Consider the following 54,774-nt stretch of genomic DNA (forward strand, 5'->3'; position numbering starts at 1 on the left):
AGATCAGCAGCTTGCCGCCGCGGACACCGCTGCCGATGACCAGTTCGGGTTCGTCCGCGACGCGCTGGTCGATCAGGATCGGCCAGCCCTCCGGCAGGCCGACCGGCGTGATGCCGCCGTACTCCATGCCGGTGAGCGAGACGGCCTCGTCCATCGAGGCGAAGGAAGCCTTGCGGACGTCGAGGCGGCGCTTGATGACGCCGTTCACGTCGGCGCGGGTGGTCGCGAGGATCATCGCGGCGGCGAACCGGACCTCGCCGGCGCGTTTGCCGGCGACGACGACACAGTTCGCGGACGCGGAGAGCGGTGAGCCGTACGCCTCGCAGAAGGCGGCGGTGTCGGCAAGGTCCGCGTCGATCTCGACGACGTCGACGGCGTCCGGATCGGGAAGGACGGCGAGTGCCTTGGCGACGGGCTCGGCGAGCAGGTCCGCGCGGGAGAGGGCGGGGACGACGGTGAGGGTTCCGGCGATGGTCCAGTCAGTCACACCGCCACCCTAATATCTGTCGGTGAACCCGCGTCCGCGATCGACGTCGGCAGAGCGCTGCTTGGTAAAACACGTGACGATGGGCGATCAGGGCGCCCTGCCACCGCGATAGCGGGGCCTTCGGCCGGGCGGGTTCACGCGTTCAGTGACTTTTCCGAGTACGTCTCAGCTCCGCCGACCGGCACTCGATCACCAGTTGCGGCCGCCGCGCTGGACCTCGATGAGCTTGGGGCGGACGTCCACGAGGTAGACCAGGACCGCGACCAGCGCGGGCAGCCACAGGATCATGCCGCCGCCGTAGAACTCGAAGAGGGTCAGCACCACGGTGGCCCCGCCGGTGATGAGCATCCAGATGGGCTTGGTCTTGCGATCGGCGGCGGAATACGCGTCCGCGCGCTGCAGCAGCGCATGCACGAAAGCGAACAGCCCCGTCAGTGCGCCGCCCCAATGAATGGCGATGAGGATCCAGGTGGCAACGAACACGAAGTCAGCTTACGTCAAACCGGGCGAATGCCCGGGCCCCTGGCACCGAAGGCGGTGTCAGGGGCCCGGGAGTCCACGCGGATCTTTACTTCTCGGTGGTCTTCGGCGCGGTGGCCGGCTTCTTGGCGACCGGGCTGCTGGTGGTGCGGCGCGCGGGGGCCGTGGTCTTCGGCGCGGTCTTGTTGGCGACCTTGCGCGAAGCCGAGCGGGTCTCGTGCGCGAGGTCGTCGCCGATCTCCTCGACCTCGTCGGCGATCTCGCCGGCGACCTCGGTCACCTTGCGGGCGGTCTTCTCGCCGGCCGAGCGGGTGCCCTTGGTGACCTTGCCGAGCACGGTGTCGATGCGCTCACGGGCATCGCTGGTGGCGTCCTCGACGCGGTCCTGCGCGGTGCTCAGTGCGTCCTCGAGCTGCTCGATGGCCTTCTTGACCTGCGGCTGCGCGGCGATCTTGTCCCACGCCTGCTCGCCGGACTCCGCCAGCTTGTTGTACAGCTTCAGCGCGGCCTCGGTGTACTCGTCGATGACCTTGCGCAGCTCGGCCGGGTCCAGCTTCTCGCGGAGGCCCTCGACGTCGTGCGGCAGCTCTTCGATGTTCTTGCGGGCGCTCTCGCTGCCCTCGACGACGCGCTCCTTGGCCTTCGACACGGCGTCGACGACGGCCTGGCCCGCCAGGTTGCCGGCACCGAGGGCGGCAAGCAGCGGGGTGCGGACCTGGTCGAGGGCGGTGTGCTTGCGGTCGGTCTTGTTCTTCGTGGCCGTGGTCATGCTGACTCCTTGGATTCGGTGGCTTGTTCTGGGGTTGTCGCCACCGGTTCTGGCTTCGCGGCGGCGTTCTCGCGGCGGAACGTTTCGTAGACGTCGAGCAGGACCTGCTTCTGCCGTTCGGTCAGCTCGAGGTCGGCGCGGATCGCGTCGCCGACCGGGCCGCCCGTGGGCAGATCGAGGATTCCCGCTTGCACGTAGAGCGCCTCGGCCGAGATTCGCAGGCCTTTGGCGATCTGCTGCAGGATCTCCGCGCTGGGTTTGCGGACCCCGCGCTCGATCTGGCTCAGGTACGGATTGGACACGCCGGCGAGTTTCGACAGCTGCCGCAAGGAGATCTTCGCGTTGCTGCGCTGCTGGCGGATGTACTCGCCGATGTCGGAAGCGATGTCCGCGACCTTCTCCATCGGCCCGCCCGATGCGGGCTGATCCCGGTTGGTGTCTGACATCGGTCACCTCCTCGCGACGTCTTCAACACTACGCCGGGGTGCTAGCTATTGCAAGCACTCTGCTTGCAACCATCGGGTGTGTTGGTGCTCACCCCGCTACCGTGGAGGGATGTCGAACGCGACGCGGCTGCGGCGGCGCCTCGTCGAGCGTCTGCTCGCCGAGGGCGTGCTGCACGACGCGCACTGGATGTCCGCGTTCCGCTCCGTGCCGAGACACGTCTTCCTGCCGCGGATCTTCGTCCCGGCGTCGAACGGCTGGGCCGCGATGGAGCACGGCGACGAGGGGTGGCTGCGCCGCGTCTACTCCCCCGACGTGCTGGTCGTCCAGCTCGACGACGACTCCGGGCTCTGGGAACGGGCGCGCTATCTCGGCGCGCAGCCGGGAACGCCGACCAGTTCGTCCAGCCAGCCGTCGATCATGGCGATCATGCTCGAAGAGCTCCGGGTCGCCGACGGGCACCGCGTCCTCGAAATCGGCACGGGCACCGGCTACAACGCCGCCCTGCTGTGCCATCGGCTCGGTTCCGGGCTCGTGTACACAGTGGACATCGACCCGGAGCTGGTCGACGCCGCGCGCAAGCGGCTCTCGGAGATCGGGTTCGCGCCCTCGTGCGCCGCGGCCGACGGTGCCGAGGGTTTCCCGGCGGGCGTGCTCTACGACCGGGTGCTCTGCACGTGCTCGGTGTCGTCGATCCCGCCCGCGTGGCTGGAGCAGACGGTGCCCGGTGGACTGATCGTCACCACGCTGAACCGGCCGATCGGCGGCGGGCTCGTCCGGATCGTCGCCGGTGAAGGCGCGACGGGACAAGGACGGGTGCTCGCCCGCGACGGTCGCTTCATGCCGCTGCGCGCGCACCGCTTCAAGCCGTCGAAGGCGCTCGAAGGCGACGTCGCTTGGCGGCCGACGCGGCTGCCGATGGGAGCGATCACCGAAGTCCGCAGCCGCTTCGAGTTCTTCGCCGGGCTCCAGCTTCCGGGCGTGACGGCCGCACGAGAAGGCCAGAGCATCACCCTGCTCCACCCGGACGGCTCATGGATGCGGCATCGGCAGAGGGGCAGCGAGTTCGAAGTGGCCGAAGGCGGCCCGCGACGGCTATGGGAGATCGTCGAGACCGCGTACGAGGAATGGCGTGAACTCGGCGAGCCGGGGCGGGACCGGTTCGGGCTCAGCCTCGACGGCGAAGACCAGGTGATCTGGCTGGATTCACCCGATGGCCGCAGTTGGCCGTTGCGCCCCTGAAAGCAGGCCACGCACCCACTTCTCGACGTGGTCGACGGCGTCGTCCACCGGAAGGCTGGTGGTGTCGAACAGCTCGACCGGCGGAGTCATCGAGGGCGCTTCCGCTTGCAGCCACTCGTTGAACTCCAGCATCTCCTCGACCCGCTCCTCGTCCCACTCGCGCCAGGCGGGCCGCGCTAGCAAACGCTTGCGCAGCGCGTCGGGCTCGCTGACGAGCGCCAAGTAGTGGATGTCGGAGAAGAAGACGCGCTCGGGCAGCCGCTCGAACTCGGGCGGCGCGACGGTGCCGCAGAGCACGACCGGCCTGCCGTTCTGGTGCAGCATCGCCGCCATCCGCAACCAGGTCGAGCGGAACGCGGGATGGCCGGGGACGTCGTCGCGCAGCGCCCCCGTCCACAGCACGTCCTGCTCGACCACGAGCGCGAGATCGCCGAGCCGTTCCGCCAGCCGCGGCCCGACCGTCGACTTGCCGGCGCCACTCGGCCCGGTCAGCGCGAAGAGCGGAAGCCGCCGGAACGGCCACCGGTGCGCGCACACCGCGCACACCAGCAGCCCGCTCTCGACTTGTGGCCGTTCGGCGCGATCACCGCAGGCCGGGCAGATCTTGAGATCGAGGACCACGGTCAGTCGAAGAGACCCTCGAGGAAGCCGCCCTTACGACGCTTGTGGCCGTACCCGTGCGGCGAATCCGCGTAACCCCCGCGGTGCCCCTTGGGCGAGTCCGCGTAGCCCCCGCGGTACCCCTTCGGCGAGTCGGCGTACCCGCCCCGGTGCGGGCGCGGGGAGTCCGGACGGCCGTAGTGCGGCGCGGGCGCGTGGCCACCTCCCTGATACGGCGGAGGGGGCTGGTGCCCGCCGTAGTACGAGTTCTCGGCACCGGCGATGGCCTCCAGCTCGCCCCTGTCCAGGAAGATGCCGCGGCATCCCTGGCACTGGTCGATGTGGACACCGTTCTTGTCGACGGTCTTCATGGCGTTCTGGCACTTCGGACAAATCACGTATCAGAGATTACGCATTTTTCGCGTCCGAGGTCAGCAGGCGCACAGACAAAACGGGTGTCCGGCCGGATCCGCGTACACCCGGAAGGTCTCCGGGGCGTCGTCGAGCAGCTTCGCGCCGATCTTCAGCGCGCGCTCGTGCCCGGCTTCCATGTCGGTGACGTCGAGGTCGAGGTGCGCCTGCTGCGGGTTCTCCGCGGACGGCCACTCCGGCGGCCGATAGTCCGGCACGCGCTGGAACGAGAGCCGCGCGCCGCCTTCCGGATTCCGCAGAGTCACCCAATGGCCGTCATCGGCGACTTCGGCGGGCTCCCAGTCGAGCAGCTCGCGGTAGAACTCCGCCAGCGCGACCGGATCAGGGCAGTCGAGGGCCACCGCGCCGAAGGTCGGTACCGCACCCATGGGTCAGCCTCCTGAATGATCGAGTAACCAGTGAACTGAGTATGCGGGTTATCGGAGCCGATGACAACAGGTGCCGCCCGTACACTGGGCGGGGTGAACACCGACGCGTCCCTGGTGGTCGAGTTTCTGAACACGGTGAACGTCGACCGCGGCACCGACCTCCTGGACGATCTGGAGTCCTGGCAACGCTGGGCCAGGGATCACCGGCTGCGCGCGGATACCCCCGCGGCCGCGCGTGAAACCCGGGACGCGCTGCGCGCCGCGATCGGCGACCCGAGACTCCCCCGGCTTGGCCTGCGCGCACCGGCGGAGATCATCCTCGGCCAGGAAGGCCCGCTCCTCGTCGCGGAAACGGTCACCGAGGCCGTGATGGCGGCGTCGACCCGGCTGACCGTGCTCGGCGAATGGATCCGGCTCAAGATCTGCCCGGCGGACGACTGCCTGTGGGCGTTCTACGACGAATCGCGCAACCGGTCCAGGACGTGGTGCTCGATGCGGGCCTGCGGGAACCGGGAGAAGGCGCGGGCCTGGCGAGCACGGACCGCGGACGTCTCGACCTGAGGCCCTTCCCACGCAATCAGTCACCTACTTGCGGGCGTGAGCACACGCGTAACTCGCGTGATCGAGGGCGACACTCGCGTGATCAGGGGCGTAACTCGCCCGAGGCCGGATTCCGCACTGTGTTCCGCCTTCGATCACGCGAGTTACGAGTCCCATCACGCGAGTTACGGGTTCCATCACGCGAGTTACGACTGGCACATGCGTCTTCCGGCCGCCGGCCGGAGCTCGCGCGTCGTCACGGCCCGCTGCTTCGCGCGTGCCCGGATCCCTCACGGATGTCATGAAAGGGTCGTTCAGGACATTTTTCGTCCTGAACGACTCTTTCATGACATCCGGGCCAGCGGGCCTCGCCGGCCACCGCCCCACCGCGACCACAACTTCTGGGGTCACCCACCCCCGAGTTACCCCCAGGGGTTGTGCACACCGTTAGGCCAAAAACGTGAAAAGCTGTGGATAACCCTGGGGATGACTCCACTTCCTGTGGACAACTCGCGGTAAGGCTTCCGGAGTGTGGTATATGCGCCCCCGCTCAGAAGAGCAGCTGCGCGACCGCGTAGATGACGAGTCCGGCGAGCGCGCCGACCACCGTGCCGTTGATCCGGATGAACTGCAGATCCCGGCCGACCTGGAGCTCGATCTTGCGCGAGGTCTCCTCGGCGTCCCAGCGCTCCACGGTGTCGGTGATGATCGTGGTGATCTCCTGGGAGTAGTGGGTGACCAGGTAGGCAGCCGCACCCTCCACCCAGGTGTCCACTTTGGACCGGATGTGGTCGTCGGAGACCAGCCGCCCGCCGAGGGCCTCGAGACCGGTGCGCACCCGGCGCCGCAGCTCGCTCGACGGATCCTCGGCCGCGTTGAGCAGCATTTCCTTCGCCGTCGCCCACGCCGAGCCGATCAGCTTCTGCACCTCGTCATGCCCCAGCATCTGGGATTTGACCTGTTCGGCGCGCGCCATCACCTCGGGATTGGTCTGCAGGTCGAGGGCGAATTCGCCGAGGAACTTGTCCAGCGCCAGCCGCATGGGGTGGTTGACGTCGGTCTTCACGGCCCAGACGAAGGACAGCACCTCGCCGTAGACCTTGTCCGCGAGCATCTCGTCGACGAACTTCGGCGACCAGCTCGGCGCCCGGTCCGAGACCACGCGCAGCATCGTCGAGTGGTTGTCCCGCACCCACTCGTAGCCGCGGTCGCACATCAGGTCCACCAGCTTGTGGTGCGCCCCGTCGGCGAACACGCCTGCCAGGATCTTGCCGAGCGGCGGGCCCCACGGCTTGTCCACGATCCGCTTGACGACGGCCTGTTCCATGATCGCCTGGACGTCTTCGTCGCGGAGCACCTTGACCGCGGCCCGCACGACGGTGGCCAGTTCGGACGTCACCCGCTCCGCGTTGGCGGGCTGCGAAAGCCAGCCGCCGAGCCGCTTCGAGACCTCGATCCGGCTCAGCTTCTCGCGGATCACGGACTCGGACAGGAAGTTCGAGCCGACGAAGTCACCGAGGCTGCTGCCCAGCGCGTCCTTCTTGCTCGGGATGATCGCGGTGTGCGGGATCTTGATCCCCAGCGGATGCCGGAACAGCGCCGTCACCGCGAACCAGTCGGCGAGCGCGCCGACCATCCCGGCTTCGGCGGCCGCGCGGACGTAGCCGACCCAGCCCGGCCAGCCCGCGGCCTCGGCCCAGCTGGTCAACAGGAAGATCACCGTCGCGCCGAGCAGGAACGACAGCGCGACCATCTTCATCTTGCGCAGGCCACGCGCCTTTTCCTCCTCAGCGGCGGTTCCACCGGGCGGATCGGCTGGGGTCACCTTGGCGGGCGTCAGTTGCTCCACACCGCCATTGTCCGTGAGGATGGCTGATCGTGCGCGAACCTGTCCTCGTACCCCGCCTCCAGCCCTTCACCTCGACCATCTTCGCGGAGATGACGGCACTGGCCGTCCGCCACGAAGCCGTCAACCTCGGCCAGGGTTTTCCCGACACCGACGGGCCCGCCGGAATGCTCGAAGCCGCCAAGAACGCGCTGTTCGGCGGCGCGAACCAGTATCCGCCGGGTCCAGGCCGCCCCGAGCTCCGCGCGGCGATCGCGCGGCACCGGCTGCGGTACGGCACCGCGTACGACCCCGACACGGAGATCCTGGTCACCGCCGGCGCCACCGAGGCCATCGCGGCGTCGTTGATCGCGCTGACCCAGGCGGGTGACGAGGTCATCGTCATCGAGCCGTACTACGACTCGTACGCGGCCGCGGTCGCCATGGCGGGCGCGGAGCGGCGTGTCGTCGGCCTGGTGGAACGCGACGGCCGGTTCGCGCTGGACGTCGAGAGCCTGCGCGCCGCGGTGACCGATCGGACCAGGGCGATCCTGATCAACTCACCGCACAACCCGACCGGCACGGTGTTCACGCGTGCCGAACTGGAAGCCGTCGCCGCGCTCTGCGTGACACACGACCTGATCGCGATCACCGACGAGGTGTACGAGCACCTGGTCTTCGACGACGCCGAGCACCTGCCGCTGGCGACCCTGCCCGGCATGCGCGAACGGACCGTCTCGATCTCCAGCGCGGGCAAGACCTTCAACTGCACCGGCTGGAAGATCGGCTGGGTCTGCGCGAGCCCCGAACTGGTGGCGGCGGTGAAAGCGGCTAAGCAGTTCATCACCTTCGTCTCGGGCGGGCCGCTCCAGCCGGCCGTGGCCCACGCGCTGGACCACGAACTGCCGTGGGCCGAAGACCTGCGCACGAGCCTCCAGGACAAACGAGACCGGCTCGCGGCGGGTCTCGCGGACGCCGGGTTCGCGGTCCGGCCGACCGCCGGGACGTATTTCGTCTGCGTCGACGTCCGCCCGCTCGGCTTCGAAGACGCCGCCGAACTGGCCTGGGAGCTCCCCGAACGGGTGGGCGTGGCGGCCGTGCCCGTAAAGGTGTTCACCGATCACCCGGAAGAGTGGAAACACCTGCTGCGTTTCGCGTTCTGCAAACGCAACGAGGTCATCGACGAAGCGGTCACCCGTTTGCGCAAACTCCGGTGACTCGTCCGATGTTCACGCCCAGCCGCCTTTTTCGAGTATCCGTCTGAGCCGGTCGAGACACCGTCTTCGCAGCCTGCCCACACTGGCCGGACTGATGCCCAGTTCTCCGGCGATCTGGGCGTAGGACAGCTCCGGCCGGTGTGCGAGCAGGCGGATCAGCCGCCGATGCGAGTCCGGCAGACGATCGACCGCCGTCCAGAGCACGCGGTCGCGTTCGGCCCGGATGACCTCGGTCTCCGGGGTCGTCTCCGCGTCGGGGAGCGGACGCGGTGTTTCGCGCCTGTTCCTGGTGATCATCCGGAGCGCACGGCGTCGCGCGGTGGTCGTCAGCCACGCTCCGAGCTTCGCTTCGTCCCGTAGCGCGCCAGGTGCGCGAAGCAGTTCCAGCCAGGCGTCCTGACAGACGTCCCTGGCATCGGCTTCGCTCAAGCGATAGGTCTTCAGCGCCTTGAACATCGCCGCCGACACCGCGTTCACGTCCCACATCCCGGACTCTCCCCTCCCGGCGGCTTGCGTTCGCCGCGCCGATCACCGAACGCGACTTCGACGGCACGCACCGCAGCAGGGATCCAGAAAAGGTCAGGTCACCGAGGATTTGAGTAGTTCCACCCGTCCCCGGATGGCCGCCCGGCACATACCGAGAGTGATCAACTTCGGTACTCCGGGCACCGGAGCCGGTTGCGTCGTTCCGCCTAACGGGCTGGATCGGCGGCGGCTGAGGTGAAACACTCCCCTCCGGTGCTAAAACTGGTGCAGCCCCGGGGGAACTGCGACCTGACCGGAAGAGACCCCAAGCAAGATCGAACTCACGCGGACAACGTGGGTTTCAGGCGCGGACGGTGGTGATTGCTGTGAATGGTCCGGCAGTCGTGCACCGTCGCGGCCTCAGGCCACCGAAAACCGGCGCGCGAATCCTTTTCGCGGGTGGGCTCGCGCTCTCCGGCTGGATCCTCGGCGCCGTCCTGAGCGCCCCGGCTTCGGCCGACGAGCAGACTCCCGTGACGCCGGAGACCTCCGTGGTCCAGCCTTCGGACGAAACCGAATCCGGGAAAACGACTACTCCCAAGGAGTCCACTTCGGACTCCGCCGAGAGCGAGACTCCGAAACCCGCTGAGACCACCGAAACCCCGAAGGATGAGCCCGCTCCTGTTGTGAACGAGGAGCCTGAGGCCGCTGTCGAGGAAGAGGCCGTTTCGAGCGCGAGTTCCGTCGAGAAGACTTCTTCTCCGGAGCCTGTGGCGAAGACCGCCAAGTCCTCCAACGGTTTGCTGGGCGGCCTCATCGGCGGCGTGCTGAACGTCGTCACGACCACGGTCGGCGGCGTCGTCGAAACCGTCGGCGGGGTCGTCGGCGGAATCGGCGACCAGGTCGTCGCGCCGATCCTCACGCCGAATCCGTGTTGTGGCGGGGGCAGCCCGGTGATCCTGCCGGGCGCCGGCGACATGCTCGACCCCGGTTTCGGCGGGGGCTCCGATGAGTCGGCGAGTGGCTCGGTCAGCATCGCCGTCCCGGCCAAGACCGCCACGGCGAACACACCCGCGCCGCACACCCCGGCGCCGAGTCCGTCCGCTCCCGCCGAGGCACCCGTTCCGGCGACGGCGGCCCAGAACCACCGCGTCACCCTGCCGGTCCGGGTCGAGTCCGACGCCCAGCCCGCTCCCGGCGCGCCCGCCGAATCCGACACGCACGCGTCCCCCAACGGCGGCGGCTCCGGCGGCGGCGGTGGCCTGCCGAACACCCCGGTGACCCCGATCGCGCCCACGACGACCGCTCAGCCCGGCCACGACAACACCGCCGGCGGCCGCGGGCCGCTCGCCGTGCTCGACGCCGGAATCCCCGCCACGCAGCTGAAACTCCTCGGAGCGGGCTGCGACCACGAAGGCGAGCGCACCGGCAGGGAAGCCGCGCTTCCCGCCACCTCCCCCGACTGACCTGACCGGGTCGCCGGGGAGAAGTACGTCCAAACCAAGATCAACTTCGGTTTCGACGTTCGTTGATTCCTCTGGCACAAGCCGCTTTCGCCTGCCCCTTTTTCAGGCAACCCCTTTGTCTTTCCGAACGGCCGACCGCGCCCGGCCGGTTCGGATCCCGGCCCCGGCGCCGCGCTGCCCCTGCGGCGCCGGGACCAGCACCGGGTGGACTTCGGGGGCTTCTGCTCACCGCGCCGAGCAGGAGCCGGCCAAGCTCGAAGTCCGCCTGAACCGCGGGCGGTTCCCGGCACGTCGAGGGGCTGTGCCGGGTAACCGCCGCGGTGCCCGTCCCGGGGTTTCGACCTCGGGGCGGGCCGGATAGCCGGTGCGCTGGTCGTGCGGCGCCGATGCCCTCCCTGGAGCATCGGCCGCCCCGCCGGCGCACCGGCTATTTCCGTTTCCGCCCCTCGCGTTTCGTCCTCTGAATGCGGTCCTTGCGCGTGCAAGGACCGCATTCAGAGGACGAAACGCGAGAGGTCAGGTGACCTGGACGGCCACCGGGGCGACGGTCGTGGGTGTCGCGGCCACCGAAGCGGCGGCCGCGCCCAGCCGCCGGACGGCCTCGAAAAGCCTCTCGGCCGGAAGCGCGTACGGCAGCCGCAGCCAGCGCTCCAGTCCACCGTGGACACCGAACCGCGAGCCCGGCGCCACCTGCACCCCGTGCCCCGCCGCCGCGACGGCCAGCCGCGTGCTCATCGGCTCCGGCAGACGGCACCACAGCGAAAGCCCGCCGGGCGGCACGGTGAACGTCCAGTCCGGGCAGTACCAGTTCAGCGCGCCGGTCAGCGCGTCGCGCAGGGCCAGCGTCTCCTGGCGGCGGTGCGCCAGCGCGGACCCGCCGTCGTCGAGCAGTTCGGCGAGGACGAGCTGCTCGAAGACCGGCGACCCCAGGTCGACGGCGAACCGCGCCGCGATCAGCCTGCCGATGACGTCCTCGGAAGCGCGGATCCAGCCGAGCCGCAGCCCCGCCCAATGCGACTTGGACGCGGAGCCGATCGTGATGCCGAGATCGCCGGCGAACGCGCCCAGCGGCGGCGGCCCGTCGACCGGATCGCCTTCGAGGTCCAGCTCGACCAGCGTCTCGTCGATGATCGCCGGGGTCCGCGCGCGGCTCAGCGCGGCCGCGAGCCGCTCCCGGCCGACGGCGTCCAGGCGCAGGCCGGTCGGGTTCTGGAAGTCCGCGACGAAGTACGCGAGCCTCGGCGCGGATTGCCGCAGCGCGGCCTCGATCCCGACGATGTCCCAGCCGGTGACCGGGTCCAGCGGCACCGGGACCGGGATGGCGTGCGCGGCACCGATGGCTTCGAGCGAGTTCGGGTACGTCGGCTGCTCGACCAGCACCCGGTCGCCGGGACCGGCCAGCATGCGCAGGACCTGCACGAACGCGTGATGCGCGCCGTTGGTGACCATCACCTGATCGGCGTTCGTCGGCAGCCCGCGTTCGGTGTAACGCCGGGCGATCCGCTCACGCAGGATCCGCAGGCCGCGAACGTGATAGCCGCTCTCGCCGAGGTGGTCCACGAGCGCCTTCCGCGCGGCGTCCACCGCGGGCACCAGGCCGGGGATGGCAGGCGGACAGGCTTGCGCGAGGTCGATCAGGTCCTCGCCGGTCGGCAGGATCGGGTCCCGGCCGCGGCCGCCGGGCGACGCGATCCAGGAACCGGCGCCCCGACGGCTGGCGACCAGGCCGTCGGCCCGCAGTTTGTCCAGCGCGGCACCGATGAGCGTGCGGCTGACCTCCAGCGCGTCGGCGAGCTCGCGTTCGGCCGGGAGTCTGGTGCCGAGCGGGAGCCTGCCGTCGAGGACCAGCAGCTCGACAGCGGCCGCGAGATCCGCCGCACCGTGTCGAGAACCACTCTGCCGCCAGTTCCCCAGCAAAACGGCCAATTTCGCACCCGAAACGCGTCCAGTCAGCGGGATCAGCGGTTCCATAAGGCCAATTGTTCCAGATTGGCCATGGTCAAGGTAGCCACTTACCCCCGATGGTGCACTCGTGGCACTGAAACTCGATCTCCGACCCGTCGGCATCTCCCAAGACACCACCCGCCGTTCGATCCAGCTCGTCGCCGGGCTCGTCCTCTACGGCGGCAGCATGGCCATGCTGACCAGGTCAGGACTCGGCCTCGACCCGTGGGACGTGCTCCACGAAGGCCTGATGAAGATCACCGGCCTGTCGTTCGGCACGGTCACCGCGATCGCGTCGGTGCTGGTGCTCCTGCTGTGGATCCCGCTCCGGCAGCGGCCCGGCATCGGCACCGTCGCCAACATCGTGGTCATCTCGCTCACCGTCGACTTCGTGCGGCTCTTCCTGCCCGACCAGGACGTGCTCGGCTGGCAGCTCCTCAACCTGGTCGCCGGTGTCGTGCTCAACGGTCTCGGCGCCGCGGTCTACGTCGGCGCGCGGCTCGGCCCCGGGCCCCGTGACGGTCTGATGACCGGGCTGTCGGCCCGGACGGGCAAGTCGATCCGCCTCGTCCGGACCCTCATCGAGATCACCGTTCTCGCGGCGGGCTGGCTGCTCGGCGGCACCGTCGGCGTCGGCACCGTTCTCTACGCGCTCGCCATCGGACCGCTGACGCAAGCGTTCCTGCCGTACGTCATCTGGCGGGAGCGCACCGCAGTCTAGTCCCTGAGGGACCGCCACGCTCGCTTAGGTACGTTCCGCCAGCGGTTTCGCGTGATCCGGCGGACGACACGCGTGACTGAATGGACGACACGCGTGATTGGGCGGACGGCTCGTGGCGGGACCCCGGCCGCGGTCGTGTCGTCCGTCCAAGTCACGTGTGTCGTCCGCCGGATCACGTGTGTCGTCCGTCCGGTCACGCCGCCTCCCGCCCGGCTACTTGCAGAGGCGTCCTGAAGGGGCCCTTTGAGACGTTGAACGTCTCAAAGGTGACCTTCAGGACACCGGGCGACCCCGGTGACCCAGGGCGGATCGCTCAGCTGGCCTCACGCTGCTCAAGCAGGCGCCGGACGGCGAGGTAGTCGATACCCCGCTGCGAGAGGACGTCGGCGGCCGGACCCGGGACAGCGGTCATCGCGAGCAGGAGATGCTCGCCTTCGATGCGCTTGCTGCCGACGTCGATGGCTTCGCGAAGGCTCTTCTCCAGCACCTTCTTCGCCTCGGGCGTGAACGGCCGATGGCCGCGCCCGGTACGGCGGCCGCCGGTCAGCGCGCCGGGGCCGTGGGTCTGCTCGACCCGCTCGACGATGTGCTCGACGTCGATGCCGAAGCCGCTCAGTGCTTCGACGTCGGCGTCGCTCATCCCGCCCCGGCGGCGTACTCGCCGGAGGTCGTCGGCGAGTTCGTCCGCCGGACAGCCGAGTGCGGTGAGCACGCCGGTGTGCCGGGCGAGGGACGTCAGCAGGTGCAGCGGGTCGACGTTCCCGGACACCTCGTCCGACGCGACGCGCTGGGCTCCGACGACGACGTCGCGGGCTTCGGTGGTGAAGCGTTCGAACATCAGTGCCTCCCGTACTTCTTGTGCACCGCTTGCCTGCTGACCCCCAGCTCGGCCGCGATCTCCTGCCAGGACCAGCCGTGCACCCGCGCGCTGCGGACCTGCACGGCCTCGAGTTGTTCCAACAGCCGGCGCAAGGCGGCGACGGCGCGCAATCCCACGCGGGGATCGCGGTCACCGGCTCGCGCGGCCAGATCTGTCGCTTCGGTCATGACGTCAACCTACGTTGACATCGCCCCCCATGTCAACTTCGGTTGACAGTTAGGGTCGGGGACATGCCCCAGATCTCAGTGGCGGAAAGGGACGGGATAGGCGCGGACGGAGCGACGCGCCCGACCGAAGACCATGTCGCCGTACTCGGTAACGCCGTGGTGGTGCTCGACGGGGCGACCGCGCCGCGGCCGGACGTGCCGTCCGGCGGCTGGTACGCGAGCCTGCTCGTGAACAGCCTGTCGCGGGCTTTGAGCGCGGAACCCCAGGCGGATCTCGCGGTGCTCCTTGCCGAGTCGATAGCCGACGTCGCACGTCGTGAAGGCCTCGCACCGGGGCGGTCGCCGTCGAGCACGGTCGCGATCGCACGCTGGACGGACGACACCGTCGACGGACTGGTGCTCGCCGACAGCCCGATCGTCGCCTTCGGTCCTTCGGGCCCCGATCCGCTCACTGACGACAGGCTGGTCTCGCTGCGCGGAGCCGGCCAGCTCCGCACAGGCGCCGACGTCCGCGCGAAACGCAACGCGCCGGACGGCTTCTGGGTCGCCGAAGCGGAACCGAAGGCGGCCGCCGAAGCCGTACGCCGCAGCTGGCCGCGATCGGAGGTCGACGCCCTGCTCCTGGCGACGGACGGCGTCGCGATCGGTGTCGACGAGTACGAGCTGTTCGACTGGCCGGAAGTGCTCGACATCAGCAGGCAGCGTGGTCCGGACGCCGTGCTCGACGCGGTGCGCACGGCGGAGAAACAGGACCCGGACGGCGAGCGCTGGCCCCGCGCGAAAAGGCACGATGACCAGCTACTGGTAGTGGTCGACTTCGGGGTAGCCCCAGGGTAAAACCGGGGGCTTCCCGGATCGGAAAACCGCGCCGTCGCGAGCACGCTGAACGCATGACGTTCCCTGGGGAGAGATCGAGGACCAAGCCCTGGCTGATCGCGTCGGGCGTGGCCATCGGCTGGGCACTGTTCACCATGGTCGTGCTCCATCTGATCAGCTCACGCGATCCGGTGTTCGACACGTTGTCCAGTTACGCCTACGTCGACCGCGGCACCGGCATGCTCGGCGCCAGCGTGCTCTCCCTGTCGATCGGCTCGCTCACCGCGCTCGGCGCGCTGGCCGCGGCCGGGATCACGCTCAGCCGCACCACGAAACTGCTGTTCGTGCTGTGGTCGCTCGGGCTGGCGGCGGCCGCGATCTTCCCGGCGAGCTACCCCGAATTCCCGGATCCGGTCAGCGGCGAGATCCACCTGTACGCGTGCCTCATCGCGTTCCTCAGCCTGCCCGCCGCCGGATTCACCCTGCGCGACAACCTGCGCGGAACCCCTGCGGCCAAGCTGGTCGGCCGCCTGGCGTGGGGCAGCGCGGCGGGACTGATCGTCTTCGGGCTCAGCTTCATCTTCGTGCGCCTGTCCGACATCCCGTTCTTCAAGACGCTGACCGACATCGCGCCGGTCGGTGTCATGCAGCGGGTTTCACTGGTGGCGCACGTGGTCCTGATCGCCGGGATGCTGAAGGTCGCGTCAGCGGCGCACCGCGTCGGCGAATTCGGGGGCGTAACCGTAGAGGCCGGGCAGACCGCCCGTGTGCAGGAAGACCACGTGCTCGTCGGACGCGAAATGGCCTTCGGCGGCCCAGTCGATCAGCGCGGCGCCCACTTTGCCGGTGTACACGGGATCGAGCGCGATCCCTTCCGTGCGACCGAAAAGCCGCACCGCGTCCCAGGTGCCGCCGGTCGGGATGCCGTAGCCGGGGCCGATCGTGCGGTCGTCGATATGCAGGCCGTCGAGTGACGGCGGCTCGGTCCCCAGCAGTACCGACGCCGAGATGGTGAGATCCGCCAGGTTGTCGAGGGCCTCGTCGACCGGATGGCTGACGCAGGCGATGTCCAGCGTCAGCCAGTCGAGGTCCGCCGTTCCGACGATGAGCCCGGCGGCGGTCCCGCCGCTGGCGTGCGGAGCGACCAGACGCGCCTTGGTGATGTCCAGTTCGGCGAGCTGCCCGGCGATCTCCCGCGCGGCCGCCACGTAGCCGAGCGCGCCGACGCCGTCGGAACCGCCGACCGGGAACGTGGCCACCTCGCGGCCCTCGGCCGCGGCCTCGGTGATCAGCCGCTCGTAGGTCCTTCCCGTCTCCTCGCCGTCGCGGCAGATGTGCACGTTCGCGCCGAAGAGGTGGTCGAGGGACACGTTGCCGGACCGTTCGTACGCGTCGCCGTCGCGAGGGACCTTCGCGGTGAGCACGAGCTCGCACCGCAATCCCAGCTTCGCGCAGGCCGCGGCGGTCTGGCGGCCGTGGTTGGTCTGAAGCGCGCCGAAGGTGATCACCGTGTCGACGCCGTTCTCGATCGCCGCGCCGAGCAGGAACTCGAGTTTGCGCAGTTTGTTGCCGCCCACGCCGAGTGGATGCACGTCGTCCCGTTTGAGCAGCAGGTTCGGCAGGCCGAGGGCCTCGCCCAGCCGGGGTGCCGGATGCAGCGGCGTCGGGTAGCCGCCGAGGTCGACGCGGGGGAAGCGATCGAGGTTCATGAAAGTCACGTAACCACATCGACCTTACCCGGTGGTATCGTTCGTTTGAACGAACGAGACGTGCAGGGGGAGCCATGACCACCTCGAAACCGAGCCTCGCGTTCACCGGCCTGGCCGAACAGGCCTCGATGCTCGCCGCCGGAGTCACGACATCAGTCGAGCTCACGCGCCTGGCGCTCGAAAAGGCCGAAGCCAGTCAGCCGGTTCTCAACGCCTTCAAATGCCTTCGCCCCGAAGAAGCCCTTCGCGAGGCCGAGGAGGCCGACCGGAGGCTGGCCGCCGGCGAAACCGCTCCCCTGCTCGGCGTCCCCACCGCGATCAAGGACGACCTCGACGTCACCGGGCTACCCACGGCGTTCGGCTGCGAAGGCGACTTCTCCGTCGCGTCGGCGGACTCCCCTCCCGTCGCCGCGCTTCGCCGGGCGGGCGCGGTGCTGATCGGGAAGACCAACACCCCGGAACTCGGCCAGTGGCCGTTCACCGAAGGCCCGGCGTTCGGCGCGACCCGCAATCCGTGGGACACCGAACGCACCCCGGGCGGTTCCTCCGGCGGCGCGGCGGCGGCCATCGCGTCGGGGGTGATCGCCGCCGCGCTGGGTTCCGACGGGGCCGGTTCGATCCGGATCCCGGCCGCGTGGACCGATCTGGTCGGGATCAAACCGCAGCGCGGCCGCGTCCCGACCGAACGCGAACTCTTCCACGGCCTGACCGTGGTCGGCGCGCTCGCGCGCACCGTCGCCGACGCGGCCCTGCTGCTCGACGTCGCCGCCGGCACCGGCACCGCGTTCCAGTCGGCCGCCCGCCGCGAACCGGGCCGGATGCGGATCGGGCTGTCCACGCGGATCCCTTTCACCGCGACGAAAACCCGGCTCGGACCGCAGGCGCACGCGGCCGTCGTCCGGCTCGCGGAGCGGTTCGCCGAACTCGGCCACGAGATCGTCGAGATCGAACCCGACTACCGGCTGATCGGCCTCACCTTCCTGCCGCGTTCGCTCGTCGGCGTGCGTGACTGGGCCCGTCGCGTCCCGGATCAGGCGCGGCTCGACCCGCGCACCCGCGCCAACTCCCGGCAGGGCTCGGCGCTGGCCGGGCCGGCGCTGAGCCTCGCCCGCGCCGCGGAACCGTTGCTGCAACGGCAGATCGGCTCGGTGTTCGGCCGGGTGGACGTCGTCCTCACGCCGACCACCGCGACGCCGCCGCCGCGGATCGGCGCCTTCGACAAGCTCAGCGGCTGGCAGACCGACCAGGCCATGATCGCCGCGTGCCCCTACGCTTGGCCGTGGAACGTGCTGGGCTGGCCGGGCGTCAACGTCCCCGCCGGGCTGAGCCCCGAAGGCCTGCCGCTCGGCGGGCAGCTGCTCGGCCCCTCGCACGCCGAGGAACGGCTGATTTCGCTGGCCGCGCAACTGGAAGAGGTCGAACGGTGGCAGGACCGCAAACCCGAGACCGCTTGGTGAACACCCGCGAGACCATTCTCCACGCCGCGCTCAAGGTGGTCGGGGAACAGGGCGTCGGCGGGCTGACCAACCGCCGGATCGCGACCGCGGCCGGTGTCTCGCTCGGCACGCTGACCTACCACTTCCCCAGCCAGACCGCGTTGCTGCGCGAGGCGATGCTGCTGTTCGCCGAAGAAGAGACCACGAAGCTGACCGGCTTCGTCGACGCCTACCGCGAACAGGGGCTGAGTGTCGAGCAGGCCGCGTCGGTGGTCGAGCAGGTCATCGCGCAGCTTCCGTTCGGCACCGACGAACTCGGCGCGCACGAGCTGTATCTCCAGGCCGCGCGCGACCCTGGGCTCCAGGACGCGGCCGCGCGGTGCTTCGCCGCCTACGACGAGCTGGCGCTGGCGATCCTGCGGACGCTCGGCGTGCCGTCCCCGGAGCGGCTGACCGGTCCCGTCGTCGCGCTGATCGCCGGACTCCAGTTGCGCAGACTGGCCACGGGTGATGACGGGGTCGCGGTGGCGCAGTCGTTGATGATGCTCATCCGCGGCGCGTCATGACCGGGCCGCCGATCGTCAAGGGGACGGCGGCGTGGAAGTACTTCGGCGACTTCCGGGCCGGGTTGCTGGCGGGCCAGGTGCTGGTGCTGCAGGTCGCGCATCCGGTCGTCGCGGCCGGAGTGCGCGATCATTCCGACTACGTCGAGGATCCGTGGACACGGCTGATGCGCACGGCCGCTTCACTGTCCATCTACATCTACGGCGGCCCGGAGGGCGCGCAGTACGAGGCGGACAGGCTGCGGGCACTGCACCGGTCGTTCACCGGTGTCGACGCCGACGGCCGCCGATACAGCGCGCTGAACCCGCGCGCGTACGCCTGGGTGCACGCCACGCTCGTGATGGTTCCCGTTGACACACAACGGTTCTACGGCACCCCGATGACACCGTCCGAAGTGGACGAATACTACGCGCAGATGTGCGACGTCGGACGGCTCCTCGGCCTGCGCGAACAGGATCTGCCGCCGACATGGCCGGAATTCGAGCGGTATTACGCGGACATGATCGACGGCTTCGGCCCGAACGAGACGATTTCGACGCTGTTCGAAACGATCCGGACGGTGAAGAAACCATGGCGATGGCTGCCCGACAAACGCTGGGTGCGGCTGCAACGGTGGCAGTATCGAGGACAGATGTTCGTCATCCGCGGCACGCTGCCACCCGCGCTGCGAGATCGTCTCGGTCTACAGTGGACAGCACGGGACCAGCGCCGATTCGACCGGTTCCGCGCCGCAGTACGGACCGTGGGCGCGCTGGTGCCGGTGACGTTGCGGTCCTCGCTCGTCCGCCGGATCGGCAGGCTCAACGTGTGGTTCCGGGCGCATCCGCGCGCGTATCGTTTCCTGGGTGGCTGACCCCACCGGGGTAAGGGTCATCATCCCCTTTACGGGGGACCCCGGTTCACCCCGCGCCGTGACGCTTTCCCCCGCCGCCGTCGCTAACTTCAGCCGGGATGGGGAATTCACCGAGGGGGCGGCGCACGGCGCCGTTGGTCATCGCCCGCGTACTCGTACTCTGCGCGCTGGCGTCCTTGCTGCTGGGCGGCACCGCGCGGGCGGACGGCGTGTCGAGCGGCGCGGACGTCCAGGTCGCGCAGACGCTCGGCACCCGCGATCTCACGATCATCCTGCGGCGGATGGACATCGCGCCCGGGCCGCTGCACGTCGACGTCGTCACGCACACCGGAAGCGCGCCGGGAACGCTGAAACTGCGCGCGTCCACCGCGGGGACGACGTTCTCCGAAACCACCGTGCGACTGGACGGCCTGCCCGGCGCGCATTCCGCGCGGCTGCAGGTGGACCAGCCGGGGCCGTGGGAGCTCGGCCTCGACGACGGGACGGACACCGCGTCGATCCCGTTCATCGTCCCGGCCAGGGTCATCCCGCCGTGGGAGAAGGCCACTTTCGGCGGATTCGTCGCCGCGGGCGTGTTCCTGGTACTCGGTCTCGTCGTCGCGATGCGCGTGCGCCGGCCGCAGCTCGCGCTGATCCCCGCCGGCGGGATGGTCGCCGCGCTCGCGGTCGCGATCACCGGCGCGATGCTCTCCGCGTCGACTCCGCCGCCGCCCGCGCCGGGCGCCGCGCTGGATCCGACGATCGACAACATCCAAGACCCGTACGCGAACGCGCAGATGTCCACTGTGGACTTCTCGCGACCACCGGTCAATCTGGCCGTGCGTTCCGCGAACGCGCGGTCGGGTGCCCTCGCCGAGCTCCGGCTCGCCATCGCCGACGGCGCGACCGGCCGCCCCGTCGACGATCTTTTGGTGCACGACAACGCCTTGGTCCATCTCGTCGTCATCTCGCCGACGGGCAGGCTCTGGCATCTGCATCCGGTGCGCGTCGGCCCCGGTGACTACCGGGTGAAGTTCACCCCGCCCGAGGCCGGAACCTACGCCGTCGCCGCGGAACTCGCCCGCCGAGGCGGTGGCGTGCAACTGGTCCGCTCGACACTGGCTGTCGCGACCGGAACGGACTCCCCCGCCGAACCCGTCCCCGCCGGCGCCGGGAAGCGGGTCGTGAACGGGAACCCGGTCGACATCGACGTCAGACCGGGTACGCCGACCACGATCACCGCGCGGTTCACCCGTGCGGATCTCCAGCCGTGGCTGGGCATGCTCGGCCATCTGATCGTCGTCGGCCCGATCACCGACGACAGCCGGGTCGGCGCGGCTGCCGCTGCCGCGCCGACCTGGGCCCACGTGCATTCGATGATCCCGCAGTCGCCAGGGATGCCGGGAAAGCCGGACGAGACCGTCGCCGCGTACGGCCCCGACGTCCCGTTCACCTACACCTTCGCCGCACCCGGCAAGTACCGGATCTGGTTGCAGGCCGAGCGCGAGTACACGGTCTTGACCGTGCCCATGCAGATCGAGGTCCCGGCGGAAGGGGCACCGCAGTGATTTCCACAGTGGACAGACGCAAGCCCGTCCTGCTGATCTCCGTGGTCGCGGTGCTCGTGGTGGCGATCGTGGCCTGGCTGGTCTGGCCGAGCAGCGGCGGCGCGCAGGTCCAGCGCTCGACACAGGGCCCGTACACCGTGCAGCTTTCGGTCGAAGATCCGCACCAGGGCGGGAATGTCTTCGCGCTGACCGTCACCGGTGCCACACCGGACGTCGTCACCCTCGAACCGGTGATGCCGCAGATGGGTCACGCGCTCGCCCCGTCGCCCGCCATCGCGGAGGCACCGGGGAGGTTCCGCACCGGCGACGTCCTGCTGCCGATGTCGGGGCAATGGGAGATCACCGTTTCACTGCGCGGGCCGTCCGGTGCCACGCAGCACGTTTTTCCTTTGCTGGTCAAGTAAGAGAGGGAGGTCGGGGGGTTATGGATCTCACCGCGGGAGGAGCGAGGGTCGCCTCGGTGGCACGAAGTGAACGCACCGGTCTCGTACCGGCGGGCACGGTGCTGGCCGGATCGGTGATCTCGCTGGTCGGGCTGACCTGGGACATCCAGTGGCACGGCGACGTCGGCCCGGACACGTTCTTCACGATGCCGCATCTGTTCCTGTATTCGGGCAGCGCGATCTCCGGGCTCGCGAGCCTCGTGGTCGTGCTGATGACCACGGCCGCGCGCCGGGCGGGCCGTCCGATCGACGCCCGTGCCGGCGGCCGGGCGATCAACGTCTTCGGCAAGGTCTTCGCCGCACCGGCGGGCTATCTGGTGACCGGGACCGGCGCGGCGATGTTCCTGCTGTACGGCCTGTGGGACCAGTGGTGGCACGGCCTGTACGGCTTCGACGCGGTGATCGACTCACCGCCGCATATCGGGCTGCTGCTGTCGATCACGCTCAGCATCATCGGCACGGTCATGGTGTTCGCGGCCGCGCGGGAGCACCGCTGGGGCACCGTCGGCGTGGTCGGCAGCCTCGGCGTGCTGATCGCGTTCAGCACGGTGACTGTGCTGGGGCTGGAGCAGATCGACGTCGACGGGCTCGACGTCGTCTCCGTGGGCATCGCCCTGCTTTCGGTGCTGCTGGTCTCGGCGGCCGCCGGGTTCTGGGCGCGGCCCGGCGGCGCGATCCGGGTCGCCGCGGCGCTGGCGGTCATCCAGGCGATCACCTGGTGGTTCTCGCCGTGGGCCGCCGAGGCGTACGCGAGCGCCGTCGGCCTGCCGATGCGGGACTACATCGACGGTGTGCCCGCGATGCCTTCGATGATGCCGATGGCGTTGCTGCCGATCGCGGCCGTACTCGAAGCGGTATACCTGCTTTCGCGGCGCGGCTGGCCCGCTGGCCGCGTTTCCGTGCTGGCAGGCGCGATCGGCGGTTTCCTGGTCGGCGCGAGCATGCCGATCCAGAACGCGATCGTTTACGGGGCCGACTCGGTCGGGTGGCCGATCGTGTTCGCGACGGCCGCCGCCGCGACGGTGTTCGGGCTGCTCGGCGGGTTCGCCGGGTGGCGGTTCGGCGGGATGCTGAGGCTGCTGGCCCCGGCGAAGGGGGACAACGCGCATGCGTAAGACACTGCTGGCCTTGGCGGCGGCGATCGGGTTGCTGTTCGCGACCACGCCCGCGGCGAACGCCTACGAACCGGTGAACATCGTCCACACCGAACGGGTGCAGGTCGGTCCGTACGGGATGACGGTCGGCTTCAGCACGTGGCCGTTGCGCGCCATGCAGTCGCTGGACTTCACGTTCATTCCGGACGACGGGATCGCCGGGAAGTCGGGGACACTCGCGTTCGTCAATCCGGAGACCGGGCGGCTCAGCCGTCCGCAACCGCTGGCGAAGCATCCGCGGAAACTGGAGGTGTGGGGACTGGACATCCGGGCCCTGCAGACGGAGGGCTCGTGGACGTTCCGGTTCGAGATCGACGGGCCCGCCGGCAAGGGCTCGGGGGAACTCCGTGATCTCGCGGTGCTCGAACAGCCGGGGCCGCCGATGGCGGTGAGCTGGTCGATCAGCCTGATCCCGCTGATCGTGCTCGCCGTCCTGATCGCCATCGCCTGGAGGCGCACCAAGTCCAGGCTGCGCGGGAACGGGCTCCCCGCGACGGTGTGACTCGAAGTGACCGAAGATCGGATGGCTCGCGTGTCGAGGTGGGCACGCGAGCCATCCGTCAAGGGCTCAAATCGAACTGTCCGGCCTTGACCGCCTTCAGGAAGGCGTTCCACTCACCGGAATCGAAGACGAAGACAGGACTGTTGGCCAGTTTGGTGTCACGTACCCCCACCAGGCCTTCGCGGGCGAGGTTGACCTCGACACAGTTCCCCCCGTTGGGCTCGCTCGCGAAGGATTTCTCCCACGTGGCGTCGTCGAACAGCGACACGGCCGTGGTCGGATCGTAATCCGCCGCCGATGGATAATCGGCCATTGGTCGTACCTCCGAACGTCGGTCGGGGCTGCGGGTCGCGACCTGCGCGAACCGTCACGGCCCCAGCTTCTCCCTGCCTCAACGGGACTATCCCGCACGGCCAAGTGGGTGATCAACTCCGCCCACCCTCGACATGAAGATTATTCCAGGAGTAGGATTAATCGCAGCGGCCGGGGCTCGGTTGTTGGTGAATCGCTCGCAGCACGTACGGCTTTCGGCGGCAGACGCCACCGGGCGGCGTTCGACGGGAGTTCCACCGTTCCAGCAGGCCACCGACGGCAGGTGACCGGCAGGGGCACCACCCCGCGGCGCATGACCACCCACCGCCGACCTCGTGGGGGAGGATCAGCGTGATCATTCAGGACACCATGCCGGCGACGGTACTCGCCGTCGGCAGGCTCATGGCCGGAACAGCGGGCGAAAGCCGCCGCTCCGCGCACCTTTTCGACTTGCACTCCAGGGGTTCGCACCCCGAGTTCCTGCACGCCCGTTGTGGCGCGGCGATGCCTTACGACCACTTGGAATGGCTCCCCGTCGGTTCGGGGATGCCCTGTGAGCGTTGTCTCGGCCTGGCCGGTTCGGCCGACCAGGCGCGGTTGCCGCGGCCGAGCCGGGGGGTGTGACCGCCATGGCCGTCCGCCTCACCACGCTCTTGTTCCGCCGTGAGGACGAACGTATGGCTTCGGTGAAGCACCACCACCGCACCATCGGGCTCGAACTGCGTCAGCGGTTCGGGTTCAGCCTCATCCAGGCCCCGTTGCGCAAGCAGCCGCCATGGAACTCCGAGATCGATTCGCCCGGCGCGCACCGGGACCTGATCAGGACCGGCCGGCCACTCGAAAGCCATTTCGAGCTGACACCCCTGATCGGGCATCTGACCGGCCGGGCCTGATCCGCCTCAGGGCTTGCGGCCCAAACCGCCGAGCCCGCCGGTGAACGTCGGGTCGTCCGCGAACCGGTCGCTCGCCCGGGAAGCCGCTTCGTCGAGATGCCAGGCGGCCATCCAGTCGATACCCGGCTCCACCATCTCCAGTCCGTCGAAGAAGGCGGCGAACTCCGCGCGGGACCGCAGATGGAACGGCGCGCTCGTCTTCTTGTACAGCTCCTGGACGTTCTCCCGGTTGTCGCCTTCCTTGCGCGTGACGCCGTCCTCGGTCAGATGCGAGGACAGGAAGTACGAACCCGACGGCAGGAAGTCGAGGTAGCGCTTGACCATCTCGTGGACGGGTTCGTCCGGGCCGAGGAAGTACAGCAGGCCGACCATGACCAGCCCGATCGGCTGACGCGGATCGATCACGCCGGTTTCGAGGGCGCGCTTCCAGATGTCGGCGGGATCCCGTACGTCACCCTGCAGGACCGCGTGCCGTCCGAGCAGCCCCTCGCGTTCCAGCAGCAGCTGGGAATGCGCGACCGCGACCGGCTCGATGTCGACGTACACGACCCGCGAGTCGGCGTTGATCGCGCTCGCGATCTGGTGGACGTTGCCGACGGTGGGCACGCCGGAACCGATGTCGAGGAACTGCGTGATCCCCTGGCGCGCCAGGTATCCCACGCCGCGGCCGAGGAAGTCGCGGCCGACCCTGGCGAAGGTCTTGACCTCCGGGAACTGCTTGAGCACCTGAGTGCCGAACTCGCGGTCGATGGCCCAGTTGGCCGAACCGCCGAGGAACCAGTCGTACACCCTGGCCACGTTGGGCCGTTCGAGATCGACACCGTCGGGAGCTTCGGGGTCGTGTTGCGTCGTCATACCGTCACACCTCGTCAGAAACCGGGTTTGCGGGCGACCCCGCCGATGGCGCAGTCAACCGCAGGTGAGCGTGGGTCGTCCAGCCGCCATGCGCCGACCGGGACCAGACCCGGCGCGACGAGCTCGAAATCCCCGAAGAAACCGCGGATCTCTTCCTTGTCTCGGAAGGTCGCGGGAGTGCTCGACTGCTCGTACTGCTTCACGACGCGCTGGATCTGTTCCAGCTCGGCTCCCTCCACGCCGGACATCGTGACATGGGAAAGAACGTAGAAGGAGCCGGCGGGCAGCAGCCTCCGGTACCGCGCGATGACGGCGGCCAGTTCGGGCTCCGGCACGAAATGCAGGACCGCGACGGTGAGCAGGGCCACCGGTTTCGCCGGATCGAGCACGCCGGTGTCGAAGGCGCTTTCCCAGATGTCGTCCGCGTCGCGCAGGTCGCCGGCGAGCACCGCGTGCCTGGCGGGATCGCCGCCTTTCTCCAGCAGGATCCTGGCGTGCGCCACGGCGACCGGTTCGTTGTCGACGTACACGCACCGGCTGTCGCCGTCGACCTCGCCGGCGATCTCGTGGACGTTGCCGACCGTCGGCACGCCGGAACCGAGGTCGAGGAACTGGGTCACGCCGTTCTCGACACAATGCCGCACCGCGCGGCCGAGGAAGGCCCTGTTCGCTCTGGCCGCGGTCCGCACGAGCGGGAAGGTCTTGACCAGCTGTTCGCCGAATTCCCTGTCCACCGCCCAGTTCGCGGTCCCGCCGAGCGCCCAGTCGTAGATCCGGGCGGCGTTGGGCCGCTCCAGATCCACGCCTTCGGGGACGAACCGCGGGTCCATCTCAGGCTTGCATCTGTGTCCGGTACAACTCGGCGAGTTCCTTGAGGAACTGCCGGGTCTCCTGGCGTTCCAGCGCGGCTCCGCGCAACCGGTCCCAGGAATCGACGAAGATGTTGAAGTCCTTGACGTCGTCGAGGTACAACCCGCCCGCCGAATGCTCGATGTAGACGAAATCCCTGGTGCGATCAGGGAACCGCATGATGGTGAAGTCGTTGGGCACGGCGGCGAGCCGCGCGCCGAACGGCAGGACGTGCACGTACACGCGCGGATGCTTGTCCAACGCCAGCAGATGCTCGACCTGGTCCAGCATCACCGCCGGGGCGGAGCCGCCGGGAGCGCGGCGCAGGGCGCCTTCGCTGATGATGAACCGGTAGTACGGCGGCTGCTGTTGTTCGAAGACGGCCTTGCGGTCCAGCCGGTTGCGGACCAGCGAAGTGACGTCGGTGGCGCCCGCTTCGGTGAACTGCTTGAGCATGTAGTGCTCGGACTGCAACGGGCCGGGGATGCGCTCGCCGTGCCAGGTGAGGATCTCCGCGGCCGCGGGTTCGAGGTCGGTGAACGTGCGGAACCAGTGCGGCACCACGGATCGGTACCCGGACCAGTGGCCGCGCTGCCCGGCCGCGGCGCGGGCCAGGTTCATCAACGTGTCGGCCTCGTCGCCGTTGATCCCGAACGCGTTCAGCATGGATCGCACATCCCCGAGCTTGACCCCGACGGCACCGGACTCGATCTTGTTGACCTTGCCCTGGGTGCAGCCGAGAACCTCGGCGACCTGCTGCTGTGTCATCCGCGCGGCGTTGCGGGCATGCCGGAGCTCGTTCCCGAGCTGCTTCCGGCGCGAGGTGACGGTGCTGGCCATCAGCCTTGCTCTCCCGGACCACATAGCCAGGACCACGGCTGCCCGCCGTCCTGCGCGCGAATACTCGAACCCACCCAGGGTACTTCACCTTGCGGGGTTCGATGATGACATTGCGCAGCGTTCCAGGAAACGCCCGAAAACACCAGTCACCTGGTACGTCACCCTGGTGGCGGAGCGATCTCGTCACATTCCGGGCACCTTCGTCGGGCATAGTGACCGAGTGGACCAATCCCCCTTCGCCAGGCAGGTCACCGACGGTGTCTTCGGGTACGTCCAACCTGACGGGTCGTGGTGGATCAACAACTGCGGGTTCGTCGCCGCGGGCGGGCACACCGTGCTGATCGACACTTGTTCGACCGAACGGCGTACCCGGGCACTGCTGGCGACGGCGGAGTCGGCGGGCGGGGCGCCGGTGACCACCGTGATCAACACGCATCACCACGGCGACCACACGAACGGCAACTACCTGGCGACCGGCGCGACGATCGTCGGGCACCGGAAGACACGCGAAGTGATGGTCGCGACCGGGATCAACACCTACGAGAACTCGTTCACCGGGAACGACTGGGGCCATCTGGAACTGCGGCCGCCCGAGGTGGTGTTCGACGACCGGTTGACCGTGCACGCCGGCGACGTCCGGCTGGACCTGATCCACCCCGGACACGCCGCGCACACCACCAACGACGTCCTGGTCTGGCTGCCGGAGCGGCGAGTGCTGTTCGTCGGCGACCTGATCTTCAACGGCGGCAGCCCCTTCGCGCTGATGGGCTCGCCCGCCGGCTGGCGGAAGGCGCTGGACCTGGTCCGGGAACTGGAACCGGAGACGATCGTGCCGGGCCACGGCCCGCTGTGCGGACCGGAGGCGATCGACGTCGTCGACGGGTACCTGGGTTTCCTGCAGAAACTCGCTTCGTACGGGAAGGCTGCGGGGCTGACGCCGCTTCAGGCCGCTCGCGAAGCGGATCTCGGGCCCTACGCGGAACTGTCCGAACAGGAGCGGCTGCCCGCGAACCTGCACCGGGCCTACGCCGAAGTGGACGGTCTCGAGTGGGGTGCGCCGATCGATCTGGGGGCCGCGCTGGCGGACATGGTCACCTTCAACGGCTCCCGTATCCGGTGCTTCTCTTGACGCGGATCTCTCGAAAGAGCGAGGTGCTCCCAATGTGGCATTGGGGACGGTGAGCGTCTCCAATGCCACATTGGGAGCACCGCCACTACGCCCTTCCCTCACGACCATCCCGACCCAGGTGGCCTCGAGCCGAGTTGTCCACAGGCAGGCCAGGTTGTGGACAACTCCCGGTTGATCCCTTCTCGCCCCGGCGCCGTATCCCTCAACGGGGATAGGCTCGGCACGGGAATCGAAGCGGAAGGGTGCGGATGAGCAAGAAGGCGAGCATCGGGGTCACCGGTCTGGCGGTCATGGGCCGCAACCTGGCCAGGAACCTGGCGAGGCACGGGCATACGGTGGCCCTGCACAACCGCTCCGAGCAGCGGACGAAGGAACTGGTCGAGCAGTTCGGCGACGAAGGCGACTTCATCCCGGCGTATTCGGCGCAGGAGTTCGTCGACGCGCTGGAGCGGCCGCGCCAGGTCGTGATCATGGTCAAGGCCGGTGCGCCCACGGACGCCGTGATCGACGAGTTCGTCCCGCTCCTCGAGAAGGGCGACGTGATCGTCGACGCGGGCAACGCGCACTTCGCGGACACCCGGCGCCGCGAGGCCGCGCTGCGAGAGAAGGGCATCCACTTCGTCGGCACCGGTGTGTCCGGCGGCGAGGAGGGCGCGCTGCACGGGCCGAGCATCATGCCGGGCGGTTCCCAGGAGTCGTACCAGTCGCTCGGGCCGTTGTTCGAGGACATCTCGGCGAAGGTCGACGGCGAACCGTGCTGCACGCACGTTGGCGCGGACGGCGCCGGGCATTTCGTGAAGATGGTGCACAACGGCATCGAGTACGCCGACATGCAGTTGATCGCCGAGTCGTTCGATCTGCTGCGCGGCGCGGGCGGTTACTCCCCCGCGGAGATCGCCGACGTGTTCCGCACCTGGAACTCGGGAAGGCTGGACTCGTACCTGATCGAGATCACCTCGCAGGTGCTGGCCCACACCGACGCCGCTTCCGGCAAGCCGTTCGTCGACATCGTGGCGGATCAGGCCGAGCAGAAGGGCACCGGACGCTGGACCGTCCAAATCGGACTGGACCTGGGCGTGCCGATCAGCGGCATCGCCGAAGCCGTCTTCGCGCGTTCGCTGTCCGGCTCGTCGAACCTGCGTGAGGCCTCACGCGGTCTCGGCGGTCCCTCGCGCGCTCCGCTGACAGGGTCCGCTTTGGACACCTTCGCGGACGACGTCGAGCAGGCGCTGTACGCGTCGAAGGTGGTCGCGTACGCCCAGGGCTTCAACCAGATCCAGGCGGGCGGTGCCGAATACGGCTGGGACATCGACCTCGGCAAGGTCGCTTCCATCTGGCGCGGCGGCTGCATCATCCGCGCGAAGTTCCTGAACGACATCACCGCCGCGTACGCCGAAGAGCCCGGGCTGCCGACGCTCCTGACCTCCGGCGGCTTCCGCAAGGCCGTTGAGGACGCCCAGGACTCCTGGCGTTCGGTGATCTCCACGGCGGTGCGGCTCGGCATCCCGACCCCGGGCTTCTCGACCGCGCTGGCCTACTACGACGGTCTGCGCGCGGAGCGGCTCCCCGCCGCGCTGGTGCAGGGGCAGCGGGACTACTTCGGTGCCCACACGTACCGCCGCGTCGACCGCGAGGGTTCGTTCCACACTGCGTGGGCGGCCGACGGCCGTCCCGAGTCCTCCGCCTGACGGGTCCCGTGATGGCCCCCGACCGCGAGGAAAGGGGCCATCACGCGGCCAACAGGACAAGGGCGACGAACACCAGGACGGTGAGCGCGGCTCGCGTCATACCCCGCGCGCCGCGACGATCTCCGCCAGTGCCTGCACGATCAGCGCCTCGGTCTTCTCCTTCGTGAGCCCGAGCCCGGTCAGCAGGTCGTCGCCGAGTTCGAACAGGGCCAGCAGGATGTGCTCGGTGCCGATGTAGTTGTGCCCGAGCCGCAGCGACTCCCGCATGGTCAGTTCCAGCGCCTTCTTGGCCTGCGCGCCGAACGCCATCTTCGCCGCCTCCGCCGGTTCGTCGGCGGGTTCCGGCAGCCTCGCCACCGCGGCCTCGCGGACGGCTTCGAGCGTCACCTTCTGCGCCACGATCGCCCCGGCGGCGAGCGCGGCGGGTTCGGCGAGCAGGCCGAGGATCAGGTCCACGGGCTCGATCTGCGGGCTCTTCGCCGCGACGGCCTCGTCCCGCGAGGCGACGACGACGTGCCGTGCGCGGTCGGTGTAGCGGCTGAACACCTTCACCAGGTCTTCGAGCGAAGAGCCGCTGGAGTCGACAAAGCGCTTCTGCGCGGCCTGCTTGGACACCCCCATGTTCTTGCCGATTTCGGTCCAGGACGCGCCGGAGCGCCGCGCCTGGTCGACGAAGTGGCCGATCAGGTGGTCGGCCACTTCGCCGAGGTGCTCGCCGAGGAAGACCGCGTCGGAAAGCTGGCCGAGCACGTCGCCGTCGGGATGCTGCTGCTTGATGTGGGAAATGAGGTCGTCGAGCCGGACTGGATTCGTCATGTCGTCAACTCTAGGTTGACGCCAGACTAATCGTCAACCACGGGTTGACGCGAACGTCGCCTTGAGGTCGAAGCCGTGCGCCTCCAACGTCTCGAACCGCGGTTCCGGATCCACGGCGAACAGGCGACGCGCGGCGATGTGGTCCGGCGGCCGGTTCACCGACTCCACCCCGACGAGCACGCCGTCCCGGAACGACAGCACCGAGAACTTCCCGCCATCCCGATCCCCGGTGACGACGGTCTTGTCCGCCCCGGTCAGCAGCCCGGCGATCTGCAGTTTCGCGCCGAGCTGGTCGGTCCAGAACCACGGCAGGCTGTCGTAGGGCGCGGATTCGCCGGCGATGTCCGAGGCCGCCGCCCGCGCCTGGTCGACGGCGTTCTGCACCGACTCGAGCCGGGTCGCCGTGCCTGCCTGGACACATGGGAAGTTCGCGCAGTCCCCCACCGCCGAGATCTTCGGGTCGCTCGTGCGCAGGTGTTCGTCGACGACGACGCCGTTCGCCACGGCGAGCCCCGCCTCCTCGGCGAGCCTTGTCCGCGGCTCCACGCCGACCCCGACCAGCACCAGGTCGGCGAGCAGCCTGCTGCCGTCGCTCAATTCCACCTCGGCCACCCGGCCGTCGCCGTGCAGCGCGGCGACACCCGTGCCGAGCAGGACCGTATGTCCGGCTCCCTCGTGCAGAGCGGCGAAATACGCCGAAACCTCGGGAGTCGCCACGCGGGCCATCAGCCTGTCCTGCGCCTCCACGATCGTCACGGGCCGCCCCGCGTGCGCGGCGAATTCGAGCCCGATGAACCCGCCCCCGACCACGACCACGTTCGCCGCGCTTTCCAGCGCGGCACGCAAAACGTCGGCGTCATCCTTGGTACGCAGTGTGAACACACCGTCCAAAGTGGACCCGGGAACCGGGAGAACGCGGTTGTCCGCTCCCGTCGCGAGGACGAGATGGTCGTACTCGTGGGCGCTTCCGTCCTCGAGCACCACCTTCGCGCCGTCGCGATCCACCGACGCGACACGGCCGGGGATCAGCTCGATGTCCTTCTCCGCGAAGAAGTCCTCGGGCCGCAAGCGCAACTGGGCGTCACCCGCCGTCCCGGCGAGATAGCCCTTCGACAGCGGAGGTCGTTGGTACGGCAGGCCGGGTTCGTCGCCGATCAGTACGACCCGCCCGCCGAATCCTTTGTCCCGCAGCGAGGTCGCCACTCCGAACCCGCTCTGTCCGGCCCCTATGACGAGGACGGTCTCCATCGGCGCTCCTTCCGTTGTACCCAGTGTCCATTCAACACAGGCTCCGGCCCTTTCGACCGCCCTTTCGCAACGTGATCCTCACGCGGCGGACGCGCTACGGTCATGCGCGACGAGTCCACTGGTGTTCCCGCACGTCAGAAGGGGGTTACATGAGCCGGTCCGAGGTCCACCCGGTCGACGCCCGCCCGCCACTGCCGAAGCTGACCCTGCTCGGCCTGCAGCACATGACGATCATGTACGCGGGCTCGGTGGCCGTCCCGCTCGTCGTGGGCAGCGCGCTGAAACTGGACGCGGCGACGATCGCGTTGCTGGTCAACGCGGATCTGCTGGTCGCGGGCATCGCGACGCTGATCCAGGCGATCGGGATCGGGAAGATCTTCGGTATCCGGCTGCCGGTGGTGGCCGGCGCGACGTTCACCGTGGTCAACCCGATGATCATGATCGCGTCCCAGTACGGCATGCAGGCCGTCTACGGCGCGATGCTCGCGTCGGGCGTGTTCGGCCTGCTCATCGCGAAGCCGTTCGCGAAGATGATCCGCTTCTTCCCACCGCTGGTTTCGGGCACGCTGCTCATGGTCATCGGCATCTCGCTCATCGGCCCCGGCGTCGGCCTGATCGCCGGCCACGACACCGGATCGCCGGACTACGCGAAGCCCGCCAACATCGCGCTCGCGTTCGGCGTGATCGCGGTGATCGTGCTGTTCACGCGGGTCCTACGCGGGTTCGCGAGCCAGATCGGCCCGCTGCTGGCACTGCTGATCGGCCTGGCCGCGGCCATCCCGATGGGGCTGGTGAGCTTCAAGGGCATCGCCGAAGCCGACTGGTTCGGTCTCGCGTCGCCGTTCCACTTCGGCCCGCCGACCTTCCCGATCGCGGCCGTGCTTTCGATGTGCGTCGTGATGCTGGTGACCTACACCGAATCCACCGCGGACCTGGTCGCGGTCGGCGAGATCACCGGACGCCCGGCGACCGGCTCCGACCTCGCGCGCGGTCTCGCCACCGACGGCCTCTCGGCCATCCTCGGCGGCGCGATGAACTCGTTCCCGGACACGGCTTTCGCGCAGAACGTCGGCCTCGTGCAGATGACCGGCGTGCGCAGCCGGTGGGTGGTCGCGATGGCGGGCGGCCTGCTCGTGCTGATGGGGCTGGTGCCGAAGGTCGGCGCCTCCGTCGCGGCCGTACCGGAGCCGGTGATCGGCGCCGTCGCGGTGGTCATGTTCGCGATGGTCGCCGCGGTCGGGGTGCAGAACCTGAAGAAGGTGGAGTTCTCCGGCAACCACAACACCTTCATCGTGGCGGTGTCGGTCGGCGTCGGGCTGCTGCCGGCGTTCTCCACTAACCAGTTCGGGAACTCGATCTTCTTCCAGCACTTCCCGGCGTGGCTTCAGACCATCTGTGGCAGCCCGATCACGGTCGCCGCGATCGTCGCCTTCACCCTCAACCTGCTGTTCAACCACCTCGGCAAACGCCGAGAGCCGGATCTACTGCAAGCGCCCTAACAGAAAAGCCACTTCGGCCACAGATTGCACTCTTCGGTGGGTGTCGTGGATGGCGGCGGCGGGTTCGGGTTGGGCGGCTGCGGAACGACCGTGGAACCGGTCGTCCGCGGCGGATCGGCGGGCTCGTTCGACGAAGTGGGCGTGGTGGGGTCCGGGGAATCGGACGTCGACGCGGCCGAACTCGACGTGCGACGGCTGGACGTCGACCTGCTGGGCTGGGATGAAGAAGTCCCACCCTCACCGGTTTCGACCGTCTCGGTGCTCGGGGCCGCCGACGTCGCGCCGGCTCCCCCATTGTCCGAAGGCCGCTTCGGCATCTCGATCACGCCGACCTGGTTGGGCTGCGCGGTCGGCTCGGGATCCGCGTCGAACCCGACGAGAACCGCGGCGGCGCCACAGGCGACGACCACGGCGATCACCACCGCGATAACTCTCCAGCGTGACTTTGCCCGTGACTCCTCGTGGTCATCCCAGCCCTCGCGAATGAGCAGGTCGGCGACCGAAACGTCGTCGTCATCCACCAGCCGAAACCTTTCACCGGGAACGAGCGAAGGGTAGTTTTACCGCAACTCACCGCCGAACGGGTGAAGTTAACCAAAAATTATTCACCCGATGGAACAGCCCAGCGTATGCCAGTCACAGAGCGTGTATTCATACGCTTTCGCGCATATCGGCGTCGGCCTACGTTCGGCTCGCGTATACAGCGCCCTCCTCGGGTGGTGTAATCGACGGTGCCAGCACCGGAAGAGGGGGTTCGGACGGATCATGGAGGCTGATGCCCTCGCCGTGCCCGGAGCCGGGAATTCCGGCCGTCCGGCGGGCGCGCCGCTCGGAAACGAGCCGGTCGGCGACCTCGGCCTCGCGGGCGACCACGCCGCCATCTGGTCGTACGACTTCGAGCGCGAGAAGCTGTCCTGGCTGCCAGGACTGGAGAACCTGCTGGGTGGAGCCGCCCTCACCGAAGCCGAGATCGAGTCAAGGCTCGCCGATCTGGTGGCCCCGCTGACCTCCGGCACCCGTACTTCCCCGGCTTGGCGCGAGTTGGAACTCGAGCAGTCGTTCCGGAACCCGGCGGGCGAGGTCCGCTGGGTTCGCCTGCGCGCCCGCACCATCGGTGACGACACCGGCTCGACGGGGCTGCTCGGCATCGCCACCGACGTGACCGACATCCGCGAGAACCGGCAGGCCCTCGAAGATCTCACTGACCGTTACCGGCTTCTGGTGGAACTCAGTCCCGACGCGGTCTGCGTCCACGAAGCCGGCGTTGTCACGTACGTCAACCGGGCCGCCGTCACCGCGCTCGGAGCGTCGTCGACCGCCGAACTGATCGGGCGGCCGATCATGGATTTCGTCGCCGACGAGTCGCTGCCCGCCCTCCTGGACAGGATCGCGTCGCTTCACCGCCAGGGCGCGTCGACCTCTCCCGCGGACACCGTCATGCTTCGCCTCGACGGCACGAAATACCTGGTCCAGAGCATTTCGGTGCGCACGACCTGGGAAGGCAGGCCAGCGTTCCAGGTCATCATGCGCGACATCAGCGCGCAGAAGGCCGCCGAAGCGACGCTTCGCTATCAGGCCGCGCTGATCAGCCACGTCAGTGACGCGATCATCGCGACCAGCGGCACCGGCGTGGTGACCAGCTGGAACCCGGCCGCGGAGAACGTCTACGGCTGGACGGCGGGCGAGGCGATCGGCGGCACGGTGAGCGAACTCGTCGGCGCCGTGCTCGATCCGGAAACGGTGCTGCGCAGGGGCGGTGTCATGCAGATGACCCACCGCCACCGCAACGGCTCGACACTGGCCATCCGCATCTCGGCCGCGGAGATGAACGACGGTTTCGTCCTGGTCTGCGCCGACGAAACGGCCCGGCGGCGCGCCGAGCAGCACTACAGCACGGTGGTCGCGTCACTCGACGAAGGCGTGGTCGTGATCGGCCCCGGCGGCCTCATCGAATCGGCCAACCCCGCGGCGTGCCGGATCATCGGCGTCGACCACGACGACCTCATCGGCGTGCCGTGCGTGACGCTGGAGCTGTACGACGAACAAGGCCGCCTTCCGCCCGCCAGGATGCCGTCGGTGGTGACCCGGCGCACCGGGGCCACGCTGACCGGTCTCGTGCTGCGGCTGCGGCGGCCCGACGGCGAAGACGTCTGGATCTCGCTGACCTCGCGGCTGTTGACCCCGGAGGACCCGTCGGCCTTGGCGGTGGTCGCCTCGTTCACCGACATCACCGAACGCCGCGCCATCGGCAAGCGGCTCGCCCACGAGGCGACGCACGATCCGCTCACCGAACTCGCGAACCGGACGCTGGTGCTGGACAGTCTCGCCGAGGCGCTCTCCGGCGCGGGCCGCGCCGAGCTGACCACGGTGCTGTTCATCGACCTCGACAAGTTCAAGGTGATCAACGATTCCCTCGGCCATTCCGTCGGCGACAAGGTGCTCCGCATCGCGGGCGAACGGCTGCGCCGGGGAATCGGCGAAACCGATCTCGTCGGCAGGCTCGGCGGCGACGAATTCGTCGTCGTCACCGCGGAGATCACCGAACCGCACGAGATCAAGGCACTGGCCGAACATCTGCGCGAGGCGCTGACCGAACCGATCACCGTCAACGGCAGGCAGCTGCACATCGACGCCAGCATCGGCATCGTCACCGCCGCCAACGACGACACCCGGACCGCCGAAGACCTGCTGCGGGACGCGGATGTCGCGATGTACCAAGCGAAAACGCTCGGCCGGGCGCGCTACGAGTTCTTCGACGTCGAGCTGCGCGAGCGGATGCAGCGACGGCTGCGCATGGAGCAGGACCTGCGCGACGCCCTGCAGAACGAGGAACTCTGGACGGCGTACCAGCCGGTCGTGGACATCGAATCCGGTGCGATGGTCGCCGTGGAAGCCTTGCTGCGCTGGAAACATCCGGCGCACGGCACGATCTCGCCAGCCGAGTTCATTCCGCTTGCCGAGGAAAGCGACCTGATCAACCTGATCGGCAAACACGTCCTGCGCACGACCACCCGCGAGATCGCCCGGCGGCGTGAACAGCTCGGCATCGACCTGAACCTCAAGGTCAACCTGTCGGCCCGGCAGCTGGACGACCCGCATCTGGTGGCGGGCGTGCAGGACGCGCTGAAGACCACCGGGCTGCCGCCGCACGCGCTGACCCTGGAGGTCACCGAGAGCGCGCTGATGCGTGACCAGGCCGCGGCCGCCGAAGTACTGACGTCGTTGCGTGATCTCGGTGTCTCCCTGGCGATCGACGATTTCGGCACCGGTTATTCGTCGCTCGCGCAGCTGCAACGGCTCCCGCTGGACACGCTCAAGATCGACCGCACCTTCGTCACCGGCATCGCGGAATCACGCGACGCGGCCGCGATCGTCAAGAGCATCATCGCGATGGCGCACGCCGTCGACCTGATCGTCGTCGCCGAAGGCGTCGAAGACGAAGAGCAGCTCGCGGTCCTGCGTGAGCTGCGCTGTGACCAGGCGCAGGGCTTCCACTTGGGTCGCCCCGCGCCGCCGGACGAACTTTTCGGAGCCTGGGAATGAGTGTCGAGATCAAAGCCGGAGAAGACCGCTACGACATCGTCGTGGACGGGAAACCCGCCGGGTTCCTGAAAACCCGCACCCGCCCGGACGCGATCCTGTTCCTGCACACCGAGATCTCGGACGACTTCGCGGGCAAGGGCCTGGCGGGCAAGCTCGTGACCGCGGCGCTCGACGACGTCCGGTCGCAGGGCAGGTCCGTCCTGCCCTACTGCCCGTACGTGCGCTCGTTCATCGCGAAGCACCGCGAGTACGAGGATCTCGTCCCCGAGGACAAGCGCGCGGAATTCGAACTCTGAGCCTCAACCCGGGTAGATCGTCAGCAGTTTCGCGAGTTCGTCCTCGGTGAGGACGACGTCCAGCTCGCGCAGTGTCGCGTCGAGCCGCTCGGGCGGGATCTTCGTGGTCTCCTTGGTCCCGTCCGGGCGTTCGACGATGAACTCGTCGCCGACCAGCTTGCGGCTGAGCCCTTCCTCCAGGCGCATGACCACCAGCTGCCCGGTGAACGGCGACCGTGGGTGCGTCGACGTGTAGTGGTGGTAGACCTCGTAGTCGATCCGGTGCATCGGCGTGAGCGTGAAAGCGTGCAGGTCGGTCCAGTCGCCGCCCTCCAGTTTCTGCAGGCGCCACCAGTCCCCGTAGGCGACGAGCCGGTGCGGCCAGCCCGCCTGATCCACCACGGCGCCGTCGACCAGCGGCATCGGCACCAGCATCCCGGCGCCGAACCCGACGTCGACCAGATGCCCGACGCCGTCCGCTTCGACCACGAGCGTCATATGCGTGTACGGCCCGTTCTTCTGCGGCTGCACCCGCGCGACCAGGCGGTGCACGGGGTAGCCGAGCTGCTCGGCGGCCGCGGCGAACAGGCTGCCGTGCTCGTAGCAGTAGCCGCCGCGCTGACGGCGGACGAGTTTGCCGATCACGTCTTCGAGCGCGATTCCCTTGTGCTGCTCCAAAACGACGTCGACGTTCTCGAACGGGATGGCCAAGATGTGTGCCTTCGCCAGCTCACGCAACGCGGTGGCGGAGGGCTTCGCGCGGTCCTGGCCGATCCGGCCGAGGTAGGTGTCGAGGTCGAGGGTGTCGACGGTCCATTCGTCGACCTGCTCAGGTGCGAGTGTCATGCCGCGAGCTTGACACCTCGACCTTACTAGAGGTCAAGGTCCGGTGGCGGACGCGGAAAACCGTTACCCCAACTGGTAACTGGCAACGGCCACCGACTTTCGTCAGTTCCACGAACGAGTGCCGATTGGCCACCCTTCCCGAGTAGCCGGTGACCGACGCCGGTGTGGAAGGAGAAAACAGATGAGGACTCGTTCCCTGGTCGCCGGTCTGCTGGCCGGAGCCGCCGCCGTACTCGGTGCGGCGATGCCGGCTTCCGCCGCCGAACCGCCCTCGGGCGTGCAGCCGTTGATCGTGGGCGGTGTGGACGCGACCGAGACCTACAGCTTCATGGCGTCCATGCAGACCAAGAGCGGCGACCACAACTGCGGTGCGTCCCTGATCTCACCGGAGTGGCTGGTGACCGCCGCGCACTGCGTCGAGGGTGAGCAGCCCGCCAACTGGCAGTACCGCCTCAACACCACCGACCACACCAAGGGTGGCGAGGTCGCCGAGGTGGACAAGTTCGTGGTCCACGAGAAGTACGACGGCTCGGGCCCGTACGACATCGCCCTGGTGCACTTGACCAAGCCGGCGGAGGCGGCGCCGATCGAGATCGGCCAGTCGCCGGCGGCGGGTACCGACGTGCGGGAGATCGGCTGGGGCCTGACCTGTCCGACTCGCGGCTGCGGTTCCGCCCCCGTGGTGCTCCAGCAGCTCGACACCAAGATCGCGGAAGACTCCGGATGCTCCGGCTCCGGCGCCTACGACGCGCAGACCGAGCTGTGCATGGACAACCAGGGCGGCAAGGCGAGCGCCTGCTACGGCGACTCGGGCGGCCCCGCCGTGGTCAAGGCTGGCGACAAGTGGACGCTGGTCGGCGCCACCAGCCGCGGTCAGACCGCGAGCTGCCCGGAGATGCCGGGCATCTACACCGACGTGACCGCGTTCTCCGACTGGGTCAAGCAGCAGACCGGTAAGTAGAACACCAGCCCCGCACCGCGCGGTGGCGCCCGATGCTCCTGCGACATCGGACGCCACCGCGCGTTGCTGCGTGCGGGATCTTCCGGCCTCGGACATGAAAAAACCGCCCTGACCTGAGTCGGGGCGGTTCTGCGAGCGGTGGCCAGGGCCGGGGTCGAACCGGCGACCTTCCGCTTTTCAGGCACAGACGTTTCCGCTGGTCAGGAGGGCTGCGGGTCGGCTGTGTGCGTCACACGTGCAACATCTTGCTTGTCTGGCCCTTCGACAACCGGCCGTGCCTTGGATTCGTTCTCAAGCTCCGTCTTGAACCCTCCCCACCGGGCCTCTACCCGAAGCTTCAACCTGCGAGCCGACAATCTGGGATGCCTGACCCACCCGCACAGCGGATACACCCACCCCCGATGCTCACCGTCCAAGTCGGTCTTCATCCGGTTCAAAACAACAGCGGCCATCTCGGTCAGGTCATCCTCTAGTGCCTTTATCTCGGCATCAGAGTGGGCCTGATCAGGCGTTAGCGACCCTGCCTTGACAGCAAGGGCCGCAGCGACCGAGTCGACAGACCGTGAGGCAGCGACACTGAGAGGGAAGTACTTGCGTAGGACGGCCTGCCCAGATGCAGCGAGCTTGTCGTGGCGCGCGTGTTCGACGTTATCGACCAGTTTGACCACGGACTGATAGAACTCGGTGTAGACCTCGGTCCTGGCTAGCTTCCGCTGCTCTCGACGCCCAAGGGCATCCCGGCGGGACGTCAACCACTGACCCGCCAGGATGCCCAGGAAGCCGACAGCAGGAACCAGCAGAGCTACCCACAACGGCACGTCCGTCTTCATGCCTTCCAAGTCGCCCTGAAGGTCGAGCCTGTTTGCCGAGTCGCCAAAACGACACCAGGAATTGATCTTCAAGAGACTGTTGCCCTCAGTGCTTCACGATGATGGTCTTGGGCAGCTTGGCAGCGTTCCCGTGGGCGGCGAGCTTGCTCAATTGGTCGGCTACCTCCTTGTCCCGCCCTTCAACCGCGTGGAGATACCGGAGCGACGCAGCCGCCGAAGCGTGCCCGAGCCGCTTCTTGAGGTCAGCCAGCGTCGCGCCCGCACTCGCCGCGAGCGTCTGGCCCGTGTGCCGCAGGTCGTGATAGCTCACGTCGACCCCGACCTTCACCCGCGCCCGGACGAACGCCTGATAGACCGCGTTCCCCCTCATCGGCTGCCCGTCCTTGCCGACGAAGAACCGATCACGCCCCGCCCACTCCTTCATGTGGTCCCGCAAGTACGGCATGACATGCGGAGGGACCGACACCGGCCGACGCCCCGCGTCCGTCTTGGGGTCCTTGTCGTACTTCTTCGGACTCTCCAGAAGCTCAACCCGGTTCTTCCGGACCCACACGACGCCGTCCACCAGGTCGACGTCAGCCGTCCGCAAGCCGCAGACCTCACCGCGACGAAGGCCGCACCAGGCCGCCAGCAGCACGGCCGCCCGGTAGCGAGGAGTGATCGACTCGACAAGGTCAACGATCTGCCCAGGGGTGGCGATGCCCCGTTCCTTCGCCTTGTCGGTGCCCGCGCCGGGGATCTGGCACGGGTTGATCATGATCGCCCCGTCCCTCTTGGCCGAGTTCATCACGGCACGGAGGAAGCGGTACGACTGCCCGATCGACGTCTTCCCGCCCTCTCCGAGCAGGGCCTTCGCGTACCAGCTCCGCACTACCGGCGGGGTGATCGCGATCAGCGGGAGGTCCAGCAGTTCAGTCATGTGAAGGCGCATGTTCCGCCGACACGTCTCCTCCCACCTGTCCCCGATGTTCGGACTGTCGCGCAGGTAGGCACCCGCGTAGTTGCCGAACGTTTCTCGTCCTAGCTTGTCGTCCAGCCAGGCACCCTTATTGATATCCGCCTCTACGCCGACCAGCCATCGATCAGCGTCGGTCCTGGTCCGGAACGTGTCCGGCGCGTACTGACGCACTCCGTTCGGCCCGAGGAACGACGCCTGAAACCGGCCGGAAGGCAGCTTCCGAACCGACCCGAACCGCCTCCGCTTCTTCGCCATCAGGCCACCGCCCGGCCAGCGGACCAGTTCACCTGGACCGGCTCGACGCGTCCTGCCATCACAAACGCGTCCAGATCCGCAACCGCCAGCCGAACGTGCGTACCGACCTTGTGGAAGGCGATGCGTCGTTCCGCGATCAGCCGCCGCACAAACCGGACACCCGTATTCAGGTACTCGGCCGCTTCGTCCACCGTCAGATAGTTCTTCTCCACGTCTCCCCCTCCTAGGCCGCTTGCCGAGTTGCCGAAGTTTCTGGACCGTCACCGGGCGGCCCCTGTGCAGCCAGTAGCGCCCGGTCGTACTCGGCCCGCCAGGTGATCCGTTCGGAGATGGCGCGCATCACCAGGTGGTCACGTGGCGGACAGTGGGTGTCTCCAGGTTCGACCTTGCGCCACACGAACCGATCTGCCGCCGGTTGTTCCTTGGTGATCCCGACAGCGGCCAGTGCGTCCAGGACGAAGCCCTTCCGGTCTGCCTTGTGATCGGCGACGGTCTTGCCGGACCACTTGCGGGACACCAGCACCCGCCGCCCTGGAAGCCCGAGTGTCGTTCGACGGTGGGCACGTCCCTTGCAGTGGCCTGGGACGGTCTTTCCGTTGGCTCCCTTGGGGTTGATGCCGTACAGCAGCCACACCGCGCACCGAGGCGAGCACGGAGTCACCGACAGTTCCGCGTGAAGACGGTCGTGGTGATCACGCTGCGCGGCAGTGTCCGCGTCGACCACCTCGCCGGTGGACTTGGTCAGGTACTTGGTCAGGTAGCCGATGTGACGCCCCGATTCCTCCGTGCCGCCCAAGATCCCCTTGGAGTGCACCTGACGGCCGAACGTGACCACATGCGCCGGTTCCTCCACCGCCTCTTTTGCCTCATCGAAGCCCGGCAGCGGCGCGCGGGTGTCCGGGTCCACGAACGTCCGGGAATGCATGTCCCACAACGGTTCCCGGTCCGCGTAGACGATCTCGTCATGGTTGGGCCACCACACCTGGTGATAGGTAGCCTCTGTGACCATCCGGATGACCTCATGAGAGATGGAGCCCCGTAGGGCGGTGTGCAGGTGCGGAGCCGCCCGCCGTTGGGGTTCCACGGTGGCGAAGTACTGCACATCCCAGCCGACCACGCGCCGCAGGTTCTGCCACCACCTGTCCACCAGCGCCGAGAAGTGCACCGCATCCCGAGCAGCCCGCCGGTAGTCGTACGTCGACGGGTTCACCGGCGAACCGTCCGACCGGACCGGGCCGTAGGTGTCGCAGGTGAGCGTGACGAACATCGACGGCCGGAACTTCCCCGCGAACTCACGGCCCACGGTGGTCTTGCTGACCTTGCGGCGTGGCAAGTTCGGCGCGTCCTGTCGCCGCTTGGTCGACCGCTTCACCGGACGCTTCTCCGGGACGTCGAGGCCGGGCAGGCGACCTGTCATCCCGGACGCCCGCAGCTCCTCGTCCACCGAGGCGACCTCTGCCCGCAGCTCCTCCATCTCGACCTCATCACCGATCGCCAGTGCGTCCCGGTAGTGCGCCGCCAAGTCAGCCCGGAACGTCAGCAGCTCCGTTTGTGTCTCCGAAGGCTTCTCACGGGCGATGACTGGCTCCTCGGTCATGTGCCAGCCCTCGCGGCACTGCGCCTGACGAAGCGCCTTTGCCTTGCGAGCACAAGGAAGGCACACCGATTCGACCGTCGACCCGCACGGCACGGGCACGTAGCGGATCTCTCCGGTTTCGGTGTCTCCGACCTCCATCGTGAACGGCCGGACACACACGCCGTGCTTTTCCGCGGTGGCCTTCACGACCTCCGCAGAGAGCGCCCCGCGGATTCGTCCATTCGTGGCCGGCGGGGAGGCCGGGCCTGCTCCGACCTGCGAATCTGTCGTGGTCATGCCGTCCCCCTCTCGCCGCGCCGGTCTGACAGGTGGATGACCGAGGCACCGCCGTTGGTGACGTAGTGCTCCAGGTGCTTGATCGTCTGGTCGGGGACCCAACCGGCCCGGACGCGCAGGGGTTCGCGGATGCCTTCGCCCCAGACGTAGCCGACACCGGCCGCCGACTCCGGGATCCGGTTCGCCCAGGCCCCACGCTCGTAGGCACCGTCCCCGAGGACCATCGGAACCTGACTCTTCGCGGTCACCCGCAGGCAGATACGGCGGGTGAACAGCTCCCGTACCGGGACGGTTTCCTTGGTCGGCTCCTGGACATAGCCCCGGACCGCGAACCCGAGCGCCCGCCCCTGGGTGGTCAGGATCGCGACCCGTTCCACGATCGCGTCACGGGTCTTGCGGTCGGTGTAGCGCGTCAGAGCGCCGATCTCGTCGAACTCCAGCAGCTCCACCGGATACTCGGCCGAGACCGGGACCTGACGGGTGTGTCCGGCGAAGACGCGCTTACGGTTCTCCAACTCCTCGATCAGCGCGTCGAGGACTTCCAGGGCTTCCTTGCCGGACACGCCGTAGCGGGCGAAGATCCCGCGACCGTAAGCGAGTTCGACCGCCTTCGGGTCGATCCCGGACACACGGACGAGACCGGCGCGAATCGGTGCCGCAGCCGACACCAGCGGAGCCCACAGGACCGAGCCCTTCCCCGACCCCGACGCACCAGCTACGAGCGTGTGCGCGCCACCACCGACCAGAGGCAGTGTCCACGGCGTGCCGTACTCCGTCGACCCCGCATAGACGGCTCGCAGATCCACCCCCGAGCCGTCCACGGACACCATCTCCGGAACCGGCAGGCACGTCACCGCCGCGTCGAGCAGATCCCGCCGCATGAAGTCGATGGACACCACATCCGGCTCAAGCTCCCGCACCTGACACCGCGCTACCTTGCGCGCCACCGCCAGCTCCCGCGCGACCTCATCGAAGTCTTCCGGCTTCTGCCCAGGAACCAGCCGGACCCGGACCTCATCCCACGACGGGCCGGAGCGGACCGACAGCAGTTTCGGCACCGCCACACCGGGCGCCTGACGCGCCTTCGCGACCGCCTCACGCCGACGACGCCGAGAAACCAGATTCACTGTCACATCAACGGGAATCACGTCATCCCGGACAGTCAGCCCGCAGGCGTGCAGCCAACCGGCCAGCTTCCGCCCGTAGAGCGCCCAGCGCAGCCACCACGCCCGCAGCCACCGCCCGCACCACAGGTCATAGCCGACAGCGTCCCAGCGCCACCACACCAGCAGCACCGCCGCCAGCACGCCGACCGTGACAACAAGGGACACCCAGCCCAACACCGTGCACCAGGCCCACAACGCCAGCAGCGCCAGGCAGGTACGCCAGTGCCCGACGAGTTGCCGAACAACCCAGCCGACCGCCCGCAGCAGGCCCCACAGCGCCACACCGAGCACCGCCAACGCGGCCAACGCCTCGAACACACTGGCCAGCACACGGCCGACCTTCGCCAGCACCCACAACACCACCGCCAGGCCGCCACCGACCGCAAGGGTGGCCATGATCTCCTGCGTGTTCATCGCAGACCACCCCGCAGACCAGCAGCGGAAACCACGATCGGCAGCGGCAACATCCCCAGACACGGGGAGCACTTCTCCTCACCCGGCAGCAGCCGAGCAAACCGCTTGCATTCCGGACAGCGCGTTCGGGTGACCCCCGTTGACTCGCACTGTGTGCCGTCATTTATCTTCGTCATTGTTCACTGCTCCAGTGGACAGGCGCAGAACCGGAACAGGTTGGTAGCCAAGGGCCGGTTCTGCGTTTTAAGGGACACTTTTAGCCACGTGGAGACGTGTTTGTATGCCACACGTCCCCACGTGCGAAATTTCGATATTCAGTTCTTGCCTATCGGGTCAGTCCTGTGACCGCGCACGCTCCTTACGTTCGAACTCGCGAAGCGCGACCAACCACACGTGCTCCCGTGTGATCTCCAGGCCATCCGCCAGGCGGACCGCTGTAGTCACCGTGGTCAACGACCGTTCGCCCCGCTCCAGTTGGCCGAGGTGCCGAGGGCTGATGCCGGATCGCGCGGCCAGTTGAGCTTGGGTCAGCCGCCGAAACCGACGTGCCCGCCGCAACCATTGCGCCGCCGTCTTGCCGTCCAGCATCGAGCCATCGCCGTTGCCTCCCCATTCCTGCGTGCTTCTACTTGGCATCCGATTTCTCCGCCTGAATCCTCGCGGCCAGTTCTTCCGCCTTGCCGTCCTCGTGCGCGACCCAGTACCGGATCTCGTGGTGATGAAAGCGGTCCACATCGGACACCGCGCGATACATTTTGGCGTTGGCCTGCCGCCATTTCAGCCACGTCGACAGGCTTGCCCCTGGCAGCGGACGAGTCGATGCCGCGACGTCGTGCGCATCCTTGAGTGTTTGCGGCTCATTCCTGCCCGGAGTCGTCATCACAAGCCCCGGTCCGTGCGCGGCTTTCGAGCAGTGCCGCCAGTTCGTCCGCGCAATCGCGGAGTCGGCGAAGGAAGACGGCCCGGCTCAGCCAGTCGCCCCGATGTTCGGGAGGACGGATCGTCAGCGATCCCGCTGTGCCCGACAGCACCAGCGCCGGGGGCGACCCCGGACCCGAACCAGTTTCCTCCACCGTCACCTCGTCCCACGGGCTGATCACCCACGTTGGGGCGAACCCCTCCCGCATACTCGTCACCTCCTGCCTTGCGTTCCCACTGCCGTGCCTGGTCCTCGAAGGCTTGCGCGGCGGACCCCACGGCGGCGACCACCCACCACGGCAGGTCGGGATCACTGCCCAGCGCTCGCCATGCTTGAGCAACCAACCGCGACGCCGCCGCCATCTCTCGCGCAACATCCGGATTCGCGCCCCGCGACCGTGCATCCACGTCCGCCGCGTCCCGATAAACGCGATACGCCGACTCCCACGCGGACACCTGCTTTTTCGACGTCACGACACCACTTCCCTCTAGAAGTCAGTGCCGTCACGCGGCCTTGGCCGAGGACTCACCCGCCGTCGACCGGGAAGCCTTTCCGCCCGCGCCACTTCCCGCCGCCTTGAATCCGGTAGCGCGGAACACGTAGGACAAGTACTTGTACTCACCTTGCCCGGCCACCTTGGGCTCTGCGGTCAGCCCGTCCAGCTCCACCGGGCGCATTCCCGGCATCACCTCAGCCGTCGTCGGCACCGGCTGAACATCGGCCAGCAGCGTGATCTCGAACGAAGCCCGCTTTGCCTTCGTCTCACCAGGGTCGGTCGCCATGAACTTCCACTGCCGCTTCCCGGTCACCTCGTCCACCCGCTGCCTCGTCGGCCGCCCCTGTGCCCTCTCCTCACGCGACTGGTATTCGTTGTCCGGCGACACTTCGCCCACCATCACAAGACCCTGCGGAAATGCGTCATCGTGGTCAACGCTGAATCGGATGCCCTTTTCGATCGCCATGTCGTGGTGAACCTTCCCGCTTGTCGGATACGCCTTTACCGGCGTACCTACAACAATCGGCCAAATGAGTGTCCCGTCACGACACCGTCTCGGTCTCGCCTCACAGCGTCTCGTACTCACCTTGTCTCGTCTTGTCTCGTCTCTCGTGCTAGCTTGGTCTCATGAGCCCCTACACCGCAGCTCAGGAAGCCCGGCCGATCGTCCTCAAAGTCCTACTCAGAGGACGACATTTGCAGAGCTACCGGGCGTTCTGCCGCGAGTACGACAAGGTGGCCGAGAAGGTCGACAAGAGCCTGAGGGGCAGCTTTCCCAGCAAAGCCCAGTTCTACCGATGGCTATCCGGCGAACTCGTCGGCCTGCCCTACGCCGACCACTGCCGAATCCTTGAAGCAATGCTGCCCGGCTGGCAAGCCGAACAACTCTTCGAGTTTCACGACGGTGGAATCGAGTTCGTCCCCGAACCAACTGCGTCGCCGACGAGCCAAGCCGTTAATCCGCCAAGCTCCGCGATGGAACCGCGCAGCAACCCGGAAGTCGTTGAAGTCTTCTCGCACCGGAGCGCGATCCCTGCCGACCTGTGGACTCGGCTGATGGACGACAGCGAGGAACGCATCGATATTCTTTGCCTGGCCGCGCTGTTCCTCGTTGAACGACCTACGTTTGCAAAGCAGATCAAGCAGAAAGCCAGTGATGGGGCCAAAATTCGGCTTCTCTTCGGCGATCCCGACGCGGACGAGGCCACCAAGCGCAGCGAAGAAGAACGGCTCGACGCACGCACTGTTTCCGCTCGCATCCGCAACGCACTAGCGTTCCTACGCCCGCTTGATGGCGTACCCGGCGTAGAGGTGCGGCTGCACACCACGACGCTGTACAACTCGGTGTTCCGGTTCGACGACGAGATGGTCATCAACACCCACGTGTACGGCCTTCCAGGAGCACATGCCCCCGCCCTGCACCTCCGGCAGACGCCGAAGGGCGACATGTTCGAGACGTACATGGAGAGCTTCGAGACCGTCTGGGCTGCCGCCAAGCCGCTGACCTGGTAGGCAAGGAGCTATGGCACGCCGAGACCACTACCACGAACCGAACGCGCCGGAGGCGAACTCACTGCGGGTCGCCGTCAGCGCGTTCATCCTGGACGAGGCTGGCCGGCTGCTGATGATCCGGCGCACCGACAACGACCGGTACGCCATCCCCGGCGGCGGCCAGGAGTTCGGCGAGTCGGTGGCACAGGCCGTGGTCCGCGAGGTCGAGGAAGAGACAGGTCTGACCGTCGAGGTCACCGGCTTCATCGGGATCTTCTCCGACCCCGATTACGTCATCGAGTACGACGACGGCGAGGTCCGCCAGGAGTTCTCGCTCTGCTTCCGCGCCCGCCCTCTGTCCGGTGAACTGCGCACGAGCAGCGAGAGCAAAGAGGTTCTGTGGGTCGAACCAGCCAAGCTGGACGACCTCAACATCCACCCCGCCATCCGGCTCAGGATCGTCCGCGGCTTCGAAGGTTCTGACCAGCCGTTCTACACGTAGTTGATGCCAGCCGCCCGCAACCGAGCTTCCGTCCGTTCGACAGCACCCGCCAGCTCCGGCCGCGCCATCTGGATGAAGGTAGACACGACATCATCCGGCCCGTACCGCTGCTGAATCTCCTTCGCGCGCTCCTCGAAGGTCACGACTTCGCCGTCCGGTGAGGTGGTCATGTCGGCCCACCACAGAGCGTCCCGCAGCGGCGTCCGCTCGTCGGCCCAGTCCCCGAGAGCATCGGTCAAGCCCCGCAGCTCTGCCTCTACGTGCGCCGCCGAATGGTGCGCCACCAGCGCGCACATCCGCTCTGGGGCCTCGACCTTCCGGAGATAGCGCGCACCATCCAACGCATGTAGCCCGGTGTCGGCCAAGCCCGGCGCGTAACCAATGTCGTGAACGAGACCAGTTGCCACGAGCAAGTCCGCGTCGCCGGTCGAGAACAGGCGCTCCACTGCCCGCAGCCGCCCGCCGACCCCCTGCACATGATTCCACCGACGAGACAATCGGCCAGCAAGCAACGTGGCTCCTAGCTCACTGGCCCATGCCGTCACATCCACCCGGTGACAGTATCCCGCCGGAGGCAGAGGCATCGTCGGCCGTTCCCCAAGCGAGTAGGTCCCCGTAACAAACGCAAGCCGTTCACGACCTATGTAAACCAACCTATACCGAACGGGCCTGGGGAGCATAGTGGAAGACTCTCAGCGAAGCGCCGATCTAGAACACAAGATGCAGGCAGTACTTCAGGCGAAAGACAGCATACTTGAAGCCCTCCAGCGCCTCATTTCTACGACAACACCTTTTGTCGATTCCGTTTGCACTAACTTCGATCGAGAGCCTGGATTCGACAGAGACATGGTGGAGCGATCAATCATCAGACGCTCATTTGAGTCAATTCAAACTCTAGTTGCCGTCGCACAGTCACCTCATCCGGCAAATTCAAGAGTCTTCTTGCGTAGCATGATGGAGGATTTAATCTTTGCCAAATGGCTGACCAAGCTAGACGAAAAGATCGCCGACAAATACCTGCTTCTTAGGATCGCATCAGAGATATCGGAAACAATAGAAGCTCAGGAGAACTTTCTCCCGCAGTTCTACAAGCTCTTCGACGCCGACGAGAAGAGGGGCGCACACTCAGGCAGGACCACTGGCGACCTGGAAGCACCAAGGGCCGCGTTTCGGGCCTTCTGCAAGGCTCAGGGCCATGGACCATGGGGACCGTCTGTCAAGAAGATGGCTACAGAGGCAGACTTGCTAGACGAATACGGGTTCTTCTACTTCGCCAGTTCTCGATCAGTACACTCAAGTCTGCACGAAATGGGCAGAATGATGTGGCACGACTTTGCGTCGAAGACAACCACCATCTCGTCGACACAGCTTGAGCCACTAAACAGGGCTCTGGCGTTAGTTTATGGAACGTGGATCTATGCAAGCCTTATAGACCACGCCAGAGATCGCTATACCAGTCAAGCGTCGATGATTGACGACGACGAGTTTTCGGTTTGGCTGGCCGTTGCATGCGCTGGTCCAGCACTAAACGGCAGCCTGCCAGTCCTGCTACATCCGCATGAGCTACGGTGGCCAACCGGGAGCGTCGATGCCAAGTTAGACGGCTAGCGCGTCCTATCTCGGCCCTATTTAGGTCGTGCAAGCGAGATCACTGCCGAACTTGGCTCTATGGGATCAAGGCGCCGCCGTTGGCGGCGCGCGGGTCACCACCCGTCCGGCGGGCTACGCCCAGGAGGCGACGCCGGCCTCCCGCTCCGCTCCGGCAGGCGCCGCCGGGCGAGCCCGCCGCAGGGCAGCACCCGCAGCGCGCCGCCAACGACGACGGAGATCCAGGAGCCACACGGCGAGATCACCCGACCCACCCAGCCGACGCGCAGTGGTCACCAGGTGGTCCCTCGCTTCTCAGCGTCTAACACCGGCCCGCCCGCATCAAGGCGGGAAAGCGTGCCTTGACGCGACCGAACCGGCGCTAGAGATGGCAGGGGCGAGGGAAACGGGGCGAACAGGCACGCGAAGCCCTCAGCAAGCGACAGCCCGGAGGCGTGCAACATACGTGCAATAAGCGGCGGCCAAAGCGGGTCAACCACGGTCAACAGTGGACAGACTCAAGGTCGACCCTGGACATGAAAAAACCGCCTTGACCTGGATCAAGGCGGTTCTGCGAGCGGTGGCCAGGGCCGGGGTCGAACCGGCGACCTTCCGCTTTTCAGGCGGACGCTCGTACCAACTGAGCTACCTGGCCGGGAACGCCGGCAAGGAGCCGAACGATCTTGCGACCCTGACGGGACTCGAACCCGCGACCTTCGCCGTGACAGGGCGACGCGCTAACCAACTGCGCCACAGGGCCTTGCGTACTGCTTTGAAACTGTCCTCTTTGAAACTGTACTGCGTACTCCCAACGGGATTCGAACCCGCGTTGCCGCCTTGAAAGGGCGGAGTCCTAGGCCGCTGGACGATGGGAGCCCGGTTCGGTTTCGGCGAACCGACCGACCCGCGCTCTCCGGTGTCCCCGGGAGCGAACATAACTATAGGACACCCCCGTTTCCGCTTCCGCACAGGGGGTCCCTTAGTTGTTCACAGGGCTGGGACCTGCGAGAACGCGGCGAGTTCAGGATATCAGGGCCGAAGCGTCCCGCAGGGCGCCGAGACGCCCTCGAAGCTCGTCTCGCTCGTCGTCCGTGAGAGTGACGGCGAGGAGTTCGGCCACGCGCTCGTCGGTCAGCTGCTCGGCGTGCCGCCACCGCTGCCGCAGATCGCCCTTGGCCTCCGCCGTGGCGATCAGCGCGTCCGCGGCCTCCTCGGACCACGCGGTGCGCAGGAGACGGCCACGTCCGCCTTCCGGATCCGCGACGACGGCCTCGGGCACCGTCAGGCCCACGGCACGAAGGGCCGCGAAGTGGACACCGCCGCGGAACTCGCGGAACACCATGAGCGCGAACGCCAGGCGCTCGACATCATCTTCGGGACGTCCGGCGAGTTGCCAGCCGGCGAACAACGCGAGACCACTCGCGTCCGCGGCGTCCACGAGCCGGAACAGCAGATCGGCCGGGCGGCCGGGATCGTCGGCACCCGAAAGGTGGACACGCGCCCAGTTCGCCGATGACCGCGAGTAGGCACGGACCGCGGAGGCCGCGTCGAGGGCCGCCATCGCGGGCGGCAGGGCGAGCTCGAAGAGCCAAGACGGGAAGATGCCGAACAGCTCCGCGACCACCTTCGGCGGCGGGTCGCCCAGCACCGCCGAACGCCCTCGCAGGTACAGCGTCCGCGGCGACAAACCCACTTCGGCCTCGACCTCGGCGAGCTCCGGAGAGGTCATGAATTTCCCGCCAAGTACCTGCACCGCGCTCCGGACCTCCCGGGCCACCGCGATCGCCGCTTCGTCGGCCATGTCGCCACACCTTCCCGCCAGTTGATTGGTAACAGTGTTACACAACTAGCGAGCGGCTCGCCAAGACGAACGAAAGCCCGGCCGCGTGGCACACACACCACACGACCGGGCCCTCACGAAACGACTTCAGCGCTGAACGGGCGCCTGCCCGTCCTCATCCAGCGTCAACCCCAGCATGTCCAGCAACTGGACACAGTCATCGACACCCAGCGCGCCATTGGCCACCGCCAACCGGGCACGCCGCACCTGATCATCGGACACCCGCTGGGCATCCCCCTGACCCGTGCGCTGCGCCGGCAGACCACCGGCCAACGTCGTAGAGCTTCCCCCATCGGCACCTTCGTACCGAAGGAGGAACTGTCGAACTTCCACAGACCCACCCATGGTTCCTCCAGACGGCCAACGAACAGCTTGGCCGCGAGGCTAGCCAGAGCCGGCCGCGACACACAGCCCCCCGGAGAGTGAACCTGTCGCCACGCTCCGCACAACGCAGAGCGATCACGCGCACACCCGCGCCACATGAACCACAGCCGAACCACAGGTGGCGCGCCGACCGGAATTCTGCCCGCGCCCACTCGCCCTTCTCAGCAAACCGTGCAACAATCGATTTGCTGACACACCCCCGGTCAGCGCCTGTGGAGATCCCCTCCGACCCCCGCGTTCCTCCCCCTGGCGCGGGGGTCGCTCCGTGTTCTGGGGGGCCACCCCCCAGACCCCCAGGGTCCGTTCGGTGGCGGTTGGTTGCCCCGCACCGGTGACGGTTGAGTGCCTCATCTCAGGTGGCGTGGAGGGTTTTCGTTCTCTTCTTGATCGCTGTTGGTGATCATTGGCCCCGGTTGTTTTGTGGGTGTTGGGCCGTTCGGGGAAAAGATTTGGGTGTGTCGTGGCTCACTGTGGTTGGTTTGCCGAGACCGAACCGTTATCGTGGCCCGGTGCCCCTTCCTTCCCTGAGCCGTCGTAGCGGCAGCCGTACGAACTTGAAGCCGGTCAACCCGGGTCGTCACCGCAACTCCGCCACCAAGGAGGCAGACGCGGTCGTCGAAGACACGGAGCTGACCAGCTACCTTCGTGCCCTCGCGCCAGAGAACGACCCGGAGAGCACCGGCACCGGCAAGCGCTTCGGCGAAGCGCAGGTGTTCCAGCTTCGGATGAACCTCATCGCCTGCGAACAGCTCAAGGACGCCGCCGCCGAGCGCAACCTGTCGCCGCAGGCGCTGGCGCAGGAATGGATCCTCGAGCGCCTCTCGTGGGAGTCGCAGGCCAACTCGGCCCAGCAGCGCCGCCACGAGGAAGCCCACACCGACGAATTCCGCTTCGACGCCAACGCTTGGGAACAGCCGGTCCCCCGCTGATCCCGCCGCCCCGGAACGGAACAGCACACCGGAAGTAGCCTTCAAGGCAAGAAAAAGCCCCCGGCGAGATCGCCGGGGGCTTTTTGATCAGTCTGAGCAACGCCTGAAGGGCGGACTCAGATCGCGCGGACCTTCTGGGCCTGCGGGCCCTTCTGGCCCTGACCGACCTCGAACTCCACTCGCTGATTCTCCTCGAGCGTGCGGAAACCGCGACCCTCGATCTCCGAGTAGTGAACGAAGACGTCGCCCTCGCCGCCATCCTGCGCGATGAAGCCGAAGCCCTTCTCCGCGTTGAACCACTTCACAGTGCCTTGCGCCACCGCTTTACTCCTCGTTGCACATCCGCTTCGAGTGCCTCCGAAGCGACACCCAGACCGTCCCGGGCGGTTCCAACGAGTCGAGCGATAAGCGCGTCACCGGCTCATGGCTCGCGTCAGAAGTTCCGCGAGTGTGAAGCCACGAACACGCAAAACGACGGCCTGAGGGAAGAGTACCGGGATCTGGCCATATTTGAAGCCCGTGATCGGACTCTGGGCACCCCCGAGTACCAAGGTCACCGGAACGTCGTATACGGATCCGTCTTCTGTCGGACCCCCTCGCTACCCTGTCGCCGCACGCCGACCTCCGGTCTTCGCCGGATACGGACCGAAGTCGGTCATGCCCCGATCGTGAACGACGATCCACCCGATTGTGACTCGCATCACTCTCGATCGGATCAACTTAACGGGCGGTCCGGACGTCATGGTCGGTGTACAGGGGAGCAAAGGGGAAGCTTTGAGGTTCACGAAAACCGCGCGCCGCCCAGCGGCGTTCGCGGCACTGGGGTTGGTGGCCGTTCTGACGCTGGGGGCGTGCAGCAGCGAGCCGACCGTCTCGGCCAGCGGGCCGGACGGCGGCGGGCCGGTCAGCAGCGACACCGGCGGGAAGGCGCCCGCGCCCGCCAAACTCACGTACGAACCCGCCGCCGGCGCGCAGGACGTCGCGCCGGGTCAGCCCATCAAGGTCAGCGTCGCCGACGGCACCCTCGACCAGGTCGTCCTGACCAACCCCGAGGGCAAGCAGGTCGCGGGCCAGCCGTCCGAGGACAAGAAGAGCTGGTCCACCACCGAACAGCTCGGCTACGGCAAGGCGTACACGTGGTCCGGCAAGGCCACCGGCACCGACGGCAAGCCCGTCGAGATCGGCGGGGCGTTCACCACGGTCAAACCGCGCAAGCAGGTGGGCGCGAACATCAACGTCTTCGACGGGCAGACCTACGGCGTCGCCATGCCGATCACGCTGACGTTCCCGAGCAAGGTCACCGACAAGGCCTCGGTCGAGAAGGCGCTCTCGGTCGAGACCACGCCGAAGACCGAGGGGTCCTGGGCGTGGGTCCACGACGACACCTCGGTGCACTGGCGGCCGAAGGCCTACTGGCAGCCCGGCACCACGGTGAAGTTCAACGCCAAGATCTACGGCGTCAAAATCGGCGAAGGCGTGTACGGCAAGGAAGACCGCTCGGCGAGCTTCACGATCGGCCGCTCGCAGATCGTCAAGGGCAACACCCAGACCCACCGGCTCGTGGTGATCCGTGACGGCCAGCAGATCGCGGACTACGCGGCCAGCTACGGCCTCGACGCCGACCCGGGCCGTGTCACGCCGAGCGGCACGCACGTGGTGATGTCCAAGCACGACACGTACTCGATGACGAACGAGCGCTACAACTACGAGAACATCGTCGTGCCGTCCGCGGTGCGCTTCTCGACCAACGGCGAATTCATCCACGGCTACGCGCCGTCGATCTGGGCGCAGGGCAAGAAGAACATCTCGCACGGCTGCGTGAACCTGGCGCCGGCGAACGCCAAGGCGTACATGGACGGCGCACTGGTCGGGGACCCCGTCGAGATCGAGGGCAGCACGGTGAAGATCAACCGGGCGCGCGACTACAGCGACTGGACCTACGACTGGGCCGAGTGGACGAAGCTGTCCGCTCTCGCGAGCTGAAGTACTTCCGCGAATCCGGGCGGCCGGAGACCTCCACGGTCTCCGGCCGTTCGTGTTTGTTGCCGTGCGCTGACTGGAACCTTTCGAGGGGCGCGACACCGCGATCAGGCTCCCGTCTCCACGAAAGGCGCCCCGCAAAAGGTTCCAGTGGGCCTCCGGCCCAAGAGAGGCGCACGGGTGAAGTCTCCGTCGGGCGCGGGGCGCCCTTGGGGAGACGTCTCGGGAGACTCTCGAAAAGTCACTGCAACCGAATGGTGGGCGGGACGCATGTCTAACGACGTAAGGCGCCGCGGCCAATGAGCGGCGCCCGGATCGAGGAGAC

59 protein-coding genes, 3 tRNA genes and 1 pseudogene (1 of these 63 only partly in view) are annotated in these 54,774 nt (G+C 67.8%); 27 read left to right on the forward strand and 36 right to left on the reverse strand.

From position 1 onward, the window contains the following. The 4 genes from DMH03_RS01710 to DMH03_RS01725 all read right to left on the reverse strand — a co-directional run. A protein-coding gene (locus tag DMH03_RS01710) for a YbaK/EbsC family protein (protein WP_125790252.1) crosses the window boundary here: on the reverse strand, positions 1-487 show its 5' portion. It extends 68 nt beyond the left edge of the window; only the first 487 of its 555 coding nucleotides appear in the window; the start codon lies at positions 485-487; the stop codon falls past the left edge of the window. A gap of 189 nt (positions 488-676) precedes the next feature. Continuing rightward, entirely contained in the window at positions 677-970 is a 294-nt protein-coding gene (locus DMH03_RS01715; protein WP_125790253.1) for a DUF2516 family protein, read from the reverse strand. Between the two features lie 85 nt (positions 971-1,055). Beyond that, the gene (locus DMH03_RS01720) at positions 1,056-1,736 is read right to left on the reverse strand and encodes a hypothetical protein (RefSeq protein ID WP_125788643.1); all 681 of its coding nucleotides are present in this window, start codon (positions 1,734-1,736) and stop codon (positions 1,056-1,058) included. Continuing rightward, positions 1,733-2,140 (reverse strand): helix-turn-helix domain-containing protein, encoded by a 408-nt coding sequence (locus DMH03_RS01725; protein ID WP_125791490.1) that lies wholly within the window; start codon positions 2,138-2,140, stop codon positions 1,733-1,735. Before DMH03_RS01725 ends, DMH03_RS01720 begins: the two co-directional genes overlap by 4 nt. A gap of 151 nt (positions 2,141-2,291) precedes the next feature. Here DMH03_RS01725 and DMH03_RS01730 point away from each other — a divergent pair, with 151 nt between their 5' ends. Continuing rightward, on the forward strand, positions 2,292-3,422 hold the full coding sequence (locus DMH03_RS01730; RefSeq protein ID WP_125790254.1) for a methyltransferase domain-containing protein: 1,131 nt from the start codon (positions 2,292-2,294) through the stop codon (positions 3,420-3,422). Here DMH03_RS01730 and DMH03_RS01735 read toward each other — a convergent pair. From DMH03_RS01735 to DMH03_RS01745, 3 genes are read right to left on the reverse strand one after another with little or no spacing between them, the layout of a single operon-like run. Continuing rightward, a complete protein-coding gene (locus tag DMH03_RS01735; RefSeq protein WP_125790255.1) occupies positions 3,387-4,043 on the reverse strand; it encodes an AAA family ATPase in 657 nt (218 codons plus the stop codon). The two genes, DMH03_RS01730 and DMH03_RS01735, sit on opposite strands and share 36 nt — an antisense overlap. Before the next feature lie 2 nt (positions 4,044-4,045). Next, on the reverse strand, positions 4,046-4,420 hold the full coding sequence (locus DMH03_RS01740; protein ID WP_125788640.1) for a zf-TFIIB domain-containing protein: 375 nt from the start codon (positions 4,418-4,420) through the stop codon (positions 4,046-4,048). Positions 4,421-4,453: 33 nt separating this feature from the next. Then, positions 4,454-4,822 carry a VOC family protein gene (locus tag DMH03_RS01745; protein ID WP_125790256.1) on the reverse strand — a complete coding sequence of 123 codons (369 nt, stop codon included), beginning with the start codon at positions 4,820-4,822 and terminating at the stop codon, positions 4,454-4,456. Between the two features lie 60 nt (positions 4,823-4,882). Here DMH03_RS01745 and DMH03_RS01750 point away from each other — a divergent pair, with 60 nt between their 5' ends. Further along, positions 4,883-5,383: a CGNR zinc finger domain-containing protein gene (locus DMH03_RS01750; RefSeq protein ID WP_125790257.1), complete on the forward strand. Its 501-nt coding sequence runs from the start codon at positions 4,883-4,885 to the stop codon at positions 5,381-5,383. Between the two features lie 529 nt (positions 5,384-5,912). On the opposite strand, the gene DMH03_RS01755 is transcribed toward DMH03_RS01750, so the two are convergent. After that, positions 5,913-7,211, reverse strand: a complete 1,299-nt coding sequence (locus tag DMH03_RS01755; RefSeq protein WP_125790258.1) for a DUF445 domain-containing protein — start codon at positions 7,209-7,211, stop codon at positions 5,913-5,915. A gap of 29 nt (positions 7,212-7,240) precedes the next feature. Here DMH03_RS01755 and DMH03_RS01760 point away from each other — a divergent pair, with 29 nt between their 5' ends. Continuing rightward, entirely contained in the window at positions 7,241-8,404 is a 1,164-nt protein-coding gene (locus DMH03_RS01760) for a pyridoxal phosphate-dependent aminotransferase (protein WP_125790259.1), read from the forward strand. A gap of 12 nt (positions 8,405-8,416) precedes the next feature. On the opposite strand, the gene DMH03_RS01765 is transcribed toward DMH03_RS01760, so the two are convergent. Next, complete coding sequence (locus DMH03_RS01765; RefSeq protein WP_125790260.1) at positions 8,417-8,890, reverse strand: RNA polymerase sigma factor; 474 nt, start codon at positions 8,888-8,890, stop codon at positions 8,417-8,419. A 365-nt stretch (positions 8,891-9,255) separates the two neighbouring features. On the opposite strand from DMH03_RS01765, the gene DMH03_RS01770 reads away from it, so the two are divergent. Beyond that, complete coding sequence (locus tag DMH03_RS01770; RefSeq protein WP_233611229.1) at positions 9,256-10,335, forward strand: hypothetical protein; 1,080 nt, start codon at positions 9,256-9,258, stop codon at positions 10,333-10,335. A 516-nt stretch (positions 10,336-10,851) separates the two neighbouring features. Here DMH03_RS01770 and DMH03_RS01775 read toward each other — a convergent pair. After that, positions 10,852-12,306, reverse strand: coding sequence for a PLP-dependent aminotransferase family protein (locus DMH03_RS01775; RefSeq protein WP_125790261.1), 1,455 nt, complete (start codon positions 12,304-12,306; stop codon positions 10,852-10,854). Between the two features lie 61 nt (positions 12,307-12,367). Here DMH03_RS01775 and DMH03_RS01780 point away from each other — a divergent pair, with 61 nt between their 5' ends. Further along, a complete protein-coding gene (locus DMH03_RS01780) occupies positions 12,368-13,000 on the forward strand; it encodes a YitT family protein (RefSeq protein ID WP_125790262.1) in 633 nt (210 codons plus the stop codon). A gap of 313 nt (positions 13,001-13,313) precedes the next feature. On the opposite strand, the gene DMH03_RS01785 is transcribed toward DMH03_RS01780, so the two are convergent. Both DMH03_RS01785 and DMH03_RS01790 read right to left on the reverse strand, forming a co-directional pair. Further along, positions 13,314-13,838 (reverse strand): Clp protease N-terminal domain-containing protein, encoded by a 525-nt coding sequence (locus DMH03_RS01785; protein ID WP_125790263.1) that lies wholly within the window; start codon positions 13,836-13,838, stop codon positions 13,314-13,316. After that, positions 13,838-14,047, reverse strand: coding sequence for a sigma factor-like helix-turn-helix DNA-binding protein (locus tag DMH03_RS01790; protein WP_004559389.1), 210 nt, complete (start codon positions 14,045-14,047; stop codon positions 13,838-13,840). The genes DMH03_RS01785 and DMH03_RS01790 overlap by 1 nt, the downstream gene beginning before the upstream one ends. 63 nt (positions 14,048-14,110) lie before the next feature. On the opposite strand from DMH03_RS01790, the gene DMH03_RS01795 reads away from it, so the two are divergent. Together DMH03_RS01795 and DMH03_RS01800 are read left to right on the forward strand one after the other, a co-directional pair. Beyond that, positions 14,111-14,884 carry a protein phosphatase 2C domain-containing protein gene (locus DMH03_RS01795; protein ID WP_125790264.1) on the forward strand — a complete coding sequence of 258 codons (774 nt, stop codon included), beginning with the start codon at positions 14,111-14,113 and terminating at the stop codon, positions 14,882-14,884. A 134-nt stretch (positions 14,885-15,018) separates the two neighbouring features. Beyond that, positions 15,019-15,489: pseudogene (locus DMH03_RS01800) on the forward strand (DUF998 domain-containing protein); the annotation flags it as partial. Positions 15,490-15,567: 78 nt separating this feature from the next. Here DMH03_RS01800 and DMH03_RS01805 read toward each other — a convergent pair. After that, positions 15,568-16,572 (reverse strand): D-cysteine desulfhydrase family protein, encoded by a 1,005-nt coding sequence (locus DMH03_RS01805; protein ID WP_125790265.1) that lies wholly within the window; start codon positions 16,570-16,572, stop codon positions 15,568-15,570. 74 nt (positions 16,573-16,646) lie between these two features. On the opposite strand from DMH03_RS01805, the gene DMH03_RS01810 reads away from it, so the two are divergent. The 7 genes from DMH03_RS01810 (at position 16,647) to DMH03_RS01840 (ending at position 23,071) form a co-directional block, all read left to right on the forward strand. After that, positions 16,647-18,029: an amidase gene (locus DMH03_RS01810; RefSeq protein ID WP_125790266.1), complete on the forward strand. Its 1,383-nt coding sequence runs from the start codon at positions 16,647-16,649 to the stop codon at positions 18,027-18,029. After that, a complete protein-coding gene (locus tag DMH03_RS01815; protein ID WP_199748735.1) occupies positions 18,026-18,574 on the forward strand; it encodes a TetR/AcrR family transcriptional regulator in 549 nt (182 codons plus the stop codon). Before DMH03_RS01810 ends, DMH03_RS01815 begins: the two co-directional genes overlap by 4 nt. Next, complete coding sequence (locus DMH03_RS01820) at positions 18,571-19,425, forward strand: oxygenase MpaB family protein (protein ID WP_125790268.1); 855 nt, start codon at positions 18,571-18,573, stop codon at positions 19,423-19,425. Before DMH03_RS01815 ends, DMH03_RS01820 begins: the two co-directional genes overlap by 4 nt. Positions 19,426-19,523: 98 nt before the next feature. After that, positions 19,524-20,972 carry a hypothetical protein gene (locus DMH03_RS01825; protein ID WP_125790269.1) on the forward strand — a complete coding sequence of 483 codons (1,449 nt, stop codon included), beginning with the start codon at positions 19,524-19,526 and terminating at the stop codon, positions 20,970-20,972. Further along, positions 20,969-21,376, forward strand: coding sequence for a FixH family protein (locus tag DMH03_RS01830; protein WP_125790270.1), 408 nt, complete (start codon positions 20,969-20,971; stop codon positions 21,374-21,376). The genes DMH03_RS01825 and DMH03_RS01830 overlap by 4 nt, the downstream gene beginning before the upstream one ends. A gap of 20 nt (positions 21,377-21,396) precedes the next feature. Beyond that, the gene (locus DMH03_RS01835) at positions 21,397-22,530 is read left to right on the forward strand and encodes a hypothetical protein (protein ID WP_125790271.1); all 1,134 of its coding nucleotides are present in this window, start codon (positions 21,397-21,399) and stop codon (positions 22,528-22,530) included. Continuing rightward, entirely contained in the window at positions 22,523-23,071 is a 549-nt protein-coding gene (locus DMH03_RS01840; protein WP_125790272.1) for a hypothetical protein, read from the forward strand. The genes DMH03_RS01835 and DMH03_RS01840 overlap by 8 nt, the downstream gene beginning before the upstream one ends. A gap of 58 nt (positions 23,072-23,129) precedes the next feature. On the opposite strand, the gene DMH03_RS01845 is transcribed toward DMH03_RS01840, so the two are convergent. Next, a complete protein-coding gene (locus DMH03_RS01845) occupies positions 23,130-23,384 on the reverse strand; it encodes a DUF397 domain-containing protein (protein ID WP_125790273.1) in 255 nt (84 codons plus the stop codon). 350 nt (positions 23,385-23,734) lie between these two features. Here DMH03_RS01845 and DMH03_RS01850 point away from each other — a divergent pair, with 350 nt between their 5' ends. Both DMH03_RS01850 and DMH03_RS01855 read left to right on the forward strand, forming a co-directional pair. After that, positions 23,735-24,007 (forward strand): hypothetical protein, encoded by a 273-nt coding sequence (locus DMH03_RS01850; RefSeq protein WP_125790274.1) that lies wholly within the window; start codon positions 23,735-23,737, stop codon positions 24,005-24,007. Positions 24,008-24,012: 5 nt separating this feature from the next. After that, entirely contained in the window at positions 24,013-24,276 is a 264-nt protein-coding gene (locus tag DMH03_RS01855; protein ID WP_199748636.1) for a hypothetical protein, read from the forward strand. Between the two features lie 6 nt (positions 24,277-24,282). On the opposite strand, the gene DMH03_RS01860 is transcribed toward DMH03_RS01855, so the two are convergent. From DMH03_RS01860 to DMH03_RS01870, 3 genes are read right to left on the reverse strand one after another with little or no spacing between them, the layout of a single operon-like run. Next, positions 24,283-25,131: an SAM-dependent methyltransferase gene (locus tag DMH03_RS01860; protein ID WP_125790276.1), complete on the reverse strand. Its 849-nt coding sequence runs from the start codon at positions 25,129-25,131 to the stop codon at positions 24,283-24,285. 14 nt (positions 25,132-25,145) lie between these two features. Then, positions 25,146-25,961 (reverse strand): SAM-dependent methyltransferase, encoded by an 816-nt coding sequence (locus DMH03_RS01865; RefSeq protein ID WP_125790277.1) that lies wholly within the window; start codon positions 25,959-25,961, stop codon positions 25,146-25,148. 1 nt (position 25,962) lies between these two features. Next, complete coding sequence (locus tag DMH03_RS01870; protein WP_037335949.1) at positions 25,963-26,820, reverse strand: helix-turn-helix transcriptional regulator; 858 nt, start codon at positions 26,818-26,820, stop codon at positions 25,963-25,965. A gap of 220 nt (positions 26,821-27,040) precedes the next feature. Here DMH03_RS01870 and DMH03_RS01875 point away from each other — a divergent pair, with 220 nt between their 5' ends. Together DMH03_RS01875 and gndA are read left to right on the forward strand one after the other, a co-directional pair. Then, positions 27,041-27,949 (forward strand): MBL fold metallo-hydrolase, encoded by a 909-nt coding sequence (locus DMH03_RS01875; RefSeq protein ID WP_125790278.1) that lies wholly within the window; start codon positions 27,041-27,043, stop codon positions 27,947-27,949. 248 nt (positions 27,950-28,197) lie between these two features. Continuing rightward, positions 28,198-29,637 carry an NADP-dependent phosphogluconate dehydrogenase gene (gene gndA / locus DMH03_RS01880; RefSeq protein WP_125790279.1) on the forward strand — a complete coding sequence of 480 codons (1,440 nt, stop codon included), beginning with the start codon at positions 28,198-28,200 and terminating at the stop codon, positions 29,635-29,637. Positions 29,638-29,733: 96 nt separating this feature from the next. Here gndA and DMH03_RS01885 read toward each other — a convergent pair whose 3' ends face one another. Both DMH03_RS01885 and DMH03_RS01890 read right to left on the reverse strand, forming a co-directional pair. Further along, complete coding sequence (locus DMH03_RS01885) at positions 29,734-30,453, reverse strand: Clp protease N-terminal domain-containing protein (RefSeq protein ID WP_125790280.1); 720 nt, start codon at positions 30,451-30,453, stop codon at positions 29,734-29,736. 33 nt (positions 30,454-30,486) lie between these two features. Beyond that, positions 30,487-31,701: an NAD(P)/FAD-dependent oxidoreductase gene (locus DMH03_RS01890; protein ID WP_125790281.1), complete on the reverse strand. Its 1,215-nt coding sequence runs from the start codon at positions 31,699-31,701 to the stop codon at positions 30,487-30,489. A gap of 149 nt (positions 31,702-31,850) precedes the next feature. On the opposite strand from DMH03_RS01890, the gene DMH03_RS01895 reads away from it, so the two are divergent. Then, the gene (locus DMH03_RS01895; RefSeq protein ID WP_125790282.1) at positions 31,851-33,200 is read left to right on the forward strand and encodes a nucleobase:cation symporter-2 family protein; all 1,350 of its coding nucleotides are present in this window, start codon (positions 31,851-31,853) and stop codon (positions 33,198-33,200) included. Here the strand turns inward: DMH03_RS01895 and DMH03_RS01900 are convergent. Next, positions 33,197-33,721: a serine/threonine protein kinase gene (locus tag DMH03_RS01900; RefSeq protein ID WP_125790283.1), complete on the reverse strand. Its 525-nt coding sequence runs from the start codon at positions 33,719-33,721 to the stop codon at positions 33,197-33,199. The two genes, DMH03_RS01895 and DMH03_RS01900, sit on opposite strands and share 4 nt — an antisense overlap. A gap of 244 nt (positions 33,722-33,965) precedes the next feature. Between DMH03_RS01900 and DMH03_RS01905 the strand changes: the two genes are divergently transcribed. Both DMH03_RS01905 and DMH03_RS01910 read left to right on the forward strand, forming a co-directional pair. Next, positions 33,966-36,743 carry an EAL domain-containing protein gene (locus DMH03_RS01905; RefSeq protein WP_125790284.1) on the forward strand — a complete coding sequence of 926 codons (2,778 nt, stop codon included), beginning with the start codon at positions 33,966-33,968 and terminating at the stop codon, positions 36,741-36,743. Beyond that, positions 36,740-37,039, forward strand: coding sequence for a GNAT family N-acetyltransferase (locus tag DMH03_RS01910; protein WP_125790285.1), 300 nt, complete (start codon positions 36,740-36,742; stop codon positions 37,037-37,039). Before DMH03_RS01905 ends, DMH03_RS01910 begins: the two co-directional genes overlap by 4 nt. Positions 37,040-37,042: 3 nt before the next feature. Here DMH03_RS01910 and DMH03_RS01915 read toward each other — a convergent pair whose 3' ends face one another. Next, complete coding sequence (locus DMH03_RS01915; protein ID WP_125790286.1) at positions 37,043-37,864, reverse strand: arylamine N-acetyltransferase; 822 nt, start codon at positions 37,862-37,864, stop codon at positions 37,043-37,045. Between the two features lie 181 nt (positions 37,865-38,045). Here DMH03_RS01915 and DMH03_RS01920 point away from each other — a divergent pair, with 181 nt between their 5' ends. Beyond that, the gene (locus DMH03_RS01920) at positions 38,046-38,825 is read left to right on the forward strand and encodes a trypsin-like serine protease (protein ID WP_125779720.1); all 780 of its coding nucleotides are present in this window, start codon (positions 38,046-38,048) and stop codon (positions 38,823-38,825) included. Between the two features lie 200 nt (positions 38,826-39,025). On the opposite strand, the gene DMH03_RS01925 is transcribed toward DMH03_RS01920, so the two are convergent. The 8 genes from DMH03_RS01925 to DMH03_RS01965 form a co-directional block, all read right to left on the reverse strand. Then, positions 39,026-39,727, reverse strand: a complete 702-nt coding sequence (locus tag DMH03_RS01925; protein WP_148106379.1) for a hypothetical protein — start codon at positions 39,725-39,727, stop codon at positions 39,026-39,028. Between the two features lie 13 nt (positions 39,728-39,740). Beyond that, positions 39,741-40,574: a site-specific integrase gene (locus DMH03_RS01930; protein WP_199748638.1), complete on the reverse strand. Its 834-nt coding sequence runs from the start codon at positions 40,572-40,574 to the stop codon at positions 39,741-39,743. Between the two features lie 293 nt (positions 40,575-40,867). Further along, entirely contained in the window at positions 40,868-41,080 is a 213-nt protein-coding gene (locus tag DMH03_RS01935) for a helix-turn-helix domain-containing protein (RefSeq protein WP_125790289.1), read from the reverse strand. Between the two features lie 11 nt (positions 41,081-41,091). Then, positions 41,092-42,741 carry a replication initiator gene (locus tag DMH03_RS01940; RefSeq protein WP_125790290.1) on the reverse strand — a complete coding sequence of 550 codons (1,650 nt, stop codon included), beginning with the start codon at positions 42,739-42,741 and terminating at the stop codon, positions 41,092-41,094. Continuing rightward, positions 42,738-44,321, reverse strand: coding sequence for an FtsK/SpoIIIE domain-containing protein (locus DMH03_RS01945; RefSeq protein WP_125790291.1), 1,584 nt, complete (start codon positions 44,319-44,321; stop codon positions 42,738-42,740). The genes DMH03_RS01940 and DMH03_RS01945 overlap by 4 nt, the downstream gene beginning before the upstream one ends. A 333-nt stretch (positions 44,322-44,654) precedes the next feature. Then, positions 44,655-44,957, reverse strand: a complete 303-nt coding sequence (locus tag DMH03_RS01950; RefSeq protein ID WP_199748640.1) for a helix-turn-helix domain-containing protein — start codon at positions 44,955-44,957, stop codon at positions 44,655-44,657. Then, positions 44,947-45,201, reverse strand: a complete 255-nt coding sequence (locus DMH03_RS01955) for an AMED_5909 family protein (protein WP_125790292.1) — start codon at positions 45,199-45,201, stop codon at positions 44,947-44,949. The genes DMH03_RS01950 and DMH03_RS01955 overlap by 11 nt, the downstream gene beginning before the upstream one ends. Before the next feature lie 542 nt (positions 45,202-45,743). Then, positions 45,744-46,202, reverse strand: a complete 459-nt coding sequence (locus tag DMH03_RS01965) for a hypothetical protein (protein WP_125790294.1) — start codon at positions 46,200-46,202, stop codon at positions 45,744-45,746. A gap of 161 nt (positions 46,203-46,363) precedes the next feature. Between DMH03_RS01965 and DMH03_RS01970 the strand changes: the two genes are divergently transcribed. Both DMH03_RS01970 and DMH03_RS01975 read left to right on the forward strand, forming a co-directional pair. After that, entirely contained in the window at positions 46,364-47,248 is an 885-nt protein-coding gene (locus DMH03_RS01970) for an XRE family transcriptional regulator (protein WP_125790295.1), read from the forward strand. Between the two features lie 10 nt (positions 47,249-47,258). Next, positions 47,259-47,729, forward strand: coding sequence for an NUDIX hydrolase (locus DMH03_RS01975; protein ID WP_125790296.1), 471 nt, complete (start codon positions 47,259-47,261; stop codon positions 47,727-47,729). On the opposite strand, the gene DMH03_RS01980 is transcribed toward DMH03_RS01975, so the two are convergent. Then, positions 47,720-48,280, reverse strand: coding sequence for an HD domain-containing protein (locus DMH03_RS01980; RefSeq protein WP_125790297.1), 561 nt, complete (start codon positions 48,278-48,280; stop codon positions 47,720-47,722). The genes DMH03_RS01975 and DMH03_RS01980 overlap by 10 nt on opposite strands. A 295-nt stretch (positions 48,281-48,575) precedes the next feature. On the opposite strand from DMH03_RS01980, the gene DMH03_RS01985 reads away from it, so the two are divergent. Further along, positions 48,576-49,337: a DUF5677 domain-containing protein gene (locus DMH03_RS01985; protein ID WP_233611346.1), complete on the forward strand. Its 762-nt coding sequence runs from the start codon at positions 48,576-48,578 to the stop codon at positions 49,335-49,337. A 560-nt stretch (positions 49,338-49,897) separates the two neighbouring features. Here DMH03_RS01985 and DMH03_RS01990 read toward each other — a convergent pair. The 5 genes from DMH03_RS01990 to DMH03_RS02010 all read right to left on the reverse strand — a co-directional run bounded on the left by DMH03_RS01990 (position 49,898) and on the right by DMH03_RS02010 (position 51,501). Next, positions 49,898-49,971: transfer RNA gene (locus DMH03_RS01990), tRNA-Phe, on the reverse strand. A gap of 31 nt (positions 49,972-50,002) precedes the next feature. Then, positions 50,003-50,076, reverse strand: a tRNA-Asp gene (locus tag DMH03_RS01995). Between the two features lie 43 nt (positions 50,077-50,119). Beyond that, positions 50,120-50,192, reverse strand: a tRNA-Glu gene (locus DMH03_RS02000). Between the two features lie 145 nt (positions 50,193-50,337). Beyond that, a complete protein-coding gene (locus tag DMH03_RS02005) occupies positions 50,338-51,117 on the reverse strand; it encodes a hypothetical protein (protein WP_125790299.1) in 780 nt (259 codons plus the stop codon). Positions 51,118-51,243: 126 nt separating this feature from the next. Further along, positions 51,244-51,501: a hypothetical protein gene (locus tag DMH03_RS02010; RefSeq protein ID WP_020633070.1), complete on the reverse strand. Its 258-nt coding sequence runs from the start codon at positions 51,499-51,501 to the stop codon at positions 51,244-51,246. A 548-nt stretch (positions 51,502-52,049) separates the two neighbouring features. On the opposite strand from DMH03_RS02010, the gene DMH03_RS02015 reads away from it, so the two are divergent. Continuing rightward, positions 52,050-52,469, forward strand: coding sequence for a hypothetical protein (locus DMH03_RS02015; RefSeq protein ID WP_125779723.1), 420 nt, complete (start codon positions 52,050-52,052; stop codon positions 52,467-52,469). A 116-nt stretch (positions 52,470-52,585) separates the two neighbouring features. Here DMH03_RS02015 and DMH03_RS02020 read toward each other — a convergent pair whose 3' ends face one another. Continuing rightward, entirely contained in the window at positions 52,586-52,789 is a 204-nt protein-coding gene (locus DMH03_RS02020) for a cold-shock protein (RefSeq protein ID WP_003097368.1), read from the reverse strand. Between the two features lie 421 nt (positions 52,790-53,210). Between DMH03_RS02020 and DMH03_RS02025 the strand changes: the two genes are divergently transcribed. Further along, positions 53,211-54,452: an Ig-like domain-containing protein gene (locus tag DMH03_RS02025; protein WP_125790300.1), complete on the forward strand. Its 1,242-nt coding sequence runs from the start codon at positions 53,211-53,213 to the stop codon at positions 54,450-54,452. Positions 54,453-54,774 lie beyond the last annotated feature (322 nt).

Source organism: Amycolatopsis sp. WAC 01376, from assembly GCF_003947415.1.
GTDB lineage: Bacteria > Actinomycetota > Actinomycetes > Mycobacteriales > Pseudonocardiaceae > Amycolatopsis.

Coding starts and splice junctions, on each gene's coding strand:
- DMH03_RS02025 (WP_125790300.1), top strand. CDS start 53,211: ATGGTCGGTGTACAGGGGAGCAAAGGGGAAGCTTTGAGGTTCACGAAA.
- DMH03_RS01790 (WP_004559389.1), bottom strand. CDS start 14,047: ATGACCGAAGCGACAGATCTGGCCGCGCGAGCCGGTGACCGCGATCCC.
- gndA (WP_125790279.1), top strand. CDS start 28,198: ATGAGCAAGAAGGCGAGCATCGGGGTCACCGGTCTGGCGGTCATGGGC.
- DMH03_RS01905 (WP_125790284.1), top strand. CDS start 33,966: ATGGAGGCTGATGCCCTCGCCGTGCCCGGAGCCGGGAATTCCGGCCGT.
- DMH03_RS01720 (WP_125788643.1), bottom strand. CDS start 1,736: ATGACCACGGCCACGAAGAACAAGACCGACCGCAAGCACACCGCCCTC.
- DMH03_RS01950 (WP_199748640.1), bottom strand. CDS start 44,957: ATGCCAAGTAGAAGCACGCAGGAATGGGGAGGCAACGGCGATGGCTCG.
- DMH03_RS01970 (WP_125790295.1), top strand. CDS start 46,364: ATGAGCCCCTACACCGCAGCTCAGGAAGCCCGGCCGATCGTCCTCAAA.
- DMH03_RS01765 (WP_125790260.1), bottom strand. CDS start 8,890: ATGTGGGACGTGAACGCGGTGTCGGCGGCGATGTTCAAGGCGCTGAAG.
- DMH03_RS01805 (WP_125790265.1), bottom strand. CDS start 16,572: ATGAACCTCGATCGCTTCCCCCGCGTCGACCTCGGCGGCTACCCGACG.
- DMH03_RS01795 (WP_125790264.1), top strand. CDS start 14,111: ATGCCCCAGATCTCAGTGGCGGAAAGGGACGGGATAGGCGCGGACGGA.
- DMH03_RS02010 (WP_020633070.1), bottom strand. CDS start 51,501: ATGGGTGGGTCTGTGGAAGTTCGACAGTTCCTCCTTCGGTACGAAGGT.
- DMH03_RS01920 (WP_125779720.1), top strand. CDS start 38,046: ATGAGGACTCGTTCCCTGGTCGCCGGTCTGCTGGCCGGAGCCGCCGCC.
- DMH03_RS01820 (WP_125790268.1), top strand. CDS start 18,571: ATGACCGGGCCGCCGATCGTCAAGGGGACGGCGGCGTGGAAGTACTTC.
- DMH03_RS01730 (WP_125790254.1), top strand. CDS start 2,292: ATGTCGAACGCGACGCGGCTGCGGCGGCGCCTCGTCGAGCGTCTGCTC.
- DMH03_RS01930 (WP_199748638.1), bottom strand. CDS start 40,574: ATGACTGAACTGCTGGACCTCCCGCTGATCGCGATCACCCCGCCGGTA.
- DMH03_RS01940 (WP_125790290.1), bottom strand. CDS start 42,741: ATGACCACGACAGATTCGCAGGTCGGAGCAGGCCCGGCCTCCCCGCCG.
- DMH03_RS01845 (WP_125790273.1), bottom strand. CDS start 23,384: ATGGCCGATTATCCATCGGCGGCGGATTACGATCCGACCACGGCCGTG.
- DMH03_RS01890 (WP_125790281.1), bottom strand. CDS start 31,701: ATGGAGACCGTCCTCGTCATAGGGGCCGGACAGAGCGGGTTCGGAGTG.
- DMH03_RS01840 (WP_125790272.1), top strand. CDS start 22,523: ATGCGTAAGACACTGCTGGCCTTGGCGGCGGCGATCGGGTTGCTGTTC.
- DMH03_RS01985 (WP_233611346.1), top strand. CDS start 48,576: ATGGTGGAGCGATCAATCATCAGACGCTCATTTGAGTCAATTCAAACT.
- DMH03_RS01975 (WP_125790296.1), top strand. CDS start 47,259: ATGGCACGCCGAGACCACTACCACGAACCGAACGCGCCGGAGGCGAAC.
- DMH03_RS01745 (WP_125790256.1), bottom strand. CDS start 4,822: ATGGGTGCGGTACCGACCTTCGGCGCGGTGGCCCTCGACTGCCCTGAT.
- DMH03_RS01775 (WP_125790261.1), bottom strand. CDS start 12,306: ATGGAACCGCTGATCCCGCTGACTGGACGCGTTTCGGGTGCGAAATTG.
- DMH03_RS01725 (WP_125791490.1), bottom strand. CDS start 2,140: ATGGAGAAGGTCGCGGACATCGCTTCCGACATCGGCGAGTACATCCGC.
- DMH03_RS01855 (WP_199748636.1), top strand. CDS start 24,013: ATGGCCGTCCGCCTCACCACGCTCTTGTTCCGCCGTGAGGACGAACGT.
- DMH03_RS01910 (WP_125790285.1), top strand. CDS start 36,740: ATGAGTGTCGAGATCAAAGCCGGAGAAGACCGCTACGACATCGTCGTG.
- DMH03_RS01865 (WP_125790277.1), bottom strand. CDS start 25,961: ATGGACCCGCGGTTCGTCCCCGAAGGCGTGGATCTGGAGCGGCCCAAC.
- DMH03_RS01965 (WP_125790294.1), bottom strand. CDS start 46,202: ATGGCGATCGAAAAGGGCATCCGATTCAGCGTTGACCACGATGACGCA.
- DMH03_RS01785 (WP_125790263.1), bottom strand. CDS start 13,838: ATGTTCGAACGCTTCACCACCGAAGCCCGCGACGTCGTCGTCGGAGCC.
- DMH03_RS01750 (WP_125790257.1), top strand. CDS start 4,883: ATGACAACAGGTGCCGCCCGTACACTGGGCGGGGTGAACACCGACGCG.
- DMH03_RS01870 (WP_037335949.1), bottom strand. CDS start 26,820: ATGGCCAGCACCGTCACCTCGCGCCGGAAGCAGCTCGGGAACGAGCTC.
- DMH03_RS01885 (WP_125790280.1), bottom strand. CDS start 30,453: ATGACGAATCCAGTCCGGCTCGACGACCTCATTTCCCACATCAAGCAG.
- DMH03_RS01915 (WP_125790286.1), bottom strand. CDS start 37,864: ATGACACTCGCACCTGAGCAGGTCGACGAATGGACCGTCGACACCCTC.
- DMH03_RS01945 (WP_125790291.1), bottom strand. CDS start 44,321: ATGAACACGCAGGAGATCATGGCCACCCTTGCGGTCGGTGGCGGCCTG.
- DMH03_RS01825 (WP_125790269.1), top strand. CDS start 19,524: ATGGGGAATTCACCGAGGGGGCGGCGCACGGCGCCGTTGGTCATCGCC.
- DMH03_RS01895 (WP_125790282.1), top strand. CDS start 31,851: ATGAGCCGGTCCGAGGTCCACCCGGTCGACGCCCGCCCGCCACTGCCG.
- DMH03_RS01860 (WP_125790276.1), bottom strand. CDS start 25,131: ATGACGACGCAACACGACCCCGAAGCTCCCGACGGTGTCGATCTCGAA.
- DMH03_RS01955 (WP_125790292.1), bottom strand. CDS start 45,201: ATGACGACTCCGGGCAGGAATGAGCCGCAAACACTCAAGGATGCGCAC.
- DMH03_RS01810 (WP_125790266.1), top strand. CDS start 16,647: ATGACCACCTCGAAACCGAGCCTCGCGTTCACCGGCCTGGCCGAACAG.
- DMH03_RS02005 (WP_125790299.1), bottom strand. CDS start 51,117: ATGGCCGACGAAGCGGCGATCGCGGTGGCCCGGGAGGTCCGGAGCGCG.
- DMH03_RS01835 (WP_125790271.1), top strand. CDS start 21,397: ATGGATCTCACCGCGGGAGGAGCGAGGGTCGCCTCGGTGGCACGAAGT.